At 52.7% G+C, this 56,208-nt stretch carries 54 protein-coding genes and 2 pseudogenes (2 of these 56 only partly in view); 26 read left to right on the top strand and 30 right to left on the bottom strand.

What is annotated here, in order from left to right; all coding sequences use genetic code 11:
• The 5 genes from ACR6JA_RS05855 to ACR6JA_RS05835 all read right to left on the bottom strand — a co-directional run.
• Positions 1 to 1,709, bottom strand: the 5' portion of a protein-coding gene (locus ACR6JA_RS05855) for a site-specific integrase (protein WP_494493048.1). Its footprint begins 415 nt before the window's first position; only the first 1,709 of its 2,124 coding nucleotides appear in the window; it begins with the start codon at positions 1,707 to 1,709; its stop codon lies beyond the left edge, outside the window.
• Positions 1,702 to 4,062, bottom strand: a complete 2,361-nt coding sequence (locus ACR6JA_RS05850) for a hypothetical protein (protein WP_494493047.1) — start codon at positions 4,060 to 4,062, stop codon at positions 1,702 to 1,704. The genes ACR6JA_RS05855 and ACR6JA_RS05850 overlap by 8 nt, the downstream gene beginning before the upstream one ends.
• Positions 4,063 to 4,250: 188 nt before the next feature.
• Entirely contained in the window at positions 4,251 to 4,457 is a 207-nt protein-coding gene (locus ACR6JA_RS05845; RefSeq protein WP_494493046.1) for an integrase core domain-containing protein, read from the bottom strand.
• Between the two features lie 153 nt (positions 4,458 to 4,610).
• The gene (locus ACR6JA_RS05840) at positions 4,611 to 6,851 is read right to left on the bottom strand and encodes a KAP family P-loop NTPase fold protein (RefSeq protein ID WP_494493045.1); all 2,241 of its coding nucleotides are present in this window, start codon (positions 6,849 to 6,851) and stop codon (positions 4,611 to 4,613) included.
• A 2-nt stretch (positions 6,852 to 6,853) separates the two neighbouring features.
• Positions 6,854 to 7,003, bottom strand: a complete 150-nt coding sequence (locus ACR6JA_RS05835) for a hypothetical protein (RefSeq protein ID WP_494493044.1) — start codon at positions 7,001 to 7,003, stop codon at positions 6,854 to 6,856.
• A gap of 309 nt (positions 7,004 to 7,312) precedes the next feature.
• Between ACR6JA_RS05835 and ACR6JA_RS05830 the strand changes: the two genes are divergently transcribed.
• Positions 7,313 to 7,552 (top strand): HigA family addiction module antitoxin, encoded by a 240-nt coding sequence (locus ACR6JA_RS05830; protein WP_126355930.1) that lies wholly within the window; start codon positions 7,313 to 7,315, stop codon positions 7,550 to 7,552.
• A gap of 38 nt (positions 7,553 to 7,590) precedes the next feature.
• Here the strand turns inward: ACR6JA_RS05830 and ACR6JA_RS05825 are convergent.
• Positions 7,591 to 8,067, bottom strand: a pseudogene (locus ACR6JA_RS05825) (transposase); the annotation flags it as partial.
• 628 nt (positions 8,068 to 8,695) lie between these two features.
• On the opposite strand from ACR6JA_RS05825, the gene ACR6JA_RS05820 reads away from it, so the two are divergent.
• Positions 8,696 to 9,301: a TetR/AcrR family transcriptional regulator gene (locus ACR6JA_RS05820; RefSeq protein ID WP_494493043.1), complete on the top strand. Its 606-nt coding sequence runs from the start codon at positions 8,696 to 8,698 to the stop codon at positions 9,299 to 9,301.
• 60 nt (positions 9,302 to 9,361) lie between these two features.
• Here ACR6JA_RS05820 and ACR6JA_RS05815 read toward each other — a convergent pair whose 3' ends face one another.
• Positions 9,362 to 9,754 (bottom strand): tautomerase family protein, encoded by a 393-nt coding sequence (locus ACR6JA_RS05815; protein ID WP_494493042.1) that lies wholly within the window; start codon positions 9,752 to 9,754, stop codon positions 9,362 to 9,364.
• Between the two features lie 558 nt (positions 9,755 to 10,312).
• Between ACR6JA_RS05815 and ACR6JA_RS05810 the strand changes: the two genes are divergently transcribed.
• Together ACR6JA_RS05810 and acuI are read left to right on the top strand one after the other, a co-directional pair.
• Positions 10,313 to 11,035 carry a DJ-1/PfpI/YhbO family deglycase/protease gene (locus ACR6JA_RS05810; RefSeq protein ID WP_494493041.1) on the top strand — a complete coding sequence of 241 codons (723 nt, stop codon included), beginning with the start codon at positions 10,313 to 10,315 and terminating at the stop codon, positions 11,033 to 11,035.
• Positions 11,036 to 11,038: 3 nt separating this feature from the next.
• Positions 11,039 to 12,043: an acrylyl-CoA reductase (NADPH) gene (gene acuI / locus ACR6JA_RS05805; protein WP_494493040.1), complete on the top strand. Its 1,005-nt coding sequence runs from the start codon at positions 11,039 to 11,041 to the stop codon at positions 12,041 to 12,043.
• Positions 12,044 to 12,172: 129 nt separating this feature from the next.
• On the opposite strand, the gene ACR6JA_RS05800 is transcribed toward acuI, so the two are convergent.
• Both ACR6JA_RS05800 and ACR6JA_RS05795 read right to left on the bottom strand, forming a co-directional pair.
• Positions 12,173 to 12,793 carry a histidine phosphatase family protein gene (locus ACR6JA_RS05800; RefSeq protein WP_494493039.1) on the bottom strand — a complete coding sequence of 207 codons (621 nt, stop codon included), beginning with the start codon at positions 12,791 to 12,793 and terminating at the stop codon, positions 12,173 to 12,175.
• Positions 12,794 to 13,118: 325 nt separating this feature from the next.
• A complete protein-coding gene (locus ACR6JA_RS05795) occupies positions 13,119 to 14,078 on the bottom strand; it encodes an alpha/beta fold hydrolase (RefSeq protein ID WP_494493263.1) in 960 nt (319 codons plus the stop codon).
• 251 nt (positions 14,079 to 14,329) lie between these two features.
• On the opposite strand from ACR6JA_RS05795, the gene ACR6JA_RS05790 reads away from it, so the two are divergent.
• Positions 14,330 to 15,244 carry a LysR family transcriptional regulator gene (locus tag ACR6JA_RS05790; RefSeq protein ID WP_494493038.1) on the top strand — a complete coding sequence of 305 codons (915 nt, stop codon included), beginning with the start codon at positions 14,330 to 14,332 and terminating at the stop codon, positions 15,242 to 15,244.
• A gap of 78 nt (positions 15,245 to 15,322) precedes the next feature.
• Here ACR6JA_RS05790 and ACR6JA_RS05785 read toward each other — a convergent pair whose 3' ends face one another.
• The 5 genes from ACR6JA_RS05785 to ACR6JA_RS05765 form a co-directional block, all read right to left on the bottom strand.
• Positions 15,323 to 15,949, bottom strand: a complete 627-nt coding sequence (locus ACR6JA_RS05785) for a DJ-1/PfpI family protein (RefSeq protein ID WP_494493037.1) — start codon at positions 15,947 to 15,949, stop codon at positions 15,323 to 15,325.
• Between the two features lie 67 nt (positions 15,950 to 16,016).
• The gene (locus ACR6JA_RS05780) at positions 16,017 to 16,907 is read right to left on the bottom strand and encodes a LysR family transcriptional regulator (protein WP_213714537.1); all 891 of its coding nucleotides are present in this window, start codon (positions 16,905 to 16,907) and stop codon (positions 16,017 to 16,019) included.
• Positions 16,908 to 16,927: 20 nt separating this feature from the next.
• Positions 16,928 to 17,107, bottom strand: coding sequence for a hypothetical protein (locus ACR6JA_RS05775; RefSeq protein ID WP_213714539.1), 180 nt, complete (start codon positions 17,105 to 17,107; stop codon positions 16,928 to 16,930).
• Entirely contained in the window at positions 17,104 to 17,445 is a 342-nt protein-coding gene (locus ACR6JA_RS05770; protein WP_494493036.1) for a hypothetical protein, read from the bottom strand. Before ACR6JA_RS05770 ends, ACR6JA_RS05775 begins: the two co-directional genes overlap by 4 nt.
• A 134-nt stretch (positions 17,446 to 17,579) precedes the next feature.
• Positions 17,580 to 18,197 (bottom strand): glutathione S-transferase family protein, encoded by a 618-nt coding sequence (locus ACR6JA_RS05765; RefSeq protein ID WP_494493035.1) that lies wholly within the window; start codon positions 18,195 to 18,197, stop codon positions 17,580 to 17,582.
• 368 nt (positions 18,198 to 18,565) lie between these two features.
• Between ACR6JA_RS05765 and ACR6JA_RS05760 the strand changes: the two genes are divergently transcribed.
• The 3 genes from ACR6JA_RS05760 to ACR6JA_RS05750 all read left to right on the top strand — a co-directional run bounded on the left by ACR6JA_RS05760 (position 18,566) and on the right by ACR6JA_RS05750 (position 22,434).
• Complete coding sequence (locus ACR6JA_RS05760) at positions 18,566 to 19,639, top strand: NADH:flavin oxidoreductase (protein ID WP_213714545.1); 1,074 nt, start codon at positions 18,566 to 18,568, stop codon at positions 19,637 to 19,639.
• Positions 19,640 to 19,867: 228 nt separating this feature from the next.
• Positions 19,868 to 21,904 (top strand): prolyl oligopeptidase family serine peptidase, encoded by a 2,037-nt coding sequence (locus ACR6JA_RS05755; RefSeq protein ID WP_494493034.1) that lies wholly within the window; start codon positions 19,868 to 19,870, stop codon positions 21,902 to 21,904.
• 131 nt (positions 21,905 to 22,035) lie between these two features.
• Positions 22,036 to 22,434 (top strand): ACT domain-containing protein, encoded by a 399-nt coding sequence (locus tag ACR6JA_RS05750; protein WP_494493033.1) that lies wholly within the window; start codon positions 22,036 to 22,038, stop codon positions 22,432 to 22,434.
• Between the two features lie 50 nt (positions 22,435 to 22,484).
• Here the strand turns inward: ACR6JA_RS05750 and ACR6JA_RS05745 are convergent, their stop codons facing one another.
• Complete coding sequence (locus ACR6JA_RS05745; RefSeq protein ID WP_213714551.1) at positions 22,485 to 23,321, bottom strand: alpha/beta fold hydrolase; 837 nt, start codon at positions 23,319 to 23,321, stop codon at positions 22,485 to 22,487.
• A 459-nt stretch (positions 23,322 to 23,780) separates the two neighbouring features.
• Between ACR6JA_RS05745 and ACR6JA_RS05740 the strand changes: the two genes are divergently transcribed.
• From ACR6JA_RS05740 to ttcA, 3 genes and pseudogenes are all read left to right on the top strand, one after another.
• Positions 23,781 to 24,893: an acyltransferase family protein gene (locus ACR6JA_RS05740; RefSeq protein ID WP_494493032.1), complete on the top strand. Its 1,113-nt coding sequence runs from the start codon at positions 23,781 to 23,783 to the stop codon at positions 24,891 to 24,893.
• A 285-nt stretch (positions 24,894 to 25,178) separates the two neighbouring features.
• Positions 25,179 to 25,472: pseudogene (locus tag ACR6JA_RS05735) on the top strand (tyrosine-type recombinase/integrase); the annotation flags it as partial.
• Between the two features lie 48 nt (positions 25,473 to 25,520).
• Positions 25,521 to 26,456 (top strand): tRNA 2-thiocytidine(32) synthetase TtcA, encoded by a 936-nt coding sequence (gene ttcA / locus ACR6JA_RS05730; protein WP_213714555.1) that lies wholly within the window; start codon positions 25,521 to 25,523, stop codon positions 26,454 to 26,456.
• 34 nt (positions 26,457 to 26,490) lie between these two features.
• Here ttcA and ynaL read toward each other — a convergent pair whose 3' ends face one another.
• A complete protein-coding gene (gene ynaL, locus ACR6JA_RS05725) occupies positions 26,491 to 26,643 on the bottom strand; it encodes a proline-rich small protein YnaL (RefSeq protein ID WP_494493031.1) in 153 nt (50 codons plus the stop codon).
• Between the two features lie 274 nt (positions 26,644 to 26,917).
• On the bottom strand, positions 26,918 to 27,901 hold the full coding sequence (gene zntB / locus ACR6JA_RS05720; RefSeq protein WP_008461367.1) for a zinc transporter ZntB: 984 nt from the start codon (positions 27,899 to 27,901) through the stop codon (positions 26,918 to 26,920).
• A gap of 184 nt (positions 27,902 to 28,085) precedes the next feature.
• Here zntB and ACR6JA_RS05715 point away from each other — a divergent pair, with 184 nt between their 5' ends.
• Positions 28,086 to 29,261: a GGDEF domain-containing protein gene (locus ACR6JA_RS05715; RefSeq protein ID WP_494493030.1), complete on the top strand. Its 1,176-nt coding sequence runs from the start codon at positions 28,086 to 28,088 to the stop codon at positions 29,259 to 29,261.
• 27 nt (positions 29,262 to 29,288) lie between these two features.
• Here the strand turns inward: ACR6JA_RS05715 and ACR6JA_RS05710 are convergent, their stop codons facing one another.
• Both ACR6JA_RS05710 and ACR6JA_RS05705 read right to left on the bottom strand, forming a co-directional pair.
• Positions 29,289 to 29,555 (bottom strand): DksA/TraR family C4-type zinc finger protein, encoded by a 267-nt coding sequence (locus ACR6JA_RS05710; protein ID WP_494493029.1) that lies wholly within the window; start codon positions 29,553 to 29,555, stop codon positions 29,289 to 29,291.
• A gap of 72 nt (positions 29,556 to 29,627) precedes the next feature.
• On the bottom strand, positions 29,628 to 31,247 hold the full coding sequence (locus ACR6JA_RS05705) for a peptide ABC transporter substrate-binding protein (protein WP_494493028.1): 1,620 nt from the start codon (positions 31,245 to 31,247) through the stop codon (positions 29,628 to 29,630).
• Between the two features lie 168 nt (positions 31,248 to 31,415).
• Between ACR6JA_RS05705 and mpaA the strand changes: the two genes are divergently transcribed.
• Positions 31,416 to 32,123: a murein tripeptide amidase MpaA gene (gene mpaA / locus ACR6JA_RS05700; RefSeq protein WP_494493027.1), complete on the top strand. Its 708-nt coding sequence runs from the start codon at positions 31,416 to 31,418 to the stop codon at positions 32,121 to 32,123.
• 3 nt (positions 32,124 to 32,126) lie between these two features.
• Here mpaA and ycjG read toward each other — a convergent pair whose 3' ends face one another.
• Positions 32,127 to 33,092, bottom strand: coding sequence for an L-Ala-D/L-Glu epimerase (gene ycjG / locus ACR6JA_RS05695; protein WP_494493026.1), 966 nt, complete (start codon positions 33,090 to 33,092; stop codon positions 32,127 to 32,129).
• Between the two features lie 138 nt (positions 33,093 to 33,230).
• On the opposite strand from ycjG, the gene tpx reads away from it, so the two are divergent.
• Entirely contained in the window at positions 33,231 to 33,737 is a 507-nt protein-coding gene (gene tpx, locus ACR6JA_RS05690) for a thiol peroxidase (RefSeq protein ID WP_039303554.1), read from the top strand.
• A gap of 51 nt (positions 33,738 to 33,788) precedes the next feature.
• Here the strand turns inward: tpx and tyrR are convergent, their stop codons facing one another.
• From tyrR to pspA, 7 genes are all read right to left on the bottom strand, one after another.
• Positions 33,789 to 35,351, bottom strand: a complete 1,563-nt coding sequence (tyrR, locus tag ACR6JA_RS05685) for a transcriptional regulator TyrR (RefSeq protein ID WP_494493025.1) — start codon at positions 35,349 to 35,351, stop codon at positions 33,789 to 33,791.
• A 227-nt stretch (positions 35,352 to 35,578) separates the two neighbouring features.
• On the bottom strand, positions 35,579 to 36,646 hold the full coding sequence (locus ACR6JA_RS05680; protein ID WP_494493024.1) for a TIGR01620 family protein: 1,068 nt from the start codon (positions 36,644 to 36,646) through the stop codon (positions 35,579 to 35,581).
• On the bottom strand, positions 36,643 to 38,040 hold the full coding sequence (locus ACR6JA_RS05675) for a YcjX family GTP-binding protein (RefSeq protein WP_494493023.1): 1,398 nt from the start codon (positions 38,038 to 38,040) through the stop codon (positions 36,643 to 36,645). Before ACR6JA_RS05675 ends, ACR6JA_RS05680 begins: the two co-directional genes overlap by 4 nt.
• Positions 38,041 to 38,152: 112 nt before the next feature.
• The gene (gene pspD / locus ACR6JA_RS05670) at positions 38,153 to 38,383 is read right to left on the bottom strand and encodes a phage shock protein PspD (protein ID WP_008461357.1); all 231 of its coding nucleotides are present in this window, start codon (positions 38,381 to 38,383) and stop codon (positions 38,153 to 38,155) included.
• A gap of 127 nt (positions 38,384 to 38,510) precedes the next feature.
• A complete protein-coding gene (gene pspC, locus ACR6JA_RS05665; protein WP_039303566.1) occupies positions 38,511 to 38,870 on the bottom strand; it encodes an envelope stress response membrane protein PspC in 360 nt (119 codons plus the stop codon).
• Positions 38,870 to 39,094 carry an envelope stress response membrane protein PspB gene (gene pspB / locus ACR6JA_RS05660; RefSeq protein ID WP_008461355.1) on the bottom strand — a complete coding sequence of 75 codons (225 nt, stop codon included), beginning with the start codon at positions 39,092 to 39,094 and terminating at the stop codon, positions 38,870 to 38,872. Before pspB ends, pspC begins: the two co-directional genes overlap by 1 nt.
• Positions 39,095 to 39,155: 61 nt before the next feature.
• Complete coding sequence (gene pspA / locus ACR6JA_RS05655; RefSeq protein ID WP_008461354.1) at positions 39,156 to 39,824, bottom strand: phage shock protein PspA; 669 nt, start codon at positions 39,822 to 39,824, stop codon at positions 39,156 to 39,158.
• A 172-nt stretch (positions 39,825 to 39,996) separates the two neighbouring features.
• On the opposite strand from pspA, the gene pspF reads away from it, so the two are divergent.
• The 10 genes from pspF to pdeR all read left to right on the top strand — a co-directional run bounded on the left by pspF (position 39,997) and on the right by pdeR (position 53,048).
• Complete coding sequence (gene pspF, locus ACR6JA_RS05650; protein ID WP_494493022.1) at positions 39,997 to 40,995, top strand: phage shock protein operon transcriptional activator; 999 nt, start codon at positions 39,997 to 39,999, stop codon at positions 40,993 to 40,995.
• Positions 40,996 to 41,109: 114 nt separating this feature from the next.
• Complete coding sequence (gene sapA / locus ACR6JA_RS05645; protein WP_494493021.1) at positions 41,110 to 42,747, top strand: ABC transporter substrate-binding protein SapA; 1,638 nt, start codon at positions 41,110 to 41,112, stop codon at positions 42,745 to 42,747.
• Positions 42,747 to 43,712, top strand: a complete 966-nt coding sequence (sapB, locus tag ACR6JA_RS05640; protein ID WP_039294015.1) for a putrescine export ABC transporter permease SapB — start codon at positions 42,747 to 42,749, stop codon at positions 43,710 to 43,712. Before sapA ends, sapB begins: the two co-directional genes overlap by 1 nt.
• The gene (gene sapC / locus ACR6JA_RS05635; protein WP_008461347.1) at positions 43,699 to 44,589 is read left to right on the top strand and encodes a putrescine export ABC transporter permease SapC; all 891 of its coding nucleotides are present in this window, start codon (positions 43,699 to 43,701) and stop codon (positions 44,587 to 44,589) included. The genes sapB and sapC overlap by 14 nt, the downstream gene beginning before the upstream one ends.
• Entirely contained in the window at positions 44,589 to 45,581 is a 993-nt protein-coding gene (sapD, locus tag ACR6JA_RS05630) for a putrescine export ABC transporter ATP-binding protein SapD (protein ID WP_166873439.1), read from the top strand. The genes sapC and sapD overlap by 1 nt, the downstream gene beginning before the upstream one ends.
• Positions 45,581 to 46,387, top strand: coding sequence for a putrescine export ABC transporter ATP-binding protein SapF (gene sapF / locus ACR6JA_RS05625; RefSeq protein WP_008461344.1), 807 nt, complete (start codon positions 45,581 to 45,583; stop codon positions 46,385 to 46,387). Before sapD ends, sapF begins: the two co-directional genes overlap by 1 nt.
• Positions 46,388 to 46,662: 275 nt before the next feature.
• The gene (fabI, locus tag ACR6JA_RS05620; protein WP_039294025.1) at positions 46,663 to 47,454 is read left to right on the top strand and encodes an enoyl-ACP reductase FabI; all 792 of its coding nucleotides are present in this window, start codon (positions 46,663 to 46,665) and stop codon (positions 47,452 to 47,454) included.
• A 211-nt stretch (positions 47,455 to 47,665) separates the two neighbouring features.
• On the top strand, positions 47,666 to 48,841 hold the full coding sequence (locus ACR6JA_RS05615; protein WP_494493020.1) for a CMD domain-containing protein: 1,176 nt from the start codon (positions 47,666 to 47,668) through the stop codon (positions 48,839 to 48,841).
• Between the two features lie 85 nt (positions 48,842 to 48,926).
• Positions 48,927 to 50,861: an exoribonuclease II gene (locus tag ACR6JA_RS05610; protein WP_494493019.1), complete on the top strand. Its 1,935-nt coding sequence runs from the start codon at positions 48,927 to 48,929 to the stop codon at positions 50,859 to 50,861.
• A 195-nt stretch (positions 50,862 to 51,056) separates the two neighbouring features.
• Positions 51,057 to 53,048 (top strand): cyclic di-GMP phosphodiesterase, encoded by a 1,992-nt coding sequence (pdeR, locus tag ACR6JA_RS05605; protein ID WP_166873431.1) that lies wholly within the window; start codon positions 51,057 to 51,059, stop codon positions 53,046 to 53,048.
• Here pdeR and ACR6JA_RS05600 read toward each other — a convergent pair.
• The gene (locus tag ACR6JA_RS05600; RefSeq protein ID WP_494493018.1) at positions 53,045 to 53,914 is read right to left on the bottom strand and encodes a crotonase/enoyl-CoA hydratase family protein; all 870 of its coding nucleotides are present in this window, start codon (positions 53,912 to 53,914) and stop codon (positions 53,045 to 53,047) included. The genes pdeR and ACR6JA_RS05600 overlap by 4 nt on opposite strands.
• A gap of 222 nt (positions 53,915 to 54,136) precedes the next feature.
• Between ACR6JA_RS05600 and yciZ the strand changes: the two genes are divergently transcribed.
• A complete protein-coding gene (gene yciZ / locus ACR6JA_RS05595; protein WP_008461338.1) occupies positions 54,137 to 54,319 on the top strand; it encodes a protein YciZ/DeoL in 183 nt (60 codons plus the stop codon).
• Between the two features lie 68 nt (positions 54,320 to 54,387).
• On the opposite strand, the gene ACR6JA_RS05590 is transcribed toward yciZ, so the two are convergent.
• Positions 54,388 to 55,503 carry a nickel/cobalt efflux protein RcnA gene (locus ACR6JA_RS05590; protein WP_494493017.1) on the bottom strand — a complete coding sequence of 372 codons (1,116 nt, stop codon included), beginning with the start codon at positions 55,501 to 55,503 and terminating at the stop codon, positions 54,388 to 54,390.
• A gap of 118 nt (positions 55,504 to 55,621) precedes the next feature.
• Here ACR6JA_RS05590 and rcnR point away from each other — a divergent pair, with 118 nt between their 5' ends.
• Positions 55,622 to 55,894: a Ni(II)/Co(II)-binding transcriptional repressor RcnR gene (rcnR, locus tag ACR6JA_RS05585; RefSeq protein WP_494493016.1), complete on the top strand. Its 273-nt coding sequence runs from the start codon at positions 55,622 to 55,624 to the stop codon at positions 55,892 to 55,894.
• Between the two features lie 40 nt (positions 55,895 to 55,934).
• On the opposite strand, the gene fsa is transcribed toward rcnR, so the two are convergent.
• On the bottom strand, positions 55,935 to 56,208 hold the final stretch of the coding sequence (gene fsa, locus ACR6JA_RS05580; protein ID WP_213716175.1) for a fructose-6-phosphate aldolase. 389 nt of this gene lie beyond the right edge of the window; 274 of the gene's 663 nt are visible here — the last part of the coding sequence; its start codon lies off the right edge, out of view; the stop codon is at positions 55,935 to 55,937.

The raw sequence follows: 56,208 nt of genomic DNA, 5'->3' as shown, positions 1-56,208 counted from the left end.
CCATCAGAGCTTAGTTGTGTTTCAAAATAATCAGAGAAGCGATTCAGTACTTTTGTCGCATCTACCAAACTCATCTCGGCCAGACCAACCTCGCGACACCGAGGTTTACTGAAAAGCCGATCTGAAACTCTAGCAGAACTAAGCAATGATAAATTTAGATGCAGATCTTTTAAACTCTGGATACAAAGAGCTGCGATATTAGGAATGGGGCGAAGGACTTGTTCTCGAAACTTGCCGAAATTTCGTTTTCGTAAGGCGAACTGCAAGTAATAACCATGATTTTTTTTAACCAAGCAGGTACTTGCCATAAGATCTCTTATCTCTCCTGAACGCCGGGCACTAAGAGCAGCAAGTATTATCCAGATAGCTCCATATAGCACCTCGATTAACTGAAGCAACCCTTCATTCGTCCTAAAGCGTTTAAAGAAAATAACACTTCCTCCACCCCGCTCCCTGCCACGAAAATCTGCGGAGAGATCCCAGACCTTTACTCCAATATCTCTCAGCTTTTGGGGGATGAGCCGTTCTATATCAGTCGAACTTAAATCCGTGAGCGCACACTCGCGTGAATCAGCCTCTTGTGCCAATACAACATAGCCGTCGATGAGTAATTGGCCCACATCAAAATAGAACTCAACTGCATTCCTAAATGATGACAATATGACTTCCAGAGGCAAAGATCGATAGCGTCCTTTAGTTTTCATCTCCAACTGCCGAATAAAAGATTTGTTATTCAGAGCTGAAAGCGAATGATGACTAATATGGTCCAGCCCATTAAGCTTGAGAAACTCCATTCGCTTCAACCCTTGCAGGTAAGTATCAATCCCATTTTCAGAAGGCAGTGGATCGTCAATAAGAACCATAGACGAAACCATGGGGTATTCCCGAAAAGTTTTCTCAGATGGGCTGAAGTGCAGTTCGTCCAAGGACAGACCTCTAAATTTAGGTGTTACTAAAGTTCGCTCATGGTAAATCTCAGAATAAATGCTATTCGGAGAAACCTGGTGCATAAAAAATGAATGCCCATCACTACCCGCTTTAATCTGTACGCGCTTATAGTTTCCATTAATCCACAGGAAAATCCGTGCTGTAATAATCTCCGATTTACACAAACCAAGACTGTACTCATCTGAATTATCCAAAAAAGCGATACCAGGGACCTTAGATATAACGCTCTTTATCTGCTGTTCTGTGACTTGATGGATCTTGAGACGAAGGAAATCCCGAAGCTCTTCACGAGCTGCATAAATGTTATTCTTCAGATATTGGCTACTAGCCAACACTGCCATGAACTCAGTTATGTTATGAGACGTTATTAATTTGAATCCATGAGATGCTAATTGAAAGCGCTCGGCTCGCAGTAGGAAGTAGTCGATAATACCGATAGTTGTATAAACTCTGCGCTCTATTGTGCTTGGGGAAAGCTGGATACCTCTAGCCGTCAGCGAATGGGAGGAAAGGCATAAGTAAGATTTTATGGACTCTAGGAGACCCCGATGTTTTGGATGTGTGAGTAATAAACCATCATCCAGCCTAACTCTGAAATCAATAACAGTATCTCTCTTGCCATTTCGGCCAATGTGGGTGACCCATATTGGTTCATCAAATTTTGAATTGAACCATTCAGCACTGCGGAACAAATCAAAGCAGGAATCAAAAGGGGCCATAATAAAGTCTAGTTCATGAGGAAATTGGTTATTATCAGACATAGACCAGACTCTCAAATTGTTGAGGGTTTGCTCCCCTTCTGGCCTTAACCAGACAGCTACGGAGGTATGGATCGGGGAAATTATGAGATTCAATATGAGACTCAACTCTTATAATGAACTCACTCCAATATATGGCTGCCCCCGAAGCACATGGGCCAGCATTTTCAACTGCCAGCCTGAGAGAGATAAGTATTCTAAGAATCTCTTCATCAAGAGAGATTATAATCTCTGAGCCGGATGCACCTAATTCTGGTTCAGCGGAATGATTAAGTGGTTCTGTTACCTCAGGGAGCGCCCGAAGAGCATATTTTTCAAGGAACTTATTAAGTTCAGTCATGCTGTCGAAATCAGTCGCTTTGAGCAAAAAATGGGAATCCTTCATAGCATAGACAATCACAGCATTTTGGAATATTCGAACCCAACGTTCTTGGAAAAATTGCATGATAGTGGGCGGCAGGTAATGATTCATAGCCACGCGTTTCGAATTACCAAGTGATTCGGCCATTTTGTCGATACTGAGTGTGTTGAGGTAAACGATAACTCCTGCCGTTGCACGTATCCTAGCGAGTGACAATGTGCTGATTAATTCCCCTAACTTAGCAGAGTGAGCTTGAACAAATTCTTTTTGCCTCAGAATCTTGGCGAAACTAATTTGGTTTGTAAAAACATAGGGCTCCTGAAAACCTTGACCACCTGCGACAATAAATAGCCGCCGCCACCCATCATCGTTTTTCTTTTTAAGGTAGTTTCTGAGAGGGGTTGTAATTTGGATAAGCAGCTCAACGACAGCGATTGCTTCCGAGCTTAATACAACCTCCTGCTGACTTCCTTTGCGATTTTTCTTTACTACAAGCACAGACCCTGAGTCGGTCGAGACAAAACCACTTCGTTTGCCATTTCGGTCGAAAAGCTCACATCCAAGCAGAGATGCGTCGGTCAGAATGGGATGCTGCGCTACGAGCCAAATAGCGATAGGAGCAATCATATATTTAGTTGGTAATACCAGCCTCTCGGCTAACGCCATTGTTGAGAAACTGCTTCCCGTAGCACCCACCAAACGGGCACGCATAGAGTGATCAATAACTATAAATCCTCTATGGCTCTCAACTATTGTTTTGATAAGGCAGTTCATCACCATGTGAGGCTGGCCGAATGATTTAGAGGATATTCGCACCTTTTGCTTTATCAATTCTCCTTTTTCGCAGGCTGATAAAACCGTGCCTAACCGATAATTAATGAGATCGATTTGATTCCGAGCCCATAGAACAACTTTGTTAAAATCACCTTTAATTTTCTTGAAAAGAAGTTCAGTCGCCTCTTTGTCACTGGCTGACAGCGGAATCTGAGTCAGAAGTTTCTGGGATACAAGCGCGTTACCATCGGCATACCTATGATGGCCGATTTCGTAAAGAGGCCGGGTGAGTTTTTTGCTTCCCTCAGGCCATACATCTCCTGGCGGTGGTTGCATGAGTCTGCTGTTGATAAGAACATTTTTCGCCCAAGAAATGATTCTTATCCATTGACGCTGAAGATTTGCAAGGACTCGCCCTTTTGGCTGATTTTGGTTCCTTTTGGCGTAACTTTCAAAATGCCAGCGCTGGAAGTTCCAGAAAAACTGATAAACAAATATTGGCTCTTGAAATAGTTCTGGGCATAGTGGAGGTCTGTCCTTCGAATCTTTGTCGTACAGATACAGAAAATCATCTAGTCGAGAGACTATATTTGCGTAATTGCCATAATGACTTTGAGTTAAAGCGTGTCTCCGGCTTTCTTGATAGAGGGCTGTGGTAAAATCATGTCCCAAAACGTCGAATATCGCTCTCATCTTTAATCGATATGAACCTGAATTTCGATCGACAACATGCCATCCTGCTAGCCTTGATACGCGCCGAGGATCAATATACATCTCCTCAAATTGTATAATACATTGTTTTGTTTGATCATCTGTAAGGTCTGAATATACAAAAACATTGACAGGAAAAGATTCGGACAGCTTATTGAGCAACTTAAAAAAACACTGAGCAATCTTCTTTCTGCTGGAGTACTTAATCTCAGCAGATAAAAAGCTGTTTGAGTAAAGAGCTCCATAGAAAAGACGCTGAATATCCCGGAAGATGCAATTTTGAAGATCTAGAACTGTTGCTATGGGAGAATGATGGGTTAGCCACAAAAAGCATTCAAAGTAAAACAAAGCGCGATTTGCACTTCGGCGTTGGGATAGAGGGAGATGGGGAAGCTGAGCTTGAATCATCCCCAAAGCGCTACCCGATAGCTTGTTGAATTTAAAATCTTTTTCGATGTGGCCTTTAGCTATTATACCTTGAGGATAATTGTTTGAAGACACCTGACTCATCAAGATACCTCATTCTGCTTGATTTGATAGAGGGAATAACGTCAAGCACATATATGGCTACGAATTAAGTAATCACTTATGATTATTGCCACAGTTACAAAAGCAGTCGCATAGGAAACTATTGTCTTTGGTTCCATCACCAAAATCACTGATAGCCCTTATTGACACTGACATAGAAAATGCTCCTGTCATAACCAAGGATAACCGGCCTCATATTGGCTACATATTTTGGTAACCGGCAGAATTTCAGCAAATTCGTACGACGTCATCCATCCCCGCGTAGAATGAGGGCGTCTCTCGTTATAGTGTATGCGTCCAGCCTCGATTTTGCACGGTGTATCCACCGAGAACATGAACCAGTTTTCGTTCAGGCACTCCTGCCGCAATGTAAGCACGCTCGCTTATGTCGTTGGATTCTCATAAAAATATAATTTACTAGTGTCGTAAGTGCTATTAAGGATATCCGGTGATCCTATGGAAAAGGCCCCGCCGGGGCCTTAGTTCGAAGTGTTGAAATAAACAAGCTCTCAGACGTGTCATCAATCCGGCTAAAAATGGTTTCTCCTGACAGACTGCTCGACCTGATCAACGAGCTCCGCGAAATGACCAGACTCTCTGATCCGGGTGATACGTTCAGTGATCACTTCACTATCCCCAAGAAATTCTGTCAGGTCTGCTAGGTTCAGCGCACGATAGCGCCCATCCACCGAACTGGTGCCAAGATACCGGAGCTGTAGTAGTAGCCGCAGAAAAGCGCCATCATCTAGGGTCTGGCGCTTTATCCATTTCTGTAAGACTTCACTTCCGCTGATATCCCGCCATGCCCAGATGTAGGCGTTCAGCAAAGCAAAACCTCCCAGCTTGTCGGTGACCTCTGGACTGTTCAGCCGGTCTGCAAGGGCCTTTCGAATTGCGTCTACATTATCGCGTTCCATCCATGCTTCCTGCTGATTGAAGGTACTATTTCCCACAATCCCGTGCTGCCAGAGCAGATGACGAACATATTCTGCGATCCAGTACCAAGCTTGGCCGTTGTTAACCTTTTCTGTCAGAAAGACAATCATATCTTCAGGGGACTCCTGTAGCATCCGTTGGATGAGCCGATCAGCTACGCTGTAGGTATCTAGGTCATGCAGCGCAAACCATTCGTTGTCAGCCCGGTAGCGTTCCAGCATGTTATCGCCGTAGTCAAAGAAGAATGCCAGAAGACCACGACACTCTGCCGGAGTTCGGGTATCAATCAGGGGGGATGTCAGTTGGGCCAGAATGTGTTCAAACCACGTCTGAGAGGATAACTGTTTACTCTGGATATACCCGAGCAGGCGTTCCGCGAGTTCCTGCTGCTTTTCAGGCTGGGCGGCGCTCCCGAAGAGTTCCCCGAAAACCTCCGGTGACAGAACATTTTGGGGGGCGGAGAAGGCAAAGTAGTAGCGCCAGTATGCCTGGCTACCCAGCCGCTTACCCGCAGTCATCATGGCACTTTGCTGTGCACCTGTCACTCCGAACAAACTGAAGGGAAGGTTTGCCAGCCCGCCTGAGATCCCCGGCACCCAGCGGCCCAAGACATAAACAGAATGCGCTTCTGCAGGAAAATACTGCTTCAAGTTAGCCTTAAGGCTGTCGGCCAGGACTTTTTGTTCATCTTCACTGACATGGCCATCTCCGGCTTCCACCACGGCCCGTTCAGACAGGTATTCCTCCACCCAGTCATAGAGGCCTGAATTCGTCGTGCGGAGCAGCTGCAGGAAGCACAAATCCGGGAAATACACATAGTCCCGCATGCTTGCATAACGAAACCTTAGGGCATTGAGGACTAGCTGCACTTCCCGGGGCGTTTTCAGCGCTGCACCATAAACATCAGCAACTTTTGCCAAGTCATCCATCACGTCAGTCCCTGGCCGCTGGTCATTCACCGCAAGGTATAACTCAGCTGCCGCATCACGAAATTCCCGACGCAACACAAAGGATTCTGGGCGTGGGAGGCCGAATGAGATCTGTACAATTTTCTGTAAATACAGGCCGCCGTCTGCGACCCCCAGCCCCTGGCTGATAGCCTGTGACAACACTGATTTGTCATAACAGAGCAAGTACCGGAAGCGGGGAAAATCAGCTACCGATTTCACCAACCGGATCACCTCCACGGCCTGAGCTGGTTCGAGGCGGTCAAGATCATCCAGCAGAACAATGAAGCTCAGATCCAGCTCTGTGATTTTCTGTGCAATCTCGGCGCGCATTTCTGCCGCGGTTTTTTCTTTTTCTTTCAGCCAGCGCGACTCTGACAGGGCTTTCAGGGCGCCACTAGTGTCGGGAACACCGGGAATAACACTGGCAATCTGAGCGAGAGGCAACAGGTTCCTGGCGGTTGCCCGGGTGTAGTCCATTACCGTCCGGGCGGTACGGGTCAGCGCTTCATTCTGTTTGAGTTCCACCAGTTCCTCATCTGTAAGCCGACGTTCTTCTTCCGCGGCAATAAGGCCCGCGACCGGCAGCAGTAAAGATGCAACCAGAGGGGTATCACTGCCGTCGAGCCAGGGGGAAATATTCAGCACATAAGTTCGGTCTTCCTGCTGTTCCTCCAGCGCAATGCGCAGCAGATTGAGCAGACTAGTCTTCCCTGTTCCCCAGGCTCCTTCGATACCGATCACTGCACTACCTTCCCGGCCTATCCCCTGAATGGCGAGTGCTAGCTGGGTGGCAATGTGTGTGAAACCATATCGGTCTTCGTCCTTATGGCAGACGGCGCGATCTGGATGTTGCCGCTTCTGTTTTTCTTCCGGTGAGAGCATCATGATCACAGAGCTCCGTATCCGTATAGGCCACGCAGGCTGTTCAGAGCGTCGAGCTCAACCAGCGCGTTCACGTAGGTGATTTCGTGGCGGGTGCGGATTTTCAGCGCCTTAATGAGTTTTTTGTAAATGCACAGAGTCAATTGGCTCAGCATGGTCTCTCCTTCAGAAAATATTCACTCTGTGAAGAAATGAATATTGAGTGTATGTGTCTGAGATGAAGTTAATCAGAAATATTTAATTCAGTTAAATAAATGATATGGTGCCATTGTCAATGATGTGAGATAACGACACTCTTCTTTGTTACACTAACTTCCAATTTCTATGACTTTCGGATCCTCTTATCAATTCCACACATCGCCGCGACGCGTAGACACGAAAAGATAGCGGTAAGGACAAATTAGCGTATAATAGCCGAGTTATGATAGGTGGCAAACGCACTTTCAATCCCGGAGGCTATCATTATGGGAATATTTAATCCGCCTCACCCTGGCGGTCTAATTACTGAATATATTGAAGATAATAATATATGTTTGCTCTGTCTAGCTAGAGAACTGGATCTATCGATAAATGTACTCAATAAAGTAGTCTCAGGTAAGATTTCCATTAATTCTGAAATAGCTTTTCGCCTAGAAGTGGGGCTGGGAATCGCAGCACCTTTGTGGTTATCAATGCAGGCCGCCCACGATAGTTGGCAGCAATAATGAAAATTGTCGCTTGAGAGAATAAAGTTTATCGATCAGTTATCGTTAAGTGCTTCAAACAGTGCCGAGTTGCACACAGGCAGACGTTGCTTTCCCTTACGGCGATAATTTAGTTTTAACAGGCAGTAAACTCACTTATGAGTCCATGTATGACACTGTCTGCATAGCACCTGAATTAGTTTATTAAGCCCATAACAAGGATGGCGCTCAACTACGATGGGAACGCCGGTTCATCACGTCCGTTATCTGGACGATAAAAATATACTAGCCCGCTCAGCGACAACGCCCTACATACCTAGCTTACACTCATCGAGCATATCTCTTTCAGATAATTGACGAGTTCACACTTTATCGCTGGTTTTAAAAATTTTTTCGATAACATCTTTTAACGCGCAACTTTCCAGACGACGATTCTCATCCGCAAGGTTTTTTTTAATATCAGTCGCTTCCATCCTGCCATAATTTTCTTTCCAGCTATAATAGCTGGCTTCAGATATGGTGGCCTCACAACACACACCTGACGGTACGTCCAACTTAAACGGAGTTGAGGGCTGCTATTATTTAGTGTTAAGTCATTCGGGTCTTACGCATGGTGCTCTCCTCCTGGGACATAATCAGTATGTTGCAAAATCTCTAAAAGTAAGTGATCCGGTTTATCGGCATGCTTACAGACATGCCTTAATGTTTATGGCTTCATTTAGCTTGGTTTCAAGCTTTGATAATTGTCAACATAAAAACCCATTTAACTCATTCTAATAAATAAAATATCATAATGATTTATTGAGATTTTTTTAATACTTAGATGCATATTGACAATAATAATCAGATGGGAAAACGGCCGGTGACGGAAACCCGCACTGCACCAGGTCGCCAAAGAGGGGCAAGGAAGAATCAGGGCAATATGCCGCAGGTTTGAGAAGCTTCATGATACCGCCAATAAGATCACTGTTTATATATACAGTATTATGGATTTTGGGTAGAGCGCAAGCCGCTTTGGCGGCGGAAGTTCAAACGCATTGAAGTTCGGAGGTTTTTAGTCTGCGGGATAGGCCGATGCTTTATTAACGCGCGGGTAAATACTCAGGACATCGCTGTTAAAGTTATATATGATAGACATACTTTATTTTTTAGAGTATGCACATCATGCCAAGAGTGTCGCAAGCCCAGGCCCGGCTAAACAAAATAAAAATCACCCAAACCGCCACAAAACTGTTTCGTGAGCGCGGTATTCACAGCGTGACTCTTGCTGAAGTGATGAAGGCGTCGGGGTTAACGCACGGTGGATTCTATGGTCATTTCTCCTCGAAGGAAGCTCTCGCCGAAGAGGCTTGCGCTGAGGCATTTGAACAATCCAAAGCCATATGGCGTCAGACTGCTACCGCTTATCCGGACAAGCATGATGCCCGTAATGCCATCGTCAATCACTACCTGGCGCCCTGCAAACTAGAAAAGAATAACGATACCTGTCCGGTGATCGCTTTTTCTGGCGAGATGGCACGTGAGGATGTGGAATCAGCCATTCACCAAACATATTTGCAAGGGATGAATGCGTTGATAGAAACTTACATGTCGACGATCGAGCATGACAGCTCGGCAGAAAGCAAGGCAGAGCAGAGGCAAAAAGCGCTGGTAGAATATGCTCTTATGGTGGGGGCCATGACGCTGGCTCGCGCGGCGGGTAAGACCCCGCTTTCAGAAGAAATATTACATACAGTCCGAACCTTTCTCGGGAGCGATACGTCGGCTTAATGGCCGAAAATGCGCAGAATGAGGCTGAGAATGATCCCGGCCTCATTCAAATTGTTGCGGTCAGTCTTTGGGGGCGTACTGCATTTCACCGTTGCCAAACGACCAGTCTTCTCGATTAACTTCGACGAGGCTGATCCATATATCTTCTTTACGCAACCCAGTTTTCGCGTGGATGTTTTCTGCAATAGCTTTGTAGAAGGCTTTTTTCACCTCAATGGTTCGCCCCGTATTCCAGGTTACCTGAATGAAGACGATTTTAGGGGTATAATCGATCCCCAGATACCCTGCGGCAGGATAAACAAGTTCATCTTTTGCATGACGGCTGATTATCTGAAACTTATCGTGCTCGGGTACGCTAGCGGTGCTTACCATCGCATGGTAAACCACGTCCCCGAGCGTCGCAGCCGTTTCTGGACTGATATCAGCGGCTAAATCAATTCTGACTAATGGCATACTACTCTCCTTAACATGTTCCCTGACGAGGCAGTTCCAAAGTCAGGTTGATCAACTCTTTTGTCTTTTAAACTCATGATATTTCTCACTGAAATGCGGTTAAGGATCCGGGGCTGGCAACCTGATTGATGAACTGCCTGGCCACTTGCATTCAAAATACATGATGACCAACATAAATCAATAGATGTTTGTTGTAATCTATTTTTTTGCTTTTTTAGTGTAAAGAGGCTGAAACTGCTTCAGAGATGGGGCTGGCAGGATAGCGACTTTCCCCCTGCGGAACTGAATGCGTTTCATCTCCCTTTAGACCGGTGCATACCGCGTTTTTTCAAACACACCCTAACCATAAAATAAAAAAAGCAAACAAAAACAATTTGTTGAATGGACAACGCTTATCACCATTAAAAAATAGATTGTGCTCATAATCTATTTTTGATTACGCTTAGAACAGGCGAAGGTTGAACCTGACGATCGTTCTGTCAATTCGTAAGATTGTTGTTTCGGGTCGAATTAACAGATAACAGCCATACAAAATATTCTCTTGAGGAGCTAACATTCATGACATTACATTCAGAACTTGGCGGACTTCTGGCTGCAGAAGCCTCTCCGGCATACCCCCGGATTTCAAATGCGCAGCTACTCAACGCCCCGGAAAATCAGGCAATAAAAGATATCTGGATTAAGCCGTATGTTTCATCCCGGTTTGCAGGAAAATCAGCGGCTGTAGTGGCTACAGATGGCGTTGAAGAAATTGAAATAACAACGATTGTGCATGCTCTTCGCTCGCAGGGGGTTAATGTAGACATTGTTTCCCCCCGAAAACCCCAGCCACCGGAATGGTATGGCTTACAAATGCCCGTCATACGGGAGACGCATATCCTGACGATTCGATTTATCGAACCCGGAGGCTGGCTTAAAATCGACAAATATTTGGATGAGGTCAAAGCCGCCGATTACGATGCTGTCATTGTTCCTGGTGGAACGTGGAATCCTGATATTCTTCGGGCAGATCAGGATGCGCTTAATCTTATTAAGGCGTTTGCCCGGACGGATAAAATAGTCGCGGCGATTTGCCATGGACCGTGGGTCTTATCTGATGCCGGCGTAATGCGTGGAAAAAACGGCACATCATGGTGGTCAATGAGAGCAGACCTGGAAAACGCAGGCGTTACTTTTATAGATGAGCCTGTTGTGGTGGATGGCAATCTAATTACCTCTCGCTCCCCGATGGATCTGGCACATTTTATCAACGCGGTTGAAAATAAGTTAGGCGCAAGGTAGAGCATGTTCAAAGCCGTTGTTATTTCAAATACTGAAAATAAATATCTGACGGAATATCAAGAGATAAGTGAAAGTGACCTTCCAGCAGGTGATATCACGATCGATGTGGAATATTCCTCAATAAATTATAAAGATGCTCTTGCTATTACCGGGCGCTCACCTGTCGTAAGAAATTTTCCCATGGTTCCCGGTATAGATTTAGTGGGAACCGTATCTGGCTGCACGAATAACGCCTTTAAAAAAGGAGATGCTGTGTTGCTGACGGGCTGGGGAGTGGGCGAGCGACATTGGGGAGGGCTTGCTCAGAAAGCCCGGGTTAACAGTGAATGGCTTATGCCGTTACCCGAGGGCAGTACCTCCCATCAGGTTATGTCTATTGGAACGGCCGGCTTTACCGCAATGCTGTGTGTTGATGCCCTGATAAAGCACGGTATTAGCCCGGCTGATGGTCCGGTACTGGTCACTGGGGCAAGCGGTGGCGTGGGTAGTTACGCAATCATTATCCTAAAATCACTCGGGTATGACATTATTGCGTCAACTGGCCAGGCAGAGAAAAACGTCAGTTTCTTAACCAAACTCGGGGCTGATGAAATTATTACCCGCGTACAGCTAGCCACGCCAGGCAAACCGTTGCAGAAAGAGCGCTGGGCGGCGGCTATTGACACAGTGGGCAGCCATACGCTGGTTAATGTCTGCGCGGGGACTAAATATGGCGGAGCTGTCGCAGCTTGCGGGATGGCTCAGGGGCTGGATATGATCGGGAGCGTAGCTCCTTTTATCCTGCGTGGTATTACATTACATGGCATTGATAGCGTAATGGCAGGCCGTTCGCAGCGAAGTGATATCTGGAGGAAAGTCTGCCGATACCTCACGGCAGACAAACTTGCCGGGTTAACAACCACCCTGCCACTGTCCACCGCCATTGAGGCCGCCCATCTACTGCTGGAGGGAAATGCCAAAGGGAGAATGGTGATTGATTGCCGCCAGGTTATCGACCTAAATACTTAAGTTAGGCAAGATCGGAAGTCGGCTGAGAGTAAGCTAATGCCGTTACTCTCAGCTCTGAGTATCGTACCCGATTGATATAAAACGACGGGGAAAGTCCTGAACGCGCCAGATCCAGCCTATCCGGAACACCTAACGCTCAACCTTAAGCAGATGAGTAGCGATCCCCCACCGCCGCGTGACACATTTCCCCTGTGTGACTTCCAGAACAGAGTAACTCGCGTTGGGGTGAGCATACCGTGCGAAATTCTCAATTTTCCCTTCACAAAGTAGAGCCAGTACCCCCTGGCAGACATGGCCATGCGATACCAGACACACTGTATTCTGTGCGGCAAGAGTTTGCAGCCCCTGCAAAAAATGAATAATCCTTAATGACGCATTTAGCAGTGACTCCCCTCCCGGAGGGCAGAACCCGGGATCTTCGGCGAATAATGCCTGCGCCACAGCAGGACTGTCAGTTTTTAAGTCCCGTATGGACACGCCTTCATAGCGACCGAAGGCCTGCTCTTTGAGGGCTTCTTCGGTAACCACGGTAGTCTGAAAATGTTTCGCCAGTCTCCGGGCCATATCTCTGGCCCGGCTCAGAGGCGACGTGTAAACACATTCTACTGCCCAGTCAGTCGCGGTGAATGCCGTAAGCAAGGCCGACGTTTCCCGTAAACCACGGGCTGTCAGTGGGCTATCCATATGGCCCTGGAGAATACCCATTTGATTCCATTCGGTTTCTGCATGACGAATCAGGATGACTCGCATAATGAGTTATATACTCCCCTGCAACGGTTTGATTTGGTGTGACAGATGAACGCTCAGTGCCTGACGAGAGAGCTTTTCAGGCAAGTTTTTCCTGCGGGAGGATAACATTCAATTATTATCCTGAGGCCAGGTATGGAAAGAAATTTTCAGCGAAAATATCGCCAGGGTTAATGTCTCCTGGCACGTCCACTTCAGGAGCGCAGGGCTTGCCGCCCCATCAGACCGAACTCTTTCCATTAAGTTACGGTTAGAGTATGTCTGGCAATAACAGACCTCTCTATTTAAAACCGAAGTTGTAATAAAGAGGTCTTTATTAGAAAAGCGCTTAATTGCGTTTTACGTGGCTGTCGAGGAATTCAACAATATCCTTGCCGATTTCGTCCAGATGCGTTTCGAGGGCGAAGTGTCCGGTGTCAAAGAACCGGACATCAACATGTTTTAAATCCCGCTTAAAGGCTTCTGCACCGGCCGGAACAAAGATAGGGTCGTTTTTACCCCATACGGCGAGCATCGGCGGCTGCTTATCGCGGAAATACTGTTGCAGCTGCGGGTACATATCGACGTTAGTCTTATAATCACGGAACAGATCCAGCTGGATTTCTGCATTCGCCGGCTCAGAAACGTGTGCGGTATCCATCAGCCAGGTCTCAGGTGGGATGAGGCTTGAGTCCTGAGTACCATGCACATATTGCTCTTTGATGGCACCGCCCTGCAGCGTGGCCCGAAGCGCATTGCGGTTGCTTTCAGACGGATCTTCCCAATACTTCTGCACCGGCGCCCAGCCCTGGCTTAGACCTTCAACATAGGCATTGCCGTTTTGCGAAATAATGGCCGTGATCCGTTCCGGATGCTTAACGGCCAGGCGCCAGCCCACGGGTGCACCGTAATCGAAGACTTGCAGCGCATAGGTTTTTAAACCCAGCTTCTGCGTAAACAGATCTATGGTGTTCGAGAGATGTTCAAAGGTGTAGTCGTATTGTCCACGGGGAGGACTTTCAGTCAGCCCAAAACCTGGCAGATCCGGAGCTATTACGTGATAACGCTTAGACAGCATAGGAATTAAATTGCGGTACATGAAAGAAGATGTCGGGAATCCGTGCAGTAAAATAATGGTCGGATTCGCAGGATTACCCGCTTCTCTGTAAAAGAGATTAACCTCCCCCACTTTCGCGTAGCGATAGTGTACCGGGTTCGCCAATTCTTTTTTTGTGCTCACCACATTCTCTGTCGCCGCGTTAGCCGTCGTCGCGCCCACGCCATAATTGATCAGCGCCACCGTACACATCGCAGTGAAATATTTATTAAAGTTCATCTCTTCTACCTGGTTAAAAGTGATTGTCACCTGAGGTCCGAAGAATGCGTACAGGTACGCTCTCAGGCCGGAGAGTCACTATACATATCAACAATAATCGTGATAATCCCTTGCCTGTGAGAATGATTTTCAATGAAAATGGGAAGATACCACTAAGCGGCCATGGTTTATAAAACTCACCATTCGGGGTTTGAATCAACGACGCTCATCATAAGGCAGAGAAAATGGACCGAATTGATGCAATGAAAATGCTTTTAACCACCGTGGAAACAGGAAGCTTTTCGGCCGCAGGACGGGCGCTACGCGTACCGGTGCAGACGGTAAGCCGCAACGTGGCGGATCTTGAACGTTATATCGGGACTCAGCTATTAACGCGCAGCACGCGTAAGATAAGCCTGACTGATGCAGGGGCAACCTATGTAGCCTCGATTAAAAATATTCTGGAGCAAATTGCCGACGCAGAACGTATCGCTGCCGGCGAGTTTGTCGAACCCAGGGGAGATCTGGTCCTCTCCGCCCCGGAGCTTTTCGGGCGGCGTTATGTGCTGCCTATCGTCACTGAATTCCTGAAAATCTACTCAGAAATTAATGTCCGCTTGATATTGAGCGATCGCAATCTGGATCTGATCGACGAGCAAATCGATATGGTTGTTCGCATAGGGCATCTGCCTGACAGCGGGATGGTGGCTATTGGCGTGGGGTCTGTGCGGGCCGTCGTCTGTGGCAGTCCCGAATACCTGGCCTCTCACGGGGTGCCGCAAACGCCACAGGATCTGATCCAGATGCCCTGCATCTCCACCAATGATATCAATCTGACCTCGGACTGGCGCTTCGTTGACGCCCACAAAGGCTATCCGATAGAGCTGCCCCTTGCTTTCAGGCTGAAGACCTCGGCGGCCGCGCTTGTGGATGCAGCAGTTGACGGCATCGGCCTGGCTCGCCTGCTTCACTACCAGGCATTCGATGCGCTTGAATCGGGAGAATTATCGCTGGTGCTGACAGACTATGAGTTGCCTGCATTTCCGGTCCATTTACTCCACGCCGCGTATAGCCCCATGCCGCTAAAAATGCGTCGTTTTCTGGATTTCGCCAGCCCGCGTCTGCGCGAGGCGCTGGCTCACTTTACCCGCAAAGGCTGATCGAAAACGACGGTATGTAAACCGGACGATGAGATAACACAATGGTCTTAAAAAACACTGTCTCATCATCCCAGCCAATTACTCTTCTACCTGAGGCGTTTCCAGCCAGGCTTTGCCCGGTAAATCAAAGCGCATTCCTTGGCGGATATTCAGACTGTTTTCCGGGCTGGTTAGTCGTGCCAGTAGCCAGAATGCGACTTCGGCCGCCGTACCCGGGCCGGTGGAGGTAATTATGTTCCCGTCGATAACGACAGGTTTATCCACGAAGTTCGCCCCGGTATCGGTGAGTTGCTGCTTCCGCATCCCGCCCACTTTGTGATAAACGGTCGCATTCCTGCCCACTAATATGCCCGCCATGCCCAATGAAATTGAAGAGACACAGACGCTGGCAATGATCTTTCCCGCCGCATCGAAGTGCCTAATCGCCCTCAGGTAAGGCTCACTAAGCGACTCATCATAAAAACCCGCTGGCCCAAAACCCCCGGGGAGCGCTAACGCATCGTACTCGTCAAGATTGAGCTCAGACAGCAGAGTGTCGATACTCACTTTGAGGCCAAATGTGGTGGTGATCCCATGCCGCAGACCCGCGTGAGTCAATTTTACCGGCTCATCACCAATCAAATCTGCCCAACCTAGAATATCGGTAAAGGCGGCAACCTCCAGCGGCTCTACGCCATTGGCCAAAATCATTAGGACACGTTTCATTTATCATTCCTGTATTAAAAAGCGTTACTGCCTGGAGAGTGAAAAGGTCGTCGCTGGGCAGGCATTTTCAGCTAAAAAGAGGGTTTTCTCTTAGCCGCGAAACCGCCATGCCAACGAAGGATCTCACTTTTGCCGGAGCCAGACGGCCCTCGGGGTACATCACATGAATAGGGAGAGGCATTTCTTCAAATTCACTGAGTACGATTTGCAGTGTGCCCTCCATTAAGGCGGGGCCAATCTGATAGAGAAGCACTCTGGTTAAGCCCCAGCCGGCTTGTGCCGTTGCAATCGCCGATTCATTGTTATTGCATTGCAGGGCGGCATCGACGATAACCCTTTGTCCGTCGGCAAAACGCCACTCGGGCGAAGCCCATGCGCCGTTGGAGGCCACAATTCGGTGGTGCCTGAGATCTCCCGGTGTGGCGGGTGCGCCGCGGGCGTTCAGGTATGCCGGCGAGCCGCAAATCACTCTGCGCACGGACCCCACCTTTATGGCGGTGAAGCCTGAATCCGGCAGATGGCCTATGCGGATAGCCACATCCATACCTTCGTCGATAAGATTCACCCGGCGGTCGATAAAAAACGTTCTCGCGCTCATTCCCGGGTAAGCATCAAGATATTCCGTCAGGATGGGCATGATGTAGATTGGACCAAACATGGCGGAGGTGGTAATGGCCAGCGTTCCGGTCGGCTCGGCGTAATATCCCGCGGCGGCTGACTCCGCCTCGGCAATATGGCTTAGGATCCGACGGCAATCCTCTAAATAAATTGCTCCCGCCTCCGTGGTCTTTACTGACCTTGTCGTACGCACTAAAAGGCGAGCGCCAATTAACTCTTCCAGTCCCGACACCGCGCGCGTCACTGCGGGGGCGCTCATGTGCATCTGACGCGCGGTTTGGGCAAAACTCTCTGTCTCAGCGACTTTGACAAAAATACGCATCGCCAGCCAACGGTCCATTACTTTGTCCTTTTTTCGTTTTACTGAATTTTCATCAACGTTTCTGGGTCAATCTCGGGATGCTGGCGCAGCATTTCGCCGTAGTAATCGGGCCGGTATGCCGCCATTGCTGCAAGACTATGTAAACGTATGCGCAGGAATGCATATGCCGGGAACCTGAGCCGGACTAAGTATTTACCCTTATCAGTTAGCTTCATCACTTATCCTCCCGGAGGGCACGCTTCACATTCAGTTCCGCTGCCATGCGTTCGATAAGCACACACGTCTGCTTATCTATGCCGGCGCGTATCGCCTGACTGCGGCTGTCCTCGAGGACTTCCTCCTCGCGAGCCAGGGCCAGGGCAATCGCCTTTGAAATACGGAAATCAAAACTGAACCCGCGCCGCGCCGCATCAATCTCGGCTCGCGTCAGCCCCAGTCTGCGCCCCTGTTCGGCCTGTTGCGTCACAAGTTCATCGTCACTGCTACCAGCGGTAAGCGCCATCACGATGCAGCAGCGTTCTCTCTCGTCCAGACCGTGTACCGGCATAGCTCTCACTCTCCCTTAAAGACACGTCCGGCATGGAAACGACTGCGTTGAAATGGTCGTCCGGCCACCGGTATTATGGCCCGCCGGAACCACAAAACTCAGGCGGGCCGCAATAACAAGCGTTGTTTTCCCTCAGGCCGCGATTACGCCTGAGCGCTCAGCCCCGCCGGGGTCTGCACGAAAGGAACAAAACCAGGCAAGGCTTCTACGCGGCTAAGCAGGCGTCTGACAGCCGGGTATCCGGCAATATCGACATTCCCTTCCGGGGCACGAGCGATATAGCTATAAACGGCAATATCGGCAATAGTCGGACGATCGGCGGCAAGCCACTCCCGGTGAGTCAGATGCGCTTCCATTTTGGTGAGCAGATCGTGAGCGCGGGTGATGACTTCGTCGGCGTTAAAACCGGCGCCGAAGACGGTAATTAACCGGGCGGCAGCCGGCCCGTAGGCAATCTCTCCAGCCGCCACAGACAGCCAGCGCTGTACCTCGGCCGCACCGCGCGCATCTTCCGGCAGCCAGCCATTTTTCCCATATTGTTTAGCGAGATAAATGAGGATGGCATTGGAATCTGAAATGACGACGCCGCTGTCATCGAGAACCGGGACCTGGCCAAAAGCATTTAGAGCCAAAAACGCCGGCTGCTTGTGTTCGCCCGCCATCAGATCGACTTCAACCAGCTCAGCTTTTAAGCCCAACAGCGAGGCAAAAAGTACCACCCGGTGAGAATGACCAGACAGCGGATGTTGATATATTTTCATGGTCCTGTTCCTTTGTTTTTTATCGGACAGGGGATATTCCCTCTCCATTGCGCCTATTGTAAAAGCAGAGATTTTTCGGCGGAATAACCTCTCTGGACACTTCTTTATTGCCGACAGTGAAATAATTGTCGAAATAAAAACAACCCTCGACAAAGCGATCGTTTAAGGCTGAGCATTCGGGGAAACGTACGGCCACCATCACATTCCACAAAACTCTATTCCACAAAATGAATATAGAAAAAGGCGTTATGGCGATGTATTTTAAATTCAAACCCAGACTTGACAGCCATCAGCCTTAAACAACAGGGATGACAAGACATGTCAATAATTTAATAAATACCCGCCTCATTGTTATATTGGAAACTTATATGAATAACGTTATTTTCACTCCCCTGCATTTTTCCAGAGGAAAGGCGCTTAAAAACCGGATCCTGCTCGCCCCGCTGACCGCGGAGCAAAGTAATGAGGATGGTACCGCATCACAGGACGATTTTGACTGGATCGAAACCTGCGCCAGGGCTGGATATAGCATGGTAATGACGTGTGCAGCCCACGTCATGGAAAATGGAAAGGCTTTTCACAAACAGCTCGGTATTTACGATGACAAACACGAGCCGGGTTTACGCCAAATCGCCAATATTATTCGCGCCCACGGCGGCTTATCCTCCGTGCAGCTGCATCATGCGGGGATGCGGGCGCAGTTTAATGGTGACCTGCCCAATTTGGGTCCGTCGGAGATTGAAGAATACAATACGAGGGCAATGACGCTGCAGGAAGTCGAAGAACTGCGGGAGGCCTTTATCGGCGCGGCGTTAAGAGCAGAAAGAGCCGGTTTCGATGGTGTCGAGCTTCATGGTGCATTTGGCTGGGTACTGACTCAGTTTCTCTCGCCGACCTTAAATCGCAGAACCGACCGATATGGCGGCTCTGTCGAGAATAGAACCAGACTAATCTCTGAAATTATTGACGGGATAAGAGCGCGTTGCCGGGCCGATTTTCAGATAGGTGTCAGGCTATCCTTTGAGCGATACGGCCAGACATTTGAAGATATTTACCACATCTGTGAAATACTGGTAGAGAAGCAGCAAATCGATTATCTGGACCTCGTACCGTGGGATGTAAAAAAAACAGTAGAGTCAGGCCCGTTCAAAGGACAAAAAGTACTGGACGTATTCAGTCGGCTTACCGGAACGTCCGTTAAAATAGGCACATCCGGGAAAGTCATGGATGTACCAACGTTAATGAGCGTATTTGAACACGGCCTGGATTTTATTATGATCGGGCGCTCAGCTATTTTAAACAAAGACTTTATTAACCAAATAAAAATTGACCCGGACTATATTTCCCCCAAAACGCCGGTAACGAAAAATTATCTCAAGCAACAGGGCCTGGGAGATGCTTTCATAAAATACCTGGATAACTGGAAAGGATTTGTAGAGTAATCGCGCCAGATCCCCCCGGTATTACCGTGCCCAAAGGGTCAGCAGGATTCCCCTGTCTGACCCTGAACCCAAACACACCTCCACCAAATGCCGGTCCGCTCCCCGCGCCTCTTCCGTTATCCATTCCTGTCCTAACCGGTATAAAACCCCATAAGCCTTCAGGTGTACTGAAAATAAGCATAATGATATGGTCGCTTACAGGCCAGATACCCAACAAAAGGACGCGTGATGACACAGCCAGTGAATCAGGATTTGCTTAGCCAGCTCGAAACCCCGGAAGATGCCGCGGCGCTAAGCTGGGTGGAAAAACAAAATAAGCGCACCACGGACAGGTTTGCCACGGGAGAGCGCTTCCAGCAGATGCGGGGCGCTATCCTGCAGTCGCTGGACGATAAAACCAACATTCCCTGGGGGAGCCACTACCGCAACGCGGTGTATAACTTCTGGCAGGATGACGAACACCCTCGCGGCATCTGGCGCCGTACCACCGAAAGCTCTTATTTTACCGCCGAGCCAGAATGGGAAACGGTGCTGGATGTCGATCGCCTGAACAAAGAGGAAGGCGCGAACTGGAGCTATCACGGCGCCGACCTTCTCCACCCGGACTATTCCCGGGCGCTGATCTTTTTATCCAGCGGCGGCGATGCCTGTGAAATTCGTGAATTTGATCTGGTAAATAAAACGTTTATCCCCGAGGGCTTTTTCCTGCCGGAAAGCAAAAGTTCGGTCAGTTGGCTGGATGAAAACACGCTGCTGCTGGCGCTGGACGCCGGGGATGATACGCTCACCACTTCCGGCTATCCACGCAGCGTCTATCGCTGGGCTCGGGGCACATCGCCGCAGGATGCACCGCTGATCTACGCCGGTGAAGCAACGGATATGGCCGTTTCCGCCTGGCATGACGACACTCCCGGTTTTGAGCGAGATGTGGTGCGCTGCAGCAAAGACTTTTACCACGGGCAAACCTGGCTTTTGAGCGGCCAGAACACCCTGACGCTTATCGCCATTCCGGAAGATGCCTCCTGTGGATTTTTCAAAGACTGGCTGCTGGTTATGCTTACTTCCGACTGGACAATCGCTGAGACAACCTGGCCTGCAGGCGCCCTGCTGGCGATTGATTTAGCTGATTTTCAGCGAGGTGAGCGCAATTTCATTTCGCTCTTCACGCCCAACTCGCGCACGACGCTGCAAGGCTACAGCTCAACCCGCGATTACCTTCTGCTGAACCTGAGCCAGGACGCCGTTGAGAAGGTTGAAGTTGTGAAAATCGACAACGGCCAGCGGCACTGCATAAAAACGCTTGAACTGCCCGATTTTACCAACGTTTCCGCCGGCGGCATCGACGATGAAAGTAACCGCTACCGGCTGGTCAGTCACGGGTTTTTGCAGCCCTACAGCGTCAGCTATGGCGATCTCGACACCGACACACTCAGTCTTGTGAAACAGGATCCAGCCTGCTTCGATGCTGAGGCATTCAGCGTGACTCAGCACTTTGCCCTTTCACTGGATGGCACCCGCGTCCCTTACTTCCAGGTAGCCGCCAAAGCACTGGCACTGTCCGGTGATAATCCGACGCTGCTGTACGGTTACGGTGGATTTGAGGTTTCTTTAACATCTCATTACCTGGACTCAAAAGGCGCGACGTGGCTGCAAAAAGGCGGGGTTTATGTCGTCGCGAATATTCGGGGTGGCGGTGAATACGGCCCCGGCTGGCACCAGGCTGCGCTCAAACAGCATCGTCATCGTGCCTGGGAAGATTTTACCGCTGTCGCAAGCGACCTGGCGGCGCGGAAAGTGACCTGTGCCGCGAAGCTTGCCGCTCAGGGTGGGAGCAACGGCGGCCTGTTGATCGGTAATATGCTCACCGACTACCCAGAATTATTTGGCGCGCTGGTGTGCGAAGTCCCACTGCTGGATATGCTGAACTATCACCGCTGGCTCGCGGGAGCCTCCTGGATTGCCGAGTATGGCGACCCGGACATTGCCGAAGAACGAGAGTGGCTGCAGCGTTATTCTCCGTTCGACAAAGTGTCCGTCGATGTGAATTATCCCCCCACGCTGTTCACCACCGGCACCCAGGATGACAGGGTTAGCCCGGCCCACGCGCGTCGGATGGTGGCGCGGATGCAGCAACAAGGACACGAGAACGTCTGGCTGTATGAGGAAACGGATGCCGGCCACGGCAGCGCGCCGGAAAATAGCCAGACGGCGGCCCACCAGGCCATGATCGAAGAGTTTCTCTGGCAGATGCTGACCGGGAAATAAGCACGGGCGGTGCGTCAAAGGTGCGCCGCCTCATCATTAGCGCACCTAATGCAACAGCATATTTTTTAATTTTTATTTATCACTCAAACGCTATTTAATTCGTCCTCAATCAATGAAAAGGAGACCGATAAATGGCTGGCGAGAATAACCTGGCAATATTACTGAGCAATGCTGCCCCGGAGCTTAACCCGGGTAAATATGTTTTTTGCACTTTAGCCTCACCTTCTGCGGAATTAAAAGATGCCGCCATTGTGACCGTCCGCGAGGCTGAAGGCGTCACGCTGGTCCTGCCTCAGGAGCTGGCGAATAAACATGCCGTAAGCTATGACTACGTCGCCAGTTGGATCACCCTGAAGATTCACTCATCCCTCGCCGCCGTTGGCCTTACCGCCGCATTTTCACGCGCGCTGGCGAAAAAAGATATCAGCTGTAACGTGGTGGCTGGGTATTATCACGACCATATTTTCGTGGCCCATAAAGATACCGAGTCGGCGATGGCGGCCTTATCATCTTTGGCATCCGAGGCATAAGCGGGGAAATAAGAAGGGGAAGCTTTCGGCCTCCCCTGATAACAGCGCTATCAGCTGCGGATAAATTTCAGGATATCCGCATTGATGGTATCGGCATGCGTGGTATGCATCCCGTGAGGATAGCCGGGGTAGATGTGCAGCGTGCTGTTGCTGAGCAGTTTATCCTGCAGAATAGCCGCATTTTTGTACGGCACAACCTGGTCGTCATCGCCCTGAAGAACCAGAACCGGCACGGTGATGGCTTTCAGATCGTCGGTCTGGTCGGTTTCTGAAAACGCTTTGATCCCTTCATAGTGGGCCTTCGCGCTACCGGCCATGCCCTGCCGCCACCAGTTCCGAACACTCCCCTCAGAAACATCGGCGCCCTGGCGGTTAAAGCCGTAGAACGGGCCTGAGGCAACATCAAGGTAAAACTGCGCGCGATTTGCCGCCAGCGCCTTACGGAAGCCGTCAAACACCTCGAGCGGCGTTCCGCCCGGATTACTCGCCGTTTTCACCATCAGCGGCGGAACGGCACTGACTAAAACGGCTTTCGCAACACGCCCCTGAGGCTGCCCGTATTGGGCGACATAGCGAGCCACTTGCCCACCGCCGGTTGAGTGGCCGACGTGCACGGCATTTTTAAGATCCAGATGTTCCACCACCGCCGAGGCATCTGCCGCATAATGATCCATATCGTGCCCGTCGCTGACCTGGTCAGAACGGCCATGCCCGCGCCTGTCGAACGCGATAACCCGGAAGCCTTCGCCTAAGAAAAACAGCATCTGGTTATCCCAGTCATCGGCGCTGAGCGGCCAGCCGTGATGAAAAACAATCGGTTGCGCCGCTTTCGGCCCCCAGTCTTTATAAAAGATATTGACGCCATCTTTCGTCTTTACGAATGTCATAAACCTCACTCCTTGCTGCTATGAATTACGTTTAACCTGGTAAAGCATAGTCGATGGACGTGGCGTGACCGTAAATCCTGCTGGCATTCACCGCCGGAATCCGTACCCTACGCGCCGGCATGACACGCCGTACGTGTTGGATTTAGCGCCCGAGACTTTCATGACCGCTCAAAAAGAACAGGACAACCTAAACAAGTTAGCCTTATGTTCTTAAATTACCTGAGTTTTAAATTTTATTTATTTTTCAGGTAATTAAAGCGTGAAAATAATCCCAAGCAAGTACCCGGAACCTCCTTTTCAATGCCTTTCTCCCTATAAAAATAAAGGGGATCGTTCACCAATTATTGCTTTTAACCGATCACAAAAAATAAAATCATCTATTTTGCGTTCAAGAAACACTTCATTGCGGAAGAGCATGTTATGATTACGGTCAATTAGTTGATACTGTAAATCCTCACCATGCAAAAAAACAATGAAATAGAAATATTAAGGGCCGTGGGAATTATATTTGTAATCATGGCTCATTTAAACGTTTTTTTAACCTGGAACCCCGCATGGGTTTCATTAATGAATAGTAACCTTCAGTATTGGGGCGGAGTTGATCTATTCTTCTGTGTTTCTGGTTTTGTCATAACGAAAAGTATCTACAATAAATTACTCTCTAGCAGTGACGGAGTAAAAATAAATGTATTGAAGGCATTCTGGATAAAACGAGCTTTCAGATTACTGCCTGCCTCTTTGTTCTTCATAACATTAACATTTATCTTAAGCCTTTCTTATAACAATCACGGAGCATATGGTTCCCCATCTGCTAATTTTACTGATATAATCACTCAGCTTTTTCAGCTTTCTAACTTTAGATATCATTTATGTTCTACTGGAGCATTTGAGTGTGGGAAAAACTCAATATACTGGTCTCTGTCACTGGAAGAGCAGTTTTATATATTAATGCCCTTACTCGTCTTAGCCCTCAGAAACAAAACACCTGCCTTCCTTATAGTTATAATTTTAATTCAAGCACCTTTGATTAGACCAATGTTTTCACTTCCATGGATGGTTAGAACGGATTCCATCGCCTGGGGCTGTTTAATCGCCATAGCCAGCAACTCACAATTTTATAATCGTATAAAACCCGTATTTTTACACAATAAATTTGCAAGTATGGTAGTTTCAATGACGTTGATTTTATCTCTTGCATTTATTACCCATGGCCATGGCTTTGTATATAACTTGAGCGCAATGGCGATGGTGAGTGCGCTGATGGTTTTCATCGCATCTTACAATGATGGTCTGTTATTTAAATACATTAAAAACAACACTATTGCATTATGGATTGGTTCTAGATCTTATAGTATCTATTTGTGCCATGTGCCCTGCTTTTACTTTGTATCTGAGACTATTCAAAATATATTCCATAGAGAGCTCAATGGCAGTGATACATTCAGAATGTTATTTTTTGGATTGCTGTTGACATTCCTGATTGCTGAATCATCGTTTCGAATTCTGGAAACACCGGCAAGAAAGTATGGGAAGGAATTGCTTCAGAAAAGATTCAGAAAAACTGCGTTTTAGATTATAACGCGCTGCGTTCAAATACAGCACAGCGCGTTTGTATTATCCATCAAGCAATGCAGATCATTCTATTTAACCAGTAAAATAAAGATGTTTTTTTGATCAACAGAAAACAAAAAAACGCCGAGGCGGGTCCGCCCGCTTCTTGTCTGGCAGTAGTGCTTGTTAATCGCAGTGGGTGGTCCCGCCACCAGGAGAGTTGTCTCAAAGTGGCTCACGCCAGTTACCCTCAATCACCATGGCTTGGTGCTTAAGCTTTCTTCTGATCTGTTTAAAGCTGGCAGCTTCGTTTTTATGCCGCTCATGCGTAAGGGCGAACAAAAACCGTATGGCAACGTGTCGAGCATTGGTGACCATTGGGGCACAGCTGTAAAACGTGCTGGAATTCGCCGCCGGAATCCGTACCATACACGCCACACTTACGCATGCTGGTTATTGTCGGCCGGTGCGAATCCCTCTTTTATTGCAAGTCAGATGGGGCATGAAAACGCGCAGATGGTTTATGAAGTCTATGCTGCATGGATTGAAGAACTGAGCGGCGACCAGGTGAATATGCTCAACAGCAAGCTGGCGCTTTGAAAAAGTTTGCCCCTTATATGCCCCTTTTGGTTTCAGAGACAGTAAATAATGCAATCGAATCAAGAAGCTACAAAAAAAGAACAGTACAACCTGAACAAGTTACAGAAGCGCCTGCGCCGCAACGTGGGTGAAGCGATTGCCGATTACAACATGATTGAAGACGGCGACCGCATCATGGTTTGCCTTTCCGGCGGCAAAGATAGCTACACCATGCTGGAAATCTTGCGTAACCTGCAGCAAAGCGCGCCGATCAGCTTTAGTCTCGTGGCGGTAAATCTCGACCAGAAACAGCCGGGGTTCCCCGAGCATGTGCTGCCTGCCTACCTGGAAAGCATCGGCGTTGAATACAAGATTGTGGAAGAGAACACCTACGGCATCGTGAAAGAAAAGATCCCGGAAGGCAAAACCACCTGTTCTCTGTGTTCGCGCCTACGCCGCGGCATTCTTTACCGCACCGCCACCGAGCTGGGCTGTACCAAAATCGCGCTGGGCCACCATCGCGACGATATTCTGCAAACGCTGTTCCTGAACATGTTCTATGGCGGCAAGATGAAGGGCATGCCACCGAAGCTGATGAGCGACGACGGAAAACATATTGTTATCCGCCCGCTGGCCTACTGCCGCGAGAAAGACATTGAGCGTTTTGCCATCGCCCGCGAATACCCAATTATTCCGTGCAACCTGTGCGGCTCGCAGCCGAACCTGCAGCGCCAGGTGATTGCCGACATGCTGCGCGACTGGGATAAACGCTACCCGGGCCGCATTGAGACGATGTTCAGCGCAATGCAGAACGTGGTGCCATCACATCTCTGCGATACCGAGCTGTTTGATTTTGCAGGCATTACCCACGGTGCAGAAGTGGTGGACGGTGGCGACCTGGCGTTCGATCGCGAAGAGATCCCTATGCAGCCCGTCGGCTGGCAGCCGGAAGAAGACAACGCTGACGCCCCGCTGCAGCGTCTGGATATTCTGGAAATTAAATAATCCCCATTCCCTCTCCGCCCGGAGAGGGAAAACTTCAATGGTGTGTCGGCGGATCGATTATCGGCCTTGGATCGGGGTCGGTCGGCGGATCGGGTATGGGCTGTGGCCGCGGAAGCGGGTCGGGTGCCGGCACGGGTTCGGTGGGGAAAGCCGGGTCGCTCATCATCAGGCTGTTGCGATACAGCATCGTCATCTCCTGTTTGGGTGAATCGCCCTTTAAAGCATAGTCCACAAATTGCAGGCAAAAAAAAGCCGACTTTGAAAGTCGGCATGGTATGAATCAATTGTGCTATGCAGTAATTCTAAAAAAAGGAAGTAAGACAATATGGAGCGCAACGCCCATCGCTTGACGTTGCATTCACCTGCAAGAGAGAGTTTGCCGCGGCAAGGCTTTCGGTTTCTTGATATTGCTCAATAACAGCGCCGTTTTCGCCCACAAACTCGTTCAAAATCCCGCAACTTTACAGCCATTTACTGCGATGTAACCACCAGGCAACACCACCAATCATAACAACCAACATTATGCAGAACAGCGCAAAGCCGAAGGCCCAGCCTCCGCCGGGAATACCGCCGAGGTTCACGCCAAACAGCCCGGTTAAAAACGTGCTGGGTAAAAATACCATCGCCATCAGCGACATGGTATAAGTTCTGCGGTTTAAAGATTCCTGCATAACCTGGGAGATTTCATCAGTCATCACGCCGGTACGGGCGATGCAGGCGTCGATTTCGTCCAGCCCCCTGCCCAGTCTGTCGGCAATGTCCTGCATGCGGCGACGCTGGTCGTCGTTCATCCAGCTTAGCCGCTCGCTGGCAAGGCGCGCATAGACGTCACGCTGCGGAGACATATAGCGCCGCATGACAATCAGCTGTTTACGCAACAATGCCAGCGCCCCACGAGGCGGCACCTGCTGGTCGAGCAAATTGTCTTCAAGATCGATGATTTTATCGTGCATTTGCTCGATAAATTCGCTGGCGTGGTCGGTGAGCGCATCGCAGGCATCCACCAGCCAGCTGCCGCAGTCGGTCGGGCCGGTGCCTTCATTCAGGTCGTTCACCACATCATCCAGCGCAAGAACCTGCCGCCTGCGGGTTGAGACAATCAGCCGTTCGTCAATGTAGAGCCGCACGGCTACCAGCTGGTCCGGGCGTTCATCGGTATTGCCGTTGATGCAACGCAGAGTGATTAGCGTGCCGTCACCCACGCGAGAAACGCGGGGACGCATGCTTTCACCGGCTAACGCCTCCCTGACATAGTTCGGCAACAGCGGCGTGTTGGCCAGCCAGTCGGCGCTGTCAGCATTGGTGTAATTCAGGTGTAGCCAGCAGGGATGCTCGCTGTCGATAATTTCATTGTTGTCGAGAGGCCTGACGCCGCCCCTGCCATCCAGTTGCCAGGCAAACACCGCGTCCGGCACGTGCAGCTCGCTGCCTTTAATTACATCCACTGCGCAATCCTCAAGCTGAATCAGTTCTTTCTGTCAGTCTAGCCATCTCTGAAACGAAGGCAACCGCTGGTTGGCGTGAAACAGTCTGAATTCGCTGGGGAAATCGCTTAATCATTAGACAACCCAACGTCAGGGGCTAAAGTTAAGCACATAGCGATATTGGCCCGGAGGGATAAGGATCAGCATGTTATCAGAGCGACGTAAGCCCACCTCGGATCTGGAATTACGCCAGGCCATGATGCGTCAGCGTTCCGTCACCATTAGCACCTGTTGGTTTCTCTGGCTCAACCTGCTGTTCTCTGGATTTATATTTGGGCGAGATATCTTCACGCCGCTGGGTGAATCTACGGGAACCGTTCGGTTTCAGAATCTACTCGACGGTACCATGATAGTGATATCCGTGCTTTGCGCGGCCACGCTTTTTATTGTCAATATGGTCGACAATAAGCAAAGCAAGCCGCTGAGAGTCTTTACCCACCGCGTGATAGCGCTGCTTAGCCCCTGCTGGGCATTGGGCTTTTTTATTTTGCTGTCGGAGTACGATGTCAGAACGGTGTTTCCTTTTGCTTCGCTGCTGATTTTTTCCGCACTGATCTCGCTCTATTCCGACACGCGGGCGCTCTATGCCTTCGTCATTCCGATCTGGCTGGTAGCGTTTGCGGGGAATCTTTTCTACCCGGCAGATGACGTTGTATTCCTTAGCCTTATTTACCTGATCGTCGCCGCTGTTTTTGAATCGGGCCGACGTATTTTGCACGGCTGGTGCCGACTGGCCATGCAGCGGGAGCTAGAAAACAACGCCCTGATTCATCAGCTAAAATCGCTGGCAAACAGAGATCCGCTGACCGGCATCGCTAACCGCCGCAGCTTTCAGCTGCTGCTGGATAAAAGCGTGCAACGCGGGCAGCAGATGAACGCTTCGCTGTCGCTCATCATGGTGGACGTGGACCATTTTAAAAATTACAACGACCGCTATGGCCATCTGGCCGGCGACGAATGCCTGATTCGCGTCGCCCATATTCTGGAGGCATCTGTCCGCCACCACCGGGATCTCGTGGCACGTTTTGGTGGCGAGGAATTTATTATTCTGCTGCCGGGCGCCAGCAGCGAAGAGGCCGTTTTGGTTGCGCAACGCATTCAGCGTAACCTGGCGCAGGCCGCACTTGAACACAGCGCTTCGCCCGTGAATTCAGCGGTAACGGTGAGCCTGGGAATAGCGGGCTGGTCAAAAGAAATCAGCACATCCCGGCTGATTGCAGAGGCAGATGCCGCGCTGTATTCGGCTAAAGAACAAGGAAGAAACCGCTGGCACCGCTACGGCGTGGCAAGCAGTGCCGCCGATGAGCCTGTCGCGGGATAAAAAAACCGGGCGATGGCTCGGCTCTTGCTAGCGTAACTGGCTGTCTTTCGAGCCACGGCGGTTATAGCCTGAGAATGTGGCCCGGTGTGCATCTTCCGCCTGCTGGCAGCGAATACACAGCCGCACGCCCTGAATCGCTTTGCGCCGTGCTTCCGGAATGCGTTCACCGCATTCTTCGCAGTATTCGAGGCTTTCGCCCTTCGGTAGCTCGCTGCGCGCTCTGGCCACGGCGTCGTCCACGGTACTGTCGATTTGCTCCTGAACGGCGCCGTCATTGGCCCAACCTGATGCCATCTCGTCACCTCCGCAATCGCTAAGCCTGAGGTGACGATCATAGCACTTTTTCTGACTAAACTTTAGCCATACTTAGTGTTTGATAATATACATCGTGCGGCTGTAGGCCACGTCTTCCGGGTTGTTGATCGGGTAGCCCTTCAGCCACGGTTTGATCAGGCGACCGTTGGTGTACTGGTAGATTGGCGCGATAGGCGCTTTTTCCTGAATGATTTTTTCGGCGGCGTTGTAATCCGCATTCCGCGCTTTGTCAGTAGTTTCCTGCGCGGCCTGGGACAGCAGCTTGTCGTATTCCGGGGAATTGAAGCGTGAAATATTCCCGCTGTGGGTGGACGTTAGCAGCGACAGAAAAGTAGAAGGTTCATTGTAATCCCCGACCCATGACGCACGAATGACGTCGAAATTGCCGGTGTTGCGGCTATCGATGTAGGTTTTCCACTCCTGATTTTGCAGCTTCACGTCAACGCCCAGATTTTTCTTCCACATTGACGCAACGGCAATCGCTATCTTCTGGTGGTTTTCAGAAGTGTTGTACAACAAAGTCAGTTTAAGCGGTTTGGCATCGCCATAGCCGGCGGCACGCAGCAGCATTTTCGCCTGGGCGTTCAGCTCCTGCTGACTCATGTCTTCGAACGGAGAGCGGTCTGGCTTAAAGCCCGCGGTAACGTCAGGCGTAAAGCGCCAGGCCGGTTTCTCTCCCGTGCCCAACACTTTTTCAGCCATCAGGCGGCGGTCGATGGTCATACTCAGGGCAAGGCGAACGCGAGCATCCGCCGTCGGCCCTTTTCGCGTGTTAAACGCATAATAATAAGTGCCAAGCTGCGGCGGCGTGTAAACCTGCCCCGGAATGTCTTTCAGCAGTTTCTGGTAGAGATTTTTCGGGAAAGATTCGGTGATGTCGATATCGCCGGCCAGGTAGCGCTTGGTGGCCGCCGACTCTTGGTTAATAGGAATAAAGGTCACTTTGGTCAGCACCGTTTTCCCGTTGTCCCAGTAATTTTTATTCGGCACCACAACCAGCTTCTCGTTCACCACGCGGTCCTGCAGCGTAAATGCGCCGTTGCCCACGAGATTGCCGGGTTTCGTCCATTCATTACCCAATTTTTCAACAACCGCTTTAGGCGTGGGATAGAAGGCAAAGTTTGCCGCCAGGCTTGGGAAGAACGGCACGGGTTTATCAAGCTGTACGCGCAGCGTTTTAGCATCCACGGCGGTAACGCCTAGCTGGTCTGCGGGCAATTTCCCGTCGATAATCGCCTGCGCATTGGTGATACCAGCCAGCGCGGCAAACCAGGCAAACGAAGAGGTATTTTTAGGGTCAACCAACCGCTGCCAACTGTAAACAAAATCCTGCGCGGTGACAGGCGTTCCATCGGACCAGCGGGCGTTGTCGCGAAGCGTAAACGTCCAGATGCGGTTGTCGTTGCTTTGCCATTTGGTGGCAACACCCGGCACCAGCTCACCTTTTTCGTTTTGGTTAACCAGGCCTTCAAATAAATCGCGAATAACCTGAATTTCCGGCAGACCAACCGCTTTGATTGGGTCCAGGCTCGCAGGTTCATCTTTAATATGTCTGACTAACTCCTGACTGCTCGCCAGCTTCGTTCCCGCAGGAACATCCGCCGCCCAGGCGCTTTGCAGCATGGCGGCCACGGCCAACGCACAACAGCTAAAACTGAGGCTTTTTTTCATCGCTTTCCTTCCGTGTTTTTGCATTCAGGAGATTGGTGTAAGTTACTGTAGCGTAATTTATTCTTTTGATTCCAGGAAAAAGCTCACATCTGCGGATTAAGGTGAGTTTTCCCTAAAACATTGCTATTAATGACGTTAATAGCCGCTTTATTCAGTGAGAGGAATATCATGCCCACGACCCGCCCTCGCCCCCAGCGCGGCCACCTGCCGCCGGGCTGTGAACGCTACGGCAAATCGGTACTAGGTGCGCCGTTGCTCTATTTTCCCGCCACTCAAACGGAAGAACGCAGCGGACTTATCATTGCCGGTACTCACGGGGATGAAAACGCCGCGATGGTGGCGCTTTCCTGCGCCTTAAGAACGCTTGAGCCGCAGTTCAGGCGGCACCACGTGGTGCTGGCGGTTAACCCCGACGGTTGCCAGCTTGGCCTGCGCGCCAACGCGCACGGCGTCGATTTGAACCGCAACTTCCCGGCGGCCAACTGGAAAGCTGGCGATACCGTTTACCGTTGGAACAGTAGTGCGGACAAACGTGACGTGGTGCTTTCTACCGGACAAACTCCGGGCTCCGAACCAGAAACCACCGCGTTGTGCCAGCTTATTCATCAGTTGCAGCCCGCATGGGTAGTCTCTTTTCACGATCCGCTAGGCTGTATTGAAGATCCGCACAGCTCCGCGCTGGGGCACTGGCTGGCAGAAGCCTTTGCGCTCCCGCTGGTGACCAGCGTTGGCTACGAAACGCCGGGGTCGTTCGGCAGCTGGTGTGCCGATTTAGACCTACCATGCATTACGGCTGAATTCCCACCGATTTCAGCCGATGAGGCCAGCGAGCGCTACCTGCGGGCTATGACTGACCTTTTGCACTGGCACAAGTAAGCATTAGGGATAAAGTTTTCCCGTTTCAAAATGTAGCGAGGGCTCCACGTCGACGGCAAGCCAGGTGGGGCCATCGAGATCGGCAAAGCGCACCTTAGCCGCCAGCGGTAAAGCGGCGGCAATGGCGCGGGATGTGCAGAGCATACAGCCGAGCATGACATCAAAACCCTGTTCCCTAGCGGCCTGAGCCAGCAATAATGCCTCAGTTAAGCCCCCGGTTTTATCGAGCTTAACGTTCACCATGTCGTAGCGCCCGGCAAGCGCTGGCAGGCTGCTACGGGTGTGACAGCTTTCGTCGGCGCAAATCGGCAGCGGGTGAATAAAATTCGCCAGCGCATCATCATCCCCCGCCGGCAGCGGCTGTTCCAGCATCGCCACGTTGAGATCGGCCAGCAGCTGGCAGCGGGCGGCCAGGCCATCACTACGCCAGGACTCGTTGGCATCCACAATCAAAATGGCTTCCGGCACCGCCGCCCGGATGGCCACCATTCGTTCGGTGATTAGGCGATCGTCCAGTTTCACCTTGAGCAGACGGGCGCCCTTCTGCCAAAGCAAAGCCGCTGAGGCAGCCATTTGTTCCGGGGCGGCGATCGTAACGGTTTGCGCCGTGGTCACCATTTCCGGCAATTCGACGGAGTTCAGGGCCGATATCGTTGTGTGTTTCTGGCGGGCGTCCAGGTCCCAAAGCGCGCTGTCAATGGCGTTCCTCGCCGCCCCTGGCGGAAGAGCCTGCTGTAATTCAGCGCGCGTCATGCCGCGCTCAAGCTGTGAAAGTACCGTGGTGACCTGGGCCAGCACCGAAGCATCGCTTTCGCCATAGCGTGGATACGGCGTGCATTCGCCGACGCCTTTTATGCCGTCCTGTTCGATTTCCACCACTACAACAACCGCCTCGCTGCGGGTTCCACGCGAGATCACAAATGGCGTATGGAGCGGCCAGGCTTCCTGGTAAACTTTCACTGTTCTCATTCTCAGTCTCCCTTGGGGTTATCGCCTGAGTATAGCGAGCCCACGCTTTTGCATGTACTTTCAGTTTTTTATGTTCATCACGGATTTCCTGGAATACACTGTTCCCGGCGTTAATTTTATGTAAAAGGAAGATTAAACATGTCACAAACCGTTCATTTCCAGGGCAACCCGGTCAAGGTTGCAGGTCAGATCCCACAGACTGGCAGCAAAGCCGCCGCCTTCTCTCTGGTCGCGAAAGATCTTTCTGACGTTGCGCTGAGCCAGTTTGCCGGCAAACGTAAAGTGCTGAATATTTTCCCAAGCATCGACACCGGCGTGTGTGCCGCGTCCGTGCGCAAATTCAACCAGCTGGCTACCGAGCTGGATAACACCGTTGTGCTGTGTATTTCTGCCGACCTGCCGTTCGCTCAGTCCCGTTTCTGCGGCGCTGAAGGTCTGAACAACGTTGTCACCCTTTCCACCCTGCGTAACCCTGAGTTCCAGCAGACTTACGGCGTCAGCATTGCCGAAGGCGCGCTGAAAGGCCTGACCGCACGCGCGGTAGTGGTTATCAATGAAAATGATGAAGTGATCTTCAGCGAGCTGGTGAATGAAATCACCACCGAGCCGGATTACGCTGCGGCACTGGAAGTGCTGAAGGCTTAAGCCTCAGACTTGTATTAAAAGAAAACCCCGGCTTGCCGGGGTTTTTTGTTTTTACTCTTCGCCCTTCTTCTGGCTCAGCCCGTACTCACGCAGCTTGTTGGCGATCGCGGTATGGGAAACACCCAGCCGTTTTGCCAGCTTACGCGTACTTGGATAACTGCGGTACAGCTGTGTTAATACCGAGCGTTCAAAACGGCTGGTAATATCGTCCAGCGAGCCTTCCATCGCCTCTTCCCCCACGGCCAGGCTGGCCGAATCGAAGTCCGGCAACAGGATGTCCTGCGGGCGCAGCTCGTAGCCTTCCAGCTGAGTTAACGCGCGGTAAATGGCGTTTTTCAGCTGACGCACGTTGCCCGGCCAGCCGTAGCGGGTCAGCACGCTGCTTAAATCGTGAGACAGTTTAGGGCGCGGTACGCCCTGCTCGTCGGCAAAGCGTGCCACAAACAGCTCCGTCAGCGGCATGATGTCCTGCGGGCGATCGCGCAGCGGCGGCAGGTTCAGGGTCAGGACGTTGAGGCGATAATAGAGATCCTCGCGGAACTCGCCTTTCTGCACCAGCTCCACCAGATTTTTTTGTGTCGCGCAAATCACGCGGACATCAACATGCACCTCATGCTCTTCGCCCACGCGACGGAACGTGCCGTCGTTCAGGAAGCGCAGCAGTTTGGTCTGCATACGCGGCGACATTTCACCGATTTCGTCCAGCAGCACAGAGCCACCGTTGGCCTGCTCAAAGAAGCCTTTTTTTCCTTCGACGGCGTTGGCATAAGCCCCGGCCGCGTGACCAAACAGTTCGCTTTCGATCACGTCGTCAGGAATAGAGCCGCAGTTCAGCGCCAGATAAGGTTTTTGCGCTCGCGGACTGCTCAGGTGGCAGGCATGGGCCAGAAGATCTTTGCCCGTGCCGGTATCGCCCACAATCAGCAACGGGGCATTCAGCAGCGACAGTTTGCGCGCCTGCTCAACCACATGACGCATTTTCTGGCTGACGGCGACAATCTGGTCAAAGGCGCTAAAATCGCTGCTGGAGAGGTTTTGCAGCTGGCGCCCCATGCGAACGGTAGAGCGCAGCATAACAACCGCGCCCACCAGCAGCGGCTGATTATCTTCGCCATCCAGATGAACTGGGGTGATCTCCAGCAGGAAGTTTTGCCCGTGGATCACAACATGTTCGGTGTGGGAGTCGTGCGGTTCGCTCTCCAGCCAGCGGGTAAAGTTAAATCCGCTGATCAACGTGCCCGCATTATGGTTACGCAGACGATCCTCGCTCTGCCCAAACAGCGTGCAGCTTGCCGGGTTGGCCAGTTCAACTTTGCTGCGCATATCCAGCGACAGCACCGGCTCCGGCAGCGCCTCAAGTAGCGCGCTCAGGGCGCGATGTTCACGCTCGGAAGGCATCCACGGCACTTTACGCACGTCGGTAACGTCTGGGATGCGGCGAATTTCCGCCATCAGGCTGCTGAAAGATTCAAAATCAAGGGAGGAAAAATTAAGGTAAATACGCCCGATCGGGTCAATTTCGATACCGCGCAAATCAATACCGCGCAGCACTAACAGATCGAGCAGTTCACGAGTGAGACCAAGGCGGTCCTGACAAAAGACTTCCAGACGCATGCAGGTGACCTTATGTTACGGAAAACGGCCTATACGACCTCCAGCCGGGCTGAAGGACCTCATAGAGTTGCAGGGATAATAACGCAGTTAGCCGTTGGCAAGAAGATGCCTGTCATGAAATGTTGACACTAAAAGACAAACCACTGGTCAACAAGCACGAAATTTATACGTGTGCTGTAAACAACAAAGGGCAGCCGAAGCTGCCCTTTAGGTCAATGGATACACATTCAGTTGGCCGGTTTGTTTTTCCCGGAGGCCAGCGTCTCTTTCAGCTGAACCAGAAGCTGTTTGCGGAAATCCCCCAGCCGGGGCTTGTCATCCTCCAGCCACGGCAGCGGACGGCAGAGCTCCATCGCCTTAATGCCTAGGCGGGCAGTTAACAGCCCGGCCCCAATCCCCTGCGCGGCGCGAGCCGAAAGTCTGGCGGCAATGTCCTGCGACATCCAGTCCATGCCGACTTCACGCACCAGCTCGCTCGCCCCGGCGAAAGCAATATTCAGCAGCACCAGGCGGAACAGGCGAATACGGCTGAAATAGCCCAGTTCGATACCGTACAGCGTGGCGATGAGGTTGATCAGGCGCAGGTTGCGCCAGGCAATAAAAGCCATATCCACCAGCGCCAGCGGGCTGACGGCGATCATCAGCGTGGATTCGGCAGCAGAACGGCTAATTTCACGCCGGGCCTGAGCGTCCAGCACCGGCTGAACAAGCTGGGCATAAAGCGCCACGACTTCCCGGTCGTTGTGGGTTTCATGGATTGAAGCATACCAGCGCTGCAGCGCCGGATGGCCTTTATCCAGCCCGGCCTGGCTGGCCAGTTTTTCGCAGAACGCCCGCCCTCTGCCCGTGCTGTGACTGGCGAGCAGTTCTCGTGCCTCGTCACGCTCTTCGGCACGCTGGCGCAAACGCCACAACCGCCGCCATTCGCTGGCAATCGAGCCGACGCCAGCCGCGACGATAAGCCCCCCGGCAACGCCGCCGCCAAGCGCGATCCAGTCCTGAGTCACAAAAGCGTTGTGGGTCCACTGTACGCCCTGGGCCACGACGCTGACGCCAAACAGCGCCAGTCCGGCTGTCACCATTTTGCGCCACAGGCTGCGTTTCGGTCTTAAAGCAGCTTCAATAACAGCCTCGGCCTGCCCTTCTTCGTCGGCAAGCGTTTCAACGCTGGTGGTGACCGGGGTAAACTTTTGCGCTTCCGGGTCACTGAACGCGTGTGCCGCTTTCCAGTCCTGCTCTTTTTCCGCCTCCAGCGGCTGCGCAAAATCGATGCGCGGTTTAATAGGATCGCTCATCGCAATTTATCTCCAATTAAGAATTCCAGCGCCGCGTCCAGCCTGATGTGCGGCAGCGGACGGTCAACGTCCATCACCTGCGGCCGGAACTGTTCGAACTGAAAGCCCTGATTTTGCCAGAAAGCATTGCCGGGCAGGCGCGAAGGCACCTCCCCCGGATACACCGTCAGCGGCGCACCGTCGCTCAGGCGATTGCCGCGCAGCGCCGGGATTTGCTCCCCCTGAACGTCCACCATGCCGCTTTGCGTTGCCTGCACGGAGGCCAGCCCCATGCAGTCCATGCTGATGCCTTCGAAGGCCGCATTTTGCCAGGCGTCCTGCACCAGCTGTTGCAGGAGAGAAACCATGTTAGCGTGCTGGTCTACCGTGACATGGTCGGCTTTGGTGGCGGCAAACAGCAGCTTATCGATCACCGGGGAAAACAGGCGACGGAATAGCGTGCGCTGCCCGTAGTGGAAGCTTTGCATCAGCTGGGTTAACGCCAGGCGCATATCGTTGAACGCCTGGGGCCCGCTGTTGAGCGGCTGCAGGCAATCCACCAGCACGATCTGTCTGTCGAAGCGCAGGAAGTGATTCTTATAGAACCCTTTCACCACCTTTTCACAGTAGTAATCAAAACGCGCGCGCAGCATGCCGATGTTGCTGCCCTTATCCGCCAGGGCCAGCTTAGATTCACCAAAAGCATCCACATCCGGCCACGGGAAGAACTGCAGCGCGGGCGCGCCCGCCATATCTCCGGGCAGGACAAAACGCCCCGGCTGAATAAAATGCAATCCTTCTTTTTTGCAGCGCATCAGGTAGTCAGTCCACGCTTCGGCAACCGCCGCCAGGCGGTTTTCATCGGCGGGAGCGAGAGGATCTAAACCCTCGCAAAGGCGACGCCATTCAGCCGACCACTCGGCACGCTGGCCCTGCAGCAGGCCTGTCATCTGGCGCGACCAGCTCAGGTAATCCTGCGCCAGCATGGGCAGGTCAAGCAGCCACTCCCCCGGATAATCAACAATCTCCAGGTAAAGCGTGGACGTGTCTTTGAAGTGGCGCAGCAGCGAATCGTTGGAGCGGTAGCGTAACGCAAGGCGCATTTCGCTTACGCCACGAGTCGGCGTCGGCCAGGCCGGTGGCGTGCCGAAAAGCTGCGCCATGCCTTCATCATAGGTGAAACGCTGAATGCCCAGATCGCGCTGCGGCACGCGCTTAACGCCGAGCAAACGCTCTTCACGAGCGGCGCTAAGCATTGGCAGCCGTGCACCGGTGTGAATGCCCAGCAACTGGTTGACCATCGCGGTGATAAATGCGGTTTTACCGCTGCGGCTCAACCCGGTAACCGCGAGGCGTAAATGACGATCAACGCCCCGGTTTACCAGGGCGTTAAATTCGTTTTTGAGTCGGTTCATAAGCGTCCTGATTGCCTTCCGCTGCAGAAAATACCTTTATTGATAATATCAAATGGGGCTGATTACCAAGAATCAAAACATTAAGCGGAAGATTTTGCCGCCGCGAGGAGGGTTATTTTGCCATGCGGCGGTCGTAACGGTCAGAGACGTTGCGCAGGATGCGGGTCAGTAACGGCTCCAGCACCACGGCCAGTATCATTTTCAGCGGGCGGCGGGCTACCGATTTGATCGCCCACGCCGCAAAACCCGCCGGGCCGAACCGCAGCGCGGCAAGTAAAGCAAGCTTCCCGGCAAGTTTCAGGCCTGGTTTAGCTTTCTGGCTGACGGAATGGAATGTAGTCATTGTCTCTCCAAAAGCGGTTAATTGCGGTGTGTGGTTGGCATTGAGCCTGGGCGCTCTCACCCCGGCCCTCTCCCCCAGGAGAGGGAGAAAACCTGTTTATCCCCTCTCCCTCAGGGATAGGGTTGTTTTACAGCTGGCGAAAACGGCTGCGCAGCGTGAAAGTGTCAGACGTAATGTAACGCTCCATCGAGCGTAAACGTTGCTCACCGGCGGCCAGTTCCGCATCCACCGCGTTCAGCAGATCGCGGTTGGTCGGTTGCGTATCTTTTTCATCTGCGCCGTAGGGCATCGGGTCCAGCACAAATGTCATCACGATGTAGGCCACCAGCACAAAGAACGACAGGCCAAAGAATATCGATAAAATTGCAATGGCGCGGACCAGTTTGACCGGCACATCAAGGTATTGCGCAATACCCGCGCAAACTCCTTTTACCATCCCTTTCTCAGGAATACGCCACAGCTTACGACCGGAAAATGAATTCACCATTAGTTGTTTCTCCAGTTCGGGTGTTCGGCATCAAGGATCTGTTCCAGAGACTGAATGCGCTCCCGCATCTGTCGCGCCTCATCGGTCAACTGGGCAAGCCGCTGCTGCTCACTCTGTGAAAGCTGCCCTGCATCAGGACGATTGCTGTAGTGAAGCCACAGCCAAATCGGCGCCACGAACAGCACAAAAATGGTCAGCGGGATAGCAAGAAAAAGCGCAGTCATGTGTACTCCTTACGGGTCAGGCTTGAGTCGCGATGCGCCGGGCGCATCGCGGCCTGGATTATTATTGACGATCCTGGTTCATTTTTGCTTTCAGCGCAGCTATCTGGGCGCTGATTTCATCATCGGCTTTTAGCTCGGCAAACTGCGCGTCCAGAGACTTCTGTTTGCCAAAGGCGTGGCTTTCCGCCTCGGATTCCATCTGGTCGATGCGGCGCTCGAAAGATTCGAACCGGGCCATCGCTTCATCCAGTTTACCGCTATCCAACTGGCGGCGAACATCGCGTGAAGAAGAAGCAGCCTGATGGCGCAGGGTCAGCGCCTGCTGGCGAGCGCGAGTTTCGCTCAGCTTGTTTTCCAGCTCGCCGATTTCTTTCTTCATGCGCGCCAGAGTTTCATCCACATGCACAACTTCATTTTCCAGCGTGACGATCAGGTCAGTCAGCTTCTGTTTTTCAATCAGCGCGGCACGCGCCAGATCTTCTTTCTCTTTACGCAGCGCCAGCTCGGCTTTTTCCTGCCATTCGGCCTGCTGCGCGGTAGCTTGTTCCACACGGCGGCTCAGCTGTTTCTTTTCGGCCAGCGCGCGGGCTGAAGTGGAACGCACTTCTACCAGCGTGTCTTCCATTTCCTGAATCATCAGGCGCACCAGCTTCTGCGGATCTTCCGCTTTCTCCAGCAGGGAGTTGATGTTCGCATTCACGATGTCGGCAAAACGAGAAAAAATACCCATAATTCAATCCTCTTAGTCATTATCTCAGGTGCCAGGCACTCTGCTCTGACAGGATATTGCAGCATCCGTGCCAACTTTTTACTTCATTGATTAATAAGAATTAATGTAAATTTGACGATCCCATAAAAGCCGCTATAGTGGTTAAATTAACTAACTATTAGGGAATTTAACCATGCCTGAAAACAAGGACAGCCTCATTGGAGAAGCTAATAGCTTTCTGGAGGTCATGGAACAAGTTTCCCGCCTGGCCCCGCTGAATAAACCGGTGCTGGTCATCGGCGAACGCGGCACCGGGAAGGAACTCATCGCCAACCGCCTGCATTTCCTCTCCCGCCGCTGGCAGGGGCCTTTTATCTCCCTCAACTGTGCGGCACTGAACGAAAACCTGCTCGACAGCGAGCTGTTTGGCCACGAAGCCGGCGCGTTTACCGGCGCGCAGAAGCGCCATCAGGGTCGTTTTGAACGCGCTGAAGGTGGCACGCTGTTTCTTGATGAGCTGGCCACGGCGCCAATGCTGGTGCAGGAGAAGCTGCTACGGGTGGTAGAATACGGAGAACTTGAGCGCGTGGGCGGCAGCCAGCCGCTACAGGTGAATACTCGCCTGGTCTGCGCCACCAATGCCGATTTGCCGGAGCTGGCCGAACAAGGGAAATTCCGCGCCGACCTGCTCGACAGGCTGGCGTTTGACGTGGTGATGCTCCCGCCCCTGCGCGAGCGGCGATCGGATATCCTGCTGCTGGCCGATCACTTTGCGATTCAAATGTGCCGGGAACTTAATTTGCCGCTGTTCCCCGGCTTTACCGGGAGGGCCTGCGAGACGCTGCTTAACTATGGCTGGCCGGGCAATATCCGCGAGCTGAAAAACGTGGTCGAGCGCTCGGTGTACCGCCACGGCTCAAGCTATGAGACGCTGGACAACATTATCCTTAACCCTTTCACTCATAAACCTGCCCCGCTCCATCAGGCCAGACAAGAGGCTCCGGCGCACCTGCCCGGCCTGCCGCTCGATCTGCGAAGCTGGCAAAACGAACAGGAGAAAAACCTGCTGGAACAAAGCCTGAAGCAGGCCACTTTTAACCAGCGCCGGGCTGCAGAACTGCTGGGCGTGAGTTATCATCAGCTACGAGCGATGCTGAAAAAGCACCAATTAAGCAGCCTGACGCCGGGCTGACCGGCGTTTTTTTCATCGTCCTGCGCAGAAAATTGCCGATCGTCACCAGTAATTTTGGGGAGAAGGCAAGAGTGCGATACACTTTGCCCATCACTTGAGATAACTCAAAAACTTATGCGCGGAATGCTCTCCTCCCTGTTACTGGGTTTATGCTGCCTGAGCGGCGCGGCGCGTGCCGCTTTGCCCGCTGAAAAACCGGCAGATATTCGCCGCAGTGGCTTTGTTTATTGCGTCAACGGGCAGGTCAACACCTTTAACCCACAAATGACCAGCGGCGGCCTGACCGTCGACACGCTGGCGGCGCAGCTTTATGACCGCCTGCTGGACGTTGACCCTTATACCTATCGCCTGGTGCCTGAACTGGCGGAAAGCTGGGAAGTGCTGGATAACGGCGCGACTTACCGTTTCCACCTGCGCCACAATGTCCAGTTCCAGACTACCGCCTGGTTTAAACCCACCCGCGCGCTAAACGCCGATGATGTGGTGTTTACCTTTGAGCGTATCTTCGACCGCAACCATCCGTGGCATAACGTTAACGGCGGCAGCTACCCCTATTTCGACAGTCTCCAGTTCCCGGAAACGGTGAAAAGCGTTCGCAAGCTGGATGACAATACCGTTGAATTCCGCCTCAATAAGCCGGACGCCTCCTTCCTCTGGCATTTAGCTACGCATTACGCATCGGTGATGTCCGCCGAATACGCCGCGCAGTTGACCAAAGCTGACCACCAGGAATTGATGGACAGGCAGCCGGTCGGCACCGGCCCTTTCCTGCTCAGCGAATACCGCGCCGGGCAGTACATTCGCCTGGCGCGTAACCAGCACTTCTGGCGCGGCGTACCGCTGATGCCGCAGGTGGTTGTCGATCTGGGTTCCGGCGGCACCGGCCGTCTTTCCAAACTGCTCACCGGCGAATGCGACGTGCTGGCCTGGCCTGCGGCAAGTCAGTTGACTATTCTGCGCGACGATCCGCGTCTGCGCCTGACGCTGCGCCCGGGCATGAATATCGCGTACCTGGCGTTTAACACCAACAAGCCGCCGCTGAATAACCCGGCCGTTCGCCACGCGCTGTCCCTTGCCATTAATAATCAGCGCCTGATGCAGTCTATTTATTACGGCACGGCAGAAACGGCCGCATCCATTTTGCCTCGCGCCTCCTGGGCCTACGATAACGACGCAAAAATTACCGAATACAACCCGGCGAAAGCCCGTGAGCAATTACAGGCCCTGGGCGTGGATAAACTGGAACTCCGCCTGTGGGTGCCGACCAGCTCCCAGGCCTGGAACCCAAGCCCGCTCAAAACCGCCGAGCTGATTCAGGCGGATATGGCGCAGATTGGCGTGAAGGTGATTATCGTGCCGATGGAGGGCCGCTTCCAGGAAGCCAGACTGATGGACATGAACCACGATCTGACGCTTGCCGGCTGGGCAACGGACAGTAACGACCCGGACAGCTTCTTCCGCCCGATGCTGAGCTGCGCGGCCATCGGCTCGCAAACTAACTATGCCCGCTGGTGTAACCCGCATTTCGACAGCGTGCTGCAAAAAGCGCTCTCTTCCCAGCAGCTTTCAGCCCGTATTGAAGCCTACAACGAAGCGCAGGATATTCTTTCCGCAGAGCTGCCGGTGCTGCCGCTGGCCTCTTCGTTAAGGCTGCAGGCCTACCGCTACGACATGAAAGGCCTGGTGCTCAGCCCGTTCGGCAACGCCTCGTTTGCAGGCGTGTCCAGGGAAAATGAAGAGGCGAAAAAATAATGATCATTTTCACGCTACGGCGATTATTGCTGCTGCTGATCACTCTGCTGTTTCTGGCGGTGGTCGGCTTTAGCCTCAACTATTTTACGCCCCACGCGCCGCTACAGGGTGCCTCACTGTGGAACGCCTGGGTGTTCTGGTTTGAGAGCCTGTTGCACTGGGATTTTGGCGTCTCAAGCATTAACGGCCAGTCGATTAACGAGCAATTACGCGACGTGTTCCCGGCCACCATGGAACTGTGCATTCTGGCCTTCGGCCTGGCGCTGCTGATTGGTATTCCGGTGGGGATGCTGGCGGGCATCATGCGCAATAAGTGGCAGGATAAGCTGATCAGCGCCCTGGCACTGGTAGGTTTTTCTATTCCGGTGTTCTGGCTGGCGCTGCTGCTGACGCTGTTCTTCTCACTGACGCTGGGCTGGTTCCCGGTCTCCGGGCGTTTTGACCTGCTTTATGAGGTCAAGTCCGTCACCGGCTTTGCGCTGGTGGATGCGTGGCTCTCGGACTCGCCTTATCGCAGCGAAATGATCGTCAGCGCCCTGCGCCATATGGTGCTGCCGGTCGCCGCCCTGGCCGTCGCCCCGACCACCGAAGTGATTCGCCTGATGCGGATCAGCACTATCGAGGTGTTCGACCAGAACTACGTCAAAGCCGCCGCCACGCGTGGGCTTTCTCGCTTCACTATTTTGCATCGCCACGTGCTGCACAACGCGCTGCCGCCGGTGATTCCCCGCCTGGGCCTGCAGTTTTCAACCATGCTGACGCTGGCGATGATCACCGAAGTGGTCTTTAGCTGGCCGGGCCTTGGCCGCTGGCTGATTAACGCTATCCGCCAGCAGGATTACATGGCGATTTCCGCCGGGGTGATGGTGATTGGCTCGCTGGTGATTATTGTTAACGTGATTTCCGATATTTTGGGCGCTATGGCCAACCCACTGAAGCATAAGGAATGGTATGCCTTACGATAGCGTCTACCGCGAAAAGCGACCGCCAAGCACGCTGCGTCTGACGTGGCGTAAATTCTATGGCGATACCACCGCGATGATTGGCCTCTACGGCTGCGGTGGCCTGGCTATTCTGTGCCTGTTTGGCGGTCTTTTTGCCCCGTATCAAATTGACCAACAGTTTCTGGGCTATCAGCTTTTGCCGCCGTCATGGTCCCGCTATGGGGAAGTTTCGTTCTTCCTCGGTACCGACGATCTTGGCCGTGACGTGCTAAGCCGCCTGCTGAGCGGCGCAGCTCCGACGGTGGGCGGCGCGTTTGTCGTCACGCTTGCGGCAACAATTTGCGGCATCGTGCTCGGCGTGATAGCGGGGTCGACCCACGGTCTGCGCTCAGCGGTGCTGAACCACATTCTCGATACGCTGCTGTCGATTCCTTCCCTGCTGCTGGCAATTATTGTGGTCGCCTTTGCTGGCCCACATCTCAGCCATGCGATGTTTGCCGTTTGGCTGGCGCTGCTGCCGCGAATGGTACGTTCGGTCTACAGCGCGGTGCACGATGAACTGGAGAAAGAGTACGTGGTCGCCGCCCGTCTGGATGGCGCTTCCACGCTAAATATTCTCTGGTTTGCCGTCATGCCCAATATCACCGCCACGTTGGTAACAGAAATCACACGAGCGCTGTCTATGGCGATTCTGGACATTGCCGCACTCGGTTTTCTCGATCTTGGCGCGCAGCTCCCTTCCCCGGAATGGGGTGCAATGCTCGGTGATGCGCTGGAGCTGATTTACGTTGCGCCCTGGACGGTGATGCTGCCGGGGGCGGCCATCATGATAAGCGTCCTGCTGGTTAACCTGCTTGGCGACGGCCTGCGCCGCGCGATTAACGCGGGGGTGCAATAATGCCGCTACTTGATATCCGCAATCTAACCATCGAATTTATGACCTCCGAAGGTTGGGTAAAAGCCGTCGATCGCGTGAGCATGACGCTGGGCGAAGGGGAAATTCGCGGCCTGGTCGGCGAATCCGGCTCAGGGAAAAGTCTCATCGCGAAAGCTATCTGTGGCGTCACCAAAGATAACTGGCGGGTTACCGCCGATCGTATGCGCTTTGACGATATCGACCTGCTGCGGCTCTCGCCGCGTGAGCGCCGCCGCCTGGTGGGCCACAACGTGTCGATGATTTTCCAGGAGCCACAATCCTGTCTGGATCCGTCGGAAAGAATTGGCCGTCAGTTGACCCAAAATATTCCCGGCTGGACTTATAAAGGCCGCTGGTGGCAACGCTTTGGCTGGCGCAAGCGCCGCGCCATCGAACTGCTGCACCGCGTGGGGATTAAAGATCACAGAGACGCCATGAGCAGCTATCCGTACGAGCTGACGGAAGGCGAATGTCAGAAGGTGATGATCGCCATCGCGCTGGCAAACCAGCCTCGCCTGCTGATTGCGGATGAGCCCACCAACGCCATGGAGCCGACCACGCAGTCGCAGATCTTCCGTCTGTTAACGCGGCTCAATCAGAACAACAACACCACCATTCTGCTGATTAGCCACGACCTGCAGATGCTGAGCCAGTGGGCGGATAAAATTAACGTGATGTACTGCGGGCAAACCGTGGAAAGCGCGACGAGCGAAGAGCTGGTTGCCACGCCACACCACCCGTATACCCAGGCGCTGATCCGCGCGATCCCTGACTTTGGTAGCCCGATGCCGCACAAGAGCCGGTTAAACACCATGCCGGGCGCGATTCCGCTGCTGGAGCAATTGCCGATGGGCTGCCGTCTGGGGCCACGCTGCCCTTATGCCCAGCGCAAATGCATTGAAGCGCCAAGGCTTGAAGGGGCGAAAAATCACCTCTACGCCTGTCATTTCCCGCTGAATATGGAGAGTCAGTAATGGTCGAAACGCTGCTGGAAGTCCGCAATTTAAGTAAGACGTTTCGCTACCGTACAGGTTTGTTTCACCGCCAGCACGTCGAAGCGGTGAAGCCGCTCAACTTTACGCTGCGCGAGAAGCAGACGCTGGCGATTATCGGGGAAAACGGCTCGGGTAAATCGACGCTAGCAAAAATGCTGGCGGGGATGATTGAGCCGACTACCGGCGAGTTAGTGATTGACGATCACCCTCTCCACTTCGGCGATTATTCCTGGCGTAGCCAGCGGATCCGCATGATATTCCAGGATCCCAGTACTTCCCTGAACCCGCGCCAGCGCATCTCGCAAATTCTGGACTTCCCGCTACGGTTGAATACCGAGCTTGAGCCAGAGCTGCGGCAAAAGCGCATTCTGGACACCTTACGCATGGTTGGCCTGTTGCCGGACCACGCCAGCTATTACCCACATATGTTGGCGCCGGGGCAAAAACAGCGTCTGGGCCTGGCCCGCGCGCTGATCCTCCGGCCAAAGGTCATTATTGCCGATGAAGCGTTGGCCTCGCTGGATATGTCTATGCGCTCGCAGCTGATTAACCTGATGCTTGAACTGCAGGAAAAACAAGGCATTTCTTATATTTACGTGACTCAGCACATTGGCATGATGAAGCACATCAGCGACCAGGTGATGGTGATGCACGAAGGCGAAGTGGTGGAGCGCGGCAGCACGGCCGACGTGCTCGCCTCCCCGCTGCATGAATTAACTAAACGGCTGATTAACAGCCACTTCGGCGAGGCCTTGACCGCTGACGCCTGGCGTAGAGATCGTTGATTTAGAGCACTTCGCCGCGCCATATTTCGCCTGCTTCCACTAAATAATTTGAGTTGCAGGCAGGCGGCAAGGGAGCATTTTTCAGGAGCTTACTAAAGTAAGTGACTGAGAAATGGGCGTGCAGCCAACACCCCTGCGGCTCAAATTATGACGTGGAAAAGTGGTCGGATTAACGCTTACGCAGGAGTCATGTTAGAATCGCCCGGTCTTAACGTCGGCCTGCCTGTTTTTTCACCTGCTGGCCGCAACAACAATGACTATTAAGGATTAAAGCTATGGGTTTTCTTACCGGTAAACGCATTCTGATCACTGGCGTCGCCAGTAAACTCTCCATTGCCTACGGTATTGCACAGGCGATGCACCGCGAAGGCGCCGAGCTGGCATTCACCTACCAGAACGAGAAGCTGAAAGGCCGTGTGGAAGGTTTTGCTGCCGAGCTGGGTTCAAGCATCGTGCTGCCTTGCGATGTGGCTGAAGATGAGAGCATCGAAGCGCTGTTTACCGAACTGGCGAAAAGCTGGCCGAAATTTGACGGTTTCGTTCACTCCATCGGCTTCGCCCCTGGCGATCAGCTGGATGGCGACTACGTGAACGCCGTTACCCGTGAAGGCTTTAAAATTGCCCACGACATCAGCGCATACAGCTTCGTTGCCATGGCGAAAGTTTGCCGTGAAATGCTGAACCCAGGTTCCGCCCTGCTGACCCTGTCCTACCTGGGCGCAGAGCGTGCTATCCCTAACTACAACGTTATGGGCCTGGCCAAAGCGTCTCTGGAAGCTAACGTTCGCTACATGGCTAACGCTATGGGTCCAGAAGGCGTGCGCGTGAACGCCATCTCCGCTGGCCCAATCCGTACTCTGGCCGCTTCCGGCATCAAAGACTTCCGTAAAATGCTGGCCCACTGCGAAGCCGTTACCCCGATTCGTCGCACCGTCACCATTGAAGACGTGGGTAACTCCGCAGCCTTCCTGTGTTCCGACCTGTCTGCCGGTATCTCCGGGGAAGTGGTTCACGTTGACGGCGGCTTCAGCATCGCAGCCATGAACGAGCTGGAACTGAAAGACTAATTTCTGTTCCTGAGCGAAGCGGGCCGCGGCCCGTTTCGCTATTTCCCCCTGCTTTCCTCGCCTGAATCCGATTTAGTTATACCTTTCCGATATTTATTATCACCGATCATTCTTTTGTCACCTCCCGAGCTTGCGCCAGGATAAAACAGCGAACCAGGCCCGGGTGCCACGTTGTATCCGGGTCTGCAAACTTTTTGACCAAGGAACGACCATGGAACAACGCCGCTTTTCTGGTAAAAGCCACTGGTATCATGAAACCCAGTCCAGTCTGTGCCCGGCGGATGTACTGCCTTTAGTTCCCGAAGCAGCGCAGGTTGAAGACCGCTTTCTGCTTGATCTAGCCCCTTCTGAAGCACAATTGATTGTCGAAGCCCCGTGGCTGGAAGCCGCCCGAGCGGTAGCCGATGTGCTGCTGCCGGAAAGTATTAACGTGACGCGTTTACACACCCTGAGTAGCTACGATCGCCTGAGCACGGCGCTGACCGTTGCGCAGGTCTACGGGGTCCAGCGCCTGTGTAACCACTATGCCGCTCGCCTGGCCCCCCAGCCCGGCCCCGACTCATCCCGCGAAAGCAACCGTCGCCTGACTCAGATCACCCAGTTTGCCCGCCAGCTTGCCAGCCAACCGACGCTTATCGACGATAGCGCCTTAGCGCAATTGGATGAATGCGGCCTCTCGGTGGACGATATTGTCTCCTTTACCCAGATTATCGGCTTCGTGGGCTTCCAGGCGCGCGCTATTGCCGTCTGGCAAGCGCTGCAGGGGCTGCCCGTTCGCTGGCTGCCGGGGCTTGACGGGCAACAGGACGCGGAACCTGCGTTGTTTACGCCTTACTCGGTCAACTGGCTTCCGGGGCTGGCGCCCGTTGAAATGCGCTATGCCCGGGCGGAACAGCTGGAAGTCTTAAGCATCAGCCAACCGCTGCGCACGCTGCGTGATATTGCCTGGCTGCTTGCTCACGATGAGCGGGCGCTTTCTTACCTCAGCCAGCTTACCCGCCTGTTCTGGCAGACCACCGCGCAGCAACCAGACGATGCGCTGCTGGTGGTGATGCTGACCTCACGGATTAACGGCAGCGCCGCCTGCTTTAGCGATGCCGCGGCGGCCTGGCAGGGAGATGCTGGATTGCCGGACGCGATGCGCAACGGGGAACGGGCGCTTAACGCCTGGAGTCATAATCACCCTCGTGAAAAAGCGATTATTCAGGCCGTGCAGTTGTTAACCCGCGCCCCGGACAGATTTAGCGCCGCGCAGATTCAACCTTTGTATGAGCAAGGTTTTAGCGAACAGCAGGTGCTGAAATTACTGGTTAGTGCCGGGCTGGCCGGGTGGATAAACCGCCTGAAAATTGGCCTGGGAAATACCGCTCAAGCGCTGAATCCATAAGCCTTCACGGCAATCAGCGCTTGCCGCAAGGTACGGTTTCGCGTAAAACTGTCAGCCGCTCTTTTGGCCACGAAAACGAAACGATATGCTTCAGGATAACCCGCTGCTCGCGCAGCTAAAACAGCAACTGCATTCTCAGACTCCACGCGCTGAAGGCGTGGTGAAAGGCACGGAAAAAGGGTTCGGCTTCCTCGAAGTCGATGCGAATAAAAGCTACTTTATTCCGCCGCCGCAGATGAAAAAAGTGATGCACGGCGACCGTATCAGCGCCGTCATCCACACCGATAAAGACCGTGAGTCCGCCGAGCCGGAAACGCTTATCGAACCTTTCCTGACGCGTTTTGTTGGCCGCGTTCAGAAAAAAGACGACCGCCTGTCAATTGTGCCGGATCATCCGCTGCTGAGAGATGCCATTCAGTGCCGCGCAGCTCGCGACGTGACCCATGACTTCCAGAACGGTGACTGGGCGGTAGCTGAAATGCGCCGTCACCCGCTAAAGGGCGACCGTGGCTTCTATGCCGAGTTAACGCAATTCATCACCTTCGGCGACGATCACCTTGCGCCGTGGTGGGTGACACTGTCACGTCACAATCTTGAACGCGAAGCGCCGGACGGCGTCGCCACCGAGATGCTTGACGACGGCCTGGTGCGCGAAGACTTAACGTCGCTGGATTTTGTCACCATCGACAGCGCCAGCACAGAAGATATGGACGATGCGCTGTACGTTGAAGAACTTGCCGACGGCAAACTGCAGCTGACCGTGGCCATCGCTGACCCAACGGCGTGGATCGCAGAGGGCAGCAAGCTCGACGGCATCGCCAAAATTCGTGCCTTTACCAACTATCTGCCTGGCTTCAACATTCCAATGCTGCCGCGCGAGCTGTCAGACGATCTCTGCTCCCTGCGCGCCAATGTTGTCCGCCCTGTCCTCGCCTGCCGCATGAACATTGAGCAGGACGGCGCTATCGCCAGCGACATTCATTTCTTCGCCGCCAATATCGAGTCCAAAGCCAAGCTGGTTTATGACGAAGTCTCTGACTGGCTGGAAGAGAAAGGTGGCTGGCAGCCGCAGAGCGACGCCATTGCGCAGCAAATTCGCCTGCTGCATCGCGTTTGTCTGGCCCGCAGCGAATGGCGCCAGACCCACGCGCTGGTCTTTAAAGATCGCCCGGACTACCGCTTTGTTTTGGGCGAGAAAGGCGAAGTGTTGGATATCGTGGCCGAGCCGCGTCGTATCGCAAACCGTATCGTTGAAGAGTCGATGATTGCGGCTAACGTTTGTGCGGCCATCGTGCTGCGCGAGAAACTGGGCTTCGGGATTTATAACGTTCATACCGGTTTCGATCCGGCCAATACTGAACAGCTGGCAACCATGCTGCAAACCCACGGCATCACCGTGGACGCGCAGGAAGTCCTTACGCTGGCAGGTTTCTGCAAACTGCGCCGCGAACTGGACGCTCAGCCTACCGGGTTCCTGGACAGCCGCATTCGCCGTTACCAGTCGTTCGCCGAGATCAGCATCGAGCCTGGCCCGCACTTCGGCCTTGGTCTCGAAGCCTATGCCACCTGGACTTCCCCAATCCGTAAATTCGGCGATATGGTTAACCACCGTTTGCTGAAAGCGATTATTAAAGGCGAAGCGGCGACGCGCCCGGCGGAAGAAACCACCGTCCAGATGGCGGAACGTCGCCGTCTGAACCGGATGGCCGAGCGTGACGTGGGCGACTGGCTGTACGCTCGCTTCCTGAGCCCGAAAGCCGGCACCGACACTCGCTTCGCCGCAGAGATTATCGATGTTAGCCGCGGCGGGATGCGCGTACGCCTGGTGGACAACGGGGCCGTGGCGTTTATCCCTGCACCGTTCATCCACGCGGTACGTGATGAGCTGGTTTGCAGTCAGGAAAACGGCACCGTGCAGATCAAGGGCGAAGTCGTTTATAAAGTGACCGACGTTATCGACGTGACCATCGCGGAAGTTCGCATGGAAACGCGCAGCGTTATCGCTCGCCCTGCGGCCTGATCCTGATTTTCACTCTATAAAGCCGGGCGCTCTGCCCGGCTTTTTCATTTCTGTCATCTCAATGTGCCGATATATTGCACATCCTCTGCAAAAACAAGATCTTTTCCTCTTTACCGGGGCTTTAACATCGGCCGTCTGTTGCTACTATAAATAATAGATTTAGGTGATATTTTCCCCTGAGGCTCAGGAGCACGAATGAAAGACGATTTGGAGCAGAACCTGCTTTATCGTTACCTGGGGACGACCAGCCCCTACTGGCGTCTACCGGCGGACAGCAACGCCCTTCAGCTGGCGGCCAGCGAAGATTCAGACACCGGCCAGGTGGTGGCGCTGGACATGATACAGGCCGACGAAATTCGTCAGATGACGGTGATTACCTCCAGCCTGACCATGACGCTGTCGCTGTTCGGCATAGAAGTCCCGGTGCATATGGTCGGCCGCAAAGTGTCTAAACGCGAGTGGGCGGGCACCGCCTCGGCCTGGCACGACACCCATTCGGTGGCTCGCGACCTGGTCCAGGGCCTATCTTTTGCCGAACAGGTTGTCTCTGAAGCGAATTCAGTCATTGTCATTCTTGATAAACAGGGAAATATCCAGCGCTTCAATCGGTTAAGTGAAGAATACACCGGGATGAAAGAGCATGAGGTCATCGGTCAGAATGTCTTCAAGCTGTTTATGAGCCGTAGCGAAGCCGCCGCCTCAAAGCGCAATATCAGCGGATTTTTTCGCAATGGCAGCTCCTATGAAGTTGAACGTTGGGTCAAAACCCGTAAAGGGCAGCGGCTGTTTTTGTTCCGCAACAAGTTTGTCCACAGCGGCAGCGGCAAAAACGAAATCTACCTGATTTGCTCCGGCACCGACATTACCGAAGAGCGCCGCGCGCAGGAGCGACTGCGGGTGCTGGCCAATACCGATACCATCACCGGACTGCCTAACCGCAACGCCATTTACGACCTGATCACCGAGGCCATCGCCAAACGGGGCGACACGCAGGTCGGCATCGTTTATCTGGATCTCGATAACTTTAAAAAAGTGAACGATGCCTACGGCCACATGTTTGGCGATCAGCTATTGCAGGCCGTGTCGCTGGCGATTTTAAGCTGCCTTGAAGAAGGCCAGGTGCTGGCGCGCCTCGGAGGCGATGAATTTATTGTGCTGGCAACAAACACCTCTCAGGGCTCGCTGGAAGCGATGTCTTCCCGCATTCTGACCCGCCTGAAGCAGCCCTTCAGGATCGGTCTGATTGAGGTTTATAGCGGCTGTTCGCTGGGTATCTCTCTCGCCCCGCAGCACGGGGATGAACGAGAGAATCTGATTCGTAACGCCGACACCGCCATGTACACCGCCAAAGAGAGCGGCCGCGGGAAGTTTTGCGTGTTCTCTCCCGAGATGAACCAGCGGGTATTTGAGTATTTGTGGCTGGATACCAATCTGCGTAAAGCGCTGGATAACGATCAACTGGTGATCCATTACCAGCCCAAGATGACCTGGCGCGGCGAAGTCCGTAGCCTGGAAGCGCTGGTGCGCTGGCAATCTCCGGAACGGGGTCTGATTCCTCCTCATGGCTTTATTTCCTATGCCGAGGAGTCCGGCCTGATTGTGCCGCTAGGGCGCTGGGTGATGGTTAGCGTTGTGCAGCAGGTGGCGAAGTGGCGGGACAAAGGCATTAATCTCCGCGTGGCGGTCAACGTGTCCGCCCGCCAGCTCGCCGATCAGACTATTTTTAGCGATCTTAAACAGGCGCTGAAGGATCTGAATTTTGAATATTGCCCGATTGATGTTGAGCTGACCGAGAGCTGTCTTATCGAGAACGAAGAGCTGGCGCTGTCGGTTATCAAGCAATTCAGTCAACTGGGAGCGCAGGTGCATCTGGATGATTTCGGCACGGGGTACTCGTCCTTATCGCAGCTGGCGCGCTTCCCTATCGACGCCATTAAGCTCGATCAGTCTTTTGTGCGAGACGTGCATAAACATTCCGTGTCTCAGTCGCTGGTGAGAGCCATCGTGGCCGTGGCGCAGGCGCTGAATTTACAGGTGATCGCCGAGGGCGTTGAAAACCAAAAAGAAGACGCCTTTCTTACCAAGAACGGCGTCAACGAACGACAGGGGTTCTTATTCGCAAAACCAATGCCCGCTGCCGTGTTCGAGCGTTGGTTTAAGCGCTATCAGGCCAGAACAAAGCGCTAGCCCGCTTTACGCAGAGCCGTCGACGTATGGCGATTTTGCAGCATGACCAGCCGTTCCATATAGGCAATGTCCTTGTCCTCCAGACAGAATGCGGCATCCACCCAGTCTTCGGTGATGTCCATCAGCTCTGAGCGCGGCAGCTGTAACACACGCTGTCGCGCGCGCAGCATGGCCTTCACCCCGTTAAGTTTAGGCTGCAGGGTATCGATGAAGGTGCGCGTGGCCAGGTATCCCTGCTCCGGCTCAAACAGCTGATCCACCAGCCCATGCTGCTGGTACCATTCCGCCGTGTGGGACTCGCCCTTATAGATCAACTCTTCAGCAAGTTTCATGCCCGAGCGGCGAGCAACCAAAGAGTACGCCCCCATCCCGGGAAACAGGTTGAAGGCAATTTCCGGGAATCCCAGCCTGGCATCGCGCTGTGCCAGCAGGAAATGGTGCGCAAGCGCCGCCTCAAATCCGCCGCCAAGCGCACTGCCCTCGACCATCGCCAGGCTGATCGCCCCCGTATCAAAACCGCGAGATGCAGCGTGCACGCAGTCCACGCAGGCGCGGGCATAAGCGCGGAGTGCTTCCCGACGCCCATTACGAATAGTTTCCACAAAAAAGCCTAAATCGCCGCCGGTATTGTACATTCCGGGGACCAGCGAGCCGGTAACCCAGAAATCGACTTTAAATCCGGCCTTCTGGACGATATATCCCAGGTTCATTATTTCCTCGATAAGTCCGTGATTGAAGCAGGGACGCGGGCGGGCACGAAGCATCATCCAGACGGTACGGCGTTCTTCTTCGTAATATCCAGACAGTTGAGTAAAACGTGCAGTGTCAGTAAAGAGTTTGCAGGTTGGTTGGTTGATAACTGTCATAGCCAGATCCTCATTAAATGAATGTGCGGTCATCGCAGGATCAGACTAATCCACGGCTGTAGTTTGATGAATGCAGCGTAAGTATTAATAATTAATGCTTATACGTTGTGCGATAATTTATTGAAGAATAAGGCTAAGAATTCGCCGACTGCCCTTCTCTTTATCGGCTATTTTTTGCATTATGGGCGAATGATTCATTCCCTAACACAGACAGGATTAACAATGCCAACACTGGATCCGCAGCAGCTTGCCAAACGTATTGATACCGTGCTGGATATTCTGGTTGCCAAAGATTATGCTTCCGCGATAAACAACCTTGAGATCCTCAAAGCGGAATTACTGAGCATAAATAACGATGAAAACAAGCAGGACGGCGAGCAAAAAAAGTCGCCCTGGGAAATTTAAATTTTCAGCCAGCGAAAGCAGCCCAAAATAAAGGCTGCTTTTCTTTTATACCACTCCAATGAAAGCGCTTAGTGAATCAGGCCTGTCCATCCCTGGATGGCCATATAAATTCCCATCGCCGCAATCAGGATGCTGGAAAAGTAAGGTGCTCTTCTTGCCACCGTATTAAATCCGCGCCAGCGTTTTGCCACCTGACGAACGCCAACCGCTGCGCTCACGCCAACGGTCACCAGCGTCAATGCCAGACCCACGCTAAAACCGATAACCAGCGTTGCTCCCAGCGCCAGAGCCTTAAGCTGCAGGCAAATCAGCAAGACGGTGATGGCCGCCGGGCATGGGATCAGCCCTCCGGTCAGGCCAAACAGTAAAATTTGGCCGTTGGTGACGTCTTTATTCGTGAAGCGGCGCTTAATGTCATTGGCATGCGCCAGCTCATGCGCATCCTGATACTCCCTGGAGCCTACTTCAAGCCCCTCGGTTCCCGCATGACTGTGGTCATGATCGTGTTCATGAAACGCCAGATCGTAATCGTGGCTATGCCCACGGTGGCCAAATGAAACGCGGACATTGAAGTTATGAGGCTCCGGGATAACCGCCGTCGACTCCATGTAATCACCGCAATCCACAAACTGGAAGACCTGGGAAAATGCCACCTCCTCGCGCTTCGTCACCAACGAGATTTCCCCCGGGGCCCATTTTCTGCGGCTGAGATTACGTAAACGCCAGCGTGGGGGCTGCCCTTGCTCAAAGATCGAAAGCTCAACCAGCCCGTGGCCGGTATCTATTTGTTTGGTTTCATCGTCGTGATGATGCTCGTTTGCCTGCGACTCTGTCAGCCAGTTTTTTTCTCCCTTCCAGGTGCGCCAGAACATCCAGAATGCGGTACCCAGCACAATGACGGCAGAAATCAGCTGCAGCCACGGCTCGGCAGACTCCGCGGTAAAACGCTGACTGATGTACATCCCGCCAAACGCGATGAGCCAGACAATGGCCGTATGGGAAAGCGTGGCCGTCAGGCCTAACATAATCGCCTGCCTGGCGGTGCCTTTAATGGCGATGATAAACGCCGCCATCATGGTCTTTGAATGCCCGGGCTCAAGACCATGCAGGGCGCCAAGCAAAATCGCACTGGGGATAAACAGCCAGGCATTCCCTTGCTGGAGAAGCGTAGTGAATTCAGTCATTGGGATCATTCTTGCTGAGATGCGGGATCTAAATTCTACTCCCCCCCAGTACAAAATACTACCCCCCAGTATATTTGTAATAGTATAATTATACGGTTCTTCTTAGAGGGAAATCCGCATGTCACATACCATTCGCGGCAGACAAAAGCTCAAGGCCCGGACCAGCAAGATCCAGGGACAAGTGGTAGCGCTTAAAAAGATGCTTGATGAACCGCATGAGTGTGCCGCAGTCCTGCAGCAAATTGCCGCCATTCGCGGGGCGGTAAACGGATTAATGCGCGAGGTGATTAAAGGGCATCTGACGGAGCATATCGTGCATGAGGTAGACGAAGTGAAGCGTGAGGAGGATCTGGATGTGATCCTGAAAGTGCTGGATTCCTATATTAAATAGGCTTTACGTGAAAGCCACCGCGAACGGTGGCCGTCAATGATTAGAGCGTTAATGAGCCGAAAGCCCCCTGCCAGTCTTTTTCAAACCCGTCTATCGCCGCCGTCACCGCAGGCGTGACCAGCATCTGTTCGACCACATCAATCGGCAGCGTTATCGCTTCGCAGCCGGCCAGAAGGCATGACATCGCCTGGTGCGGCGTGCGGAAGCTGGCTGCCAGCACTTTCGCGTCGGGGGCATGCAGCGTCAGAAGCTGCTGGAGATCCTGCACCATCTGAATCCCGTCCCCGCCCTGAGCATCCAGCCGGTTCACATAA

Source organism: Cedecea sp. B1(4) (assembly GCF_059414925.1).
Note: the sequence above shows the minus strand (reverse complement) of the source record. Positions and strands in the feature narration are given on the sequence as shown.

What these genes read in the sequence shown, in the direction of transcription:
- ACR6JA_RS05850 (WP_494493047.1), bottom strand. Translation starts at nt 4,062, where the DNA reads ATGAGTCAGGTGTCTTCAAACAATTATCCTCAAGGTATAATAGCTAAA.
- ACR6JA_RS05840 (WP_494493045.1), bottom strand. Translation starts at nt 6,851, where the DNA reads ATGATGCTCTCACCGGAAGAAAAACAGAAGCGGCAACATCCAGATCGC.
- ACR6JA_RS05835 (WP_494493044.1), bottom strand. Translation starts at nt 7,003, where the DNA reads ATGCTGAGCCAATTGACTCTGTGCATTTACAAAAAACTCATTAAGGCG.
- ACR6JA_RS05830 (WP_126355930.1), top strand. Translation starts at nt 7,313, where the DNA reads ATGGGAATATTTAATCCGCCTCACCCTGGCGGTCTAATTACTGAATAT.
- ACR6JA_RS05820 (WP_494493043.1), top strand. Translation starts at nt 8,696, where the DNA reads ATGCCAAGAGTGTCGCAAGCCCAGGCCCGGCTAAACAAAATAAAAATC.
- ACR6JA_RS05815 (WP_494493042.1), bottom strand. Translation starts at nt 9,754, where the DNA reads ATGCCATTAGTCAGAATTGATTTAGCCGCTGATATCAGTCCAGAAACG.
- ACR6JA_RS05810 (WP_494493041.1), top strand. Translation starts at nt 10,313, where the DNA reads ATGACATTACATTCAGAACTTGGCGGACTTCTGGCTGCAGAAGCCTCT.
- acuI (WP_494493040.1), top strand. Translation starts at nt 11,039, where the DNA reads ATGTTCAAAGCCGTTGTTATTTCAAATACTGAAAATAAATATCTGACG.
- ACR6JA_RS05800 (WP_494493039.1), bottom strand. Translation starts at nt 12,793, where the DNA reads ATGCGAGTCATCCTGATTCGTCATGCAGAAACCGAATGGAATCAAATG.
- ACR6JA_RS05795 (WP_494493263.1), bottom strand. Translation starts at nt 14,078, where the DNA reads ATGTGTACGGTGGCGCTGATCAATTATGGCGTGGGCGCGACGACGGCT.
- ACR6JA_RS05790 (WP_494493038.1), top strand. Translation starts at nt 14,330, where the DNA reads ATGGACCGAATTGATGCAATGAAAATGCTTTTAACCACCGTGGAAACA.
- ACR6JA_RS05785 (WP_494493037.1), bottom strand. Translation starts at nt 15,949, where the DNA reads ATGAAACGTGTCCTAATGATTTTGGCCAATGGCGTAGAGCCGCTGGAG.
- ACR6JA_RS05780 (WP_213714537.1), bottom strand. Translation starts at nt 16,907, where the DNA reads ATGGACCGTTGGCTGGCGATGCGTATTTTTGTCAAAGTCGCTGAGACA.
- ACR6JA_RS05765 (WP_494493035.1), bottom strand. Translation starts at nt 18,197, where the DNA reads ATGAAAATATATCAACATCCGCTGTCTGGTCATTCTCACCGGGTGGTA.
- ACR6JA_RS05760 (WP_213714545.1), top strand. Translation starts at nt 18,566, where the DNA reads ATGAATAACGTTATTTTCACTCCCCTGCATTTTTCCAGAGGAAAGGCG.
- ACR6JA_RS05755 (WP_494493034.1), top strand. Translation starts at nt 19,868, where the DNA reads ATGACACAGCCAGTGAATCAGGATTTGCTTAGCCAGCTCGAAACCCCG.
- ACR6JA_RS05750 (WP_494493033.1), top strand. Translation starts at nt 22,036, where the DNA reads ATGGCTGGCGAGAATAACCTGGCAATATTACTGAGCAATGCTGCCCCG.
- ACR6JA_RS05745 (WP_213714551.1), bottom strand. Translation starts at nt 23,321, where the DNA reads ATGACATTCGTAAAGACGAAAGATGGCGTCAATATCTTTTATAAAGAC.
- ACR6JA_RS05740 (WP_494493032.1), top strand. Translation starts at nt 23,781, where the DNA reads ATGCAAAAAAACAATGAAATAGAAATATTAAGGGCCGTGGGAATTATA.
- ttcA (WP_213714555.1), top strand. Translation starts at nt 25,521, where the DNA reads ATGCAATCGAATCAAGAAGCTACAAAAAAAGAACAGTACAACCTGAAC.
- ynaL (WP_494493031.1), bottom strand. Translation starts at nt 26,643, where the DNA reads ATGCTGTATCGCAACAGCCTGATGATGAGCGACCCGGCTTTCCCCACC.
- ACR6JA_RS05715 (WP_494493030.1), top strand. Translation starts at nt 28,086, where the DNA reads ATGTTATCAGAGCGACGTAAGCCCACCTCGGATCTGGAATTACGCCAG.
- ACR6JA_RS05710 (WP_494493029.1), bottom strand. Translation starts at nt 29,555, where the DNA reads ATGGCATCAGGTTGGGCCAATGACGGCGCCGTTCAGGAGCAAATCGAC.
- ACR6JA_RS05705 (WP_494493028.1), bottom strand. Translation starts at nt 31,247, where the DNA reads ATGAAAAAAAGCCTCAGTTTTAGCTGTTGTGCGTTGGCCGTGGCCGCC.
- mpaA (WP_494493027.1), top strand. Translation starts at nt 31,416, where the DNA reads ATGCCCACGACCCGCCCTCGCCCCCAGCGCGGCCACCTGCCGCCGGGC.
- ycjG (WP_494493026.1), bottom strand. Translation starts at nt 33,092, where the DNA reads ATGAGAACAGTGAAAGTTTACCAGGAAGCCTGGCCGCTCCATACGCCA.
- tpx (WP_039303554.1), top strand. Translation starts at nt 33,231, where the DNA reads ATGTCACAAACCGTTCATTTCCAGGGCAACCCGGTCAAGGTTGCAGGT.
- tyrR (WP_494493025.1), bottom strand. Translation starts at nt 35,351, where the DNA reads ATGCGTCTGGAAGTCTTTTGTCAGGACCGCCTTGGTCTCACTCGTGAA.
- ACR6JA_RS05680 (WP_494493024.1), bottom strand. Translation starts at nt 36,646, where the DNA reads ATGAGCGATCCTATTAAACCGCGCATCGATTTTGCGCAGCCGCTGGAG.
- ACR6JA_RS05675 (WP_494493023.1), bottom strand. Translation starts at nt 38,040, where the DNA reads ATGAACCGACTCAAAAACGAATTTAACGCCCTGGTAAACCGGGGCGTT.
- pspD (WP_008461357.1), bottom strand. Translation starts at nt 38,383, where the DNA reads ATGACTACATTCCATTCCGTCAGCCAGAAAGCTAAACCAGGCCTGAAA.
- pspC (WP_039303566.1), bottom strand. Translation starts at nt 38,870, where the DNA reads ATGGTGAATTCATTTTCCGGTCGTAAGCTGTGGCGTATTCCTGAGAAA.
- pspB (WP_008461355.1), bottom strand. Translation starts at nt 39,094, where the DNA reads ATGACTGCGCTTTTTCTTGCTATCCCGCTGACCATTTTTGTGCTGTTC.
- pspA (WP_008461354.1), bottom strand. Translation starts at nt 39,824, where the DNA reads ATGGGTATTTTTTCTCGTTTTGCCGACATCGTGAATGCGAACATCAAC.
- pspF (WP_494493022.1), top strand. Translation starts at nt 39,997, where the DNA reads ATGCCTGAAAACAAGGACAGCCTCATTGGAGAAGCTAATAGCTTTCTG.
- sapA (WP_494493021.1), top strand. Translation starts at nt 41,110, where the DNA reads ATGCGCGGAATGCTCTCCTCCCTGTTACTGGGTTTATGCTGCCTGAGC.
- sapB (WP_039294015.1), top strand. Translation starts at nt 42,747, where the DNA reads ATGATCATTTTCACGCTACGGCGATTATTGCTGCTGCTGATCACTCTG.
- sapC (WP_008461347.1), top strand. Translation starts at nt 43,699, where the DNA reads ATGCCTTACGATAGCGTCTACCGCGAAAAGCGACCGCCAAGCACGCTG.
- sapD (WP_166873439.1), top strand. Translation starts at nt 44,589, where the DNA reads ATGCCGCTACTTGATATCCGCAATCTAACCATCGAATTTATGACCTCC.
- sapF (WP_008461344.1), top strand. Translation starts at nt 45,581, where the DNA reads ATGGTCGAAACGCTGCTGGAAGTCCGCAATTTAAGTAAGACGTTTCGC.
- fabI (WP_039294025.1), top strand. Translation starts at nt 46,663, where the DNA reads ATGGGTTTTCTTACCGGTAAACGCATTCTGATCACTGGCGTCGCCAGT.
- ACR6JA_RS05615 (WP_494493020.1), top strand. Translation starts at nt 47,666, where the DNA reads ATGGAACAACGCCGCTTTTCTGGTAAAAGCCACTGGTATCATGAAACC.
- ACR6JA_RS05610 (WP_494493019.1), top strand. Translation starts at nt 48,927, where the DNA reads ATGCTTCAGGATAACCCGCTGCTCGCGCAGCTAAAACAGCAACTGCAT.
- pdeR (WP_166873431.1), top strand. Translation starts at nt 51,057, where the DNA reads ATGAAAGACGATTTGGAGCAGAACCTGCTTTATCGTTACCTGGGGACG.
- ACR6JA_RS05600 (WP_494493018.1), bottom strand. Translation starts at nt 53,914, where the DNA reads ATGACAGTTATCAACCAACCAACCTGCAAACTCTTTACTGACACTGCA.
- yciZ (WP_008461338.1), top strand. Translation starts at nt 54,137, where the DNA reads ATGCCAACACTGGATCCGCAGCAGCTTGCCAAACGTATTGATACCGTG.
- ACR6JA_RS05590 (WP_494493017.1), bottom strand. Translation starts at nt 55,503, where the DNA reads ATGACTGAATTCACTACGCTTCTCCAGCAAGGGAATGCCTGGCTGTTT.
- rcnR (WP_494493016.1), top strand. Translation starts at nt 55,622, where the DNA reads ATGTCACATACCATTCGCGGCAGACAAAAGCTCAAGGCCCGGACCAGC.